Raw genomic sequence first — 43,403 nt, 5'->3', positions numbered from 1 at the left:
AGTTCCGTAGAGTGGCTACGCGCTATGAGAGAAAGGCTAAGTACTATTTAGGGACGCTTCAATTAGCTGCTTCTATGATTTGGTTAGCGTAATTGTCAACGCCCCCTAGTTCGCAGAGCAAAAAAATCAAAGACATATATGGACAAGGATACTACTTCAATTGAGTTATCCGCTTGGGTATTCACTTTTTATTGGGTGTGTGGGTTCGCTAATTAATTAGATTATTAGGTATTAGGGGCCCAAGTAAGCTTGTTAATTCCACAAAATCAGTACTGCTCTCGGATAATAAGTGGATCCTAGACTGCCTACTTTATCAATTATTACCTGGAAAGCGATCAACGGAGAGTTAGATGCAATACTTGGACGAAAAAACATGATGGCAATGGCGAATAGTAATAATAAAAAGTGCTATTTGTGGGGCTTAATCTTCTATTACGATAACGACTTAAAATATAGAGTAAATGATTGTTAATGACAGTATGAAGAAATTAAAAACTGTTGTTTTATTTTAATACTGCCCTATAGCATATATTTCTATTTATTATTAGTGATAATTCTATTCTTTTCATATAATAATGCATACTGCGAGAAACTAAAATTGTGCAACCAGCACATGGTACAACATTAATAAAACAAATATTACCAACCCATATTAAATAATAAATGGGTTTACTGGTTAGTTGTTTATTAATGGCGATTTAATTCTGAATTATCATCTATAAGGACAATAAAAAGTGACCCTACGTTGGCAGATCATTCCATCTTACCATTTTTGTATTATTATATTTTTATATTTTTATATTTTTATATTTTTATATTTAAGTAAACTCTCAAGATATGGCTACTGTACGAAACATCCTTGCATTTCAGCGGGGACGTTAATTAAATAACTGCACTGTTATTATGGGTATCTATGACAACGAGAATAAATCATTTTTCATTACAAATAAACGCCGACGTAATAACCTGTAATATTTTTATTCAGATGTTTTGCTATTATTTAGTTTACTGTACATTATATTCAACAATAGATGAAACTGTAAAATAAATAGATAGGGTAATATACAATAGATCAGTTACTTAAGTTCAATAGAGGTTTAAAATGAAACATCACGATAACGGAGTATATATTTCTAATGAAAATCGTGACATATATTCATTAGGAATATCAAACTTGATGAGTAATTTTGATGATTATATCAAGTTAGACCAATTAATAATTCCGGCAAGCCACAATGCAGGAATGTCCCCATTATACCATTGTAATCCATTCATTGGATCTAGACCGTTTACTAAAATCCAAAGTGGAACATATTTTATGGTTAACCAACAATGAAAAAAGAAATTAAAACAGATATACATTTAGAATATTTCGATTCTATGAATTGGTATAATGAAAGTAGTGCGCCTAAAAATGTACCCATTATTGATCTTAAAGGTTTTAATTTTGATTCGAAAAATAATGATATCGAAAAAATAAAAGCCACTATAATCGAATGTTTAAAAAATGGGTCTGGTTTTTTTTATATAAAAAATTTTGGTATTGAGGAAGCGTATCTAAGTGAATTCCTTCGGGTTACGGGTGAATTATTTCAGATGCCTAAAAATGAAAAAGAAAAACTTATTTGCCCAACCTTACCACTAAGAGGCTACACCGAGACAAATAAAGAAAACACAGCCTTAGCGATCAATTCTGGGGACAGCCCTGATATTTGTATGAAATATACATGGACGCAAAACAATATTTATCCAAATATTGATTTTAAAAATAATTGGGACCTTTATATGGATAAGACGAGGTCAATTTCTCGAAAACTTCTTGAGTTAATTCGCTCGGCACTAGGAGAAGATGAAAAAAACAATCAATTATGGAATAACGTCATTAATGGTGAAGGAATGGTTCGGCACTTATATTACCCTGATATTCCATCAAATTCCGAAGATCCATTGAACCACAATTTATCAACTAATGAAACACCACTAAGAATGGGAAACCATAGTGATATAGGTTCGATTACTCTTCTATATCAAACACCTTGCCCGAATGGTTTTGTCAGTTTAGAAGCTGAAATTGATGATGGTTTTGTTGGTATTCCTGCAATTAGAAATACTATGGTAGTAAATATTGGTGATACCCTGTCGATCATAACGGGAGGTGAAATAAAAGCAACTAAGCATAGAGTCTTACAATCTAATCATCAAGGAAGTGAAAGAACCGCAACCGCTTTGTTTTATTTCCCCAGCTCAGATTTTGATTTAAAAAAAATAGATAAAACCGAATACCAGGGGCTTATTGGGAAAATCAACCCTAATACATTCTCTGATTTCCTAAACTCAATGTCTGAAAACTATTGTAATAAAAATTTATAATATTGATGTTGATGTTGTTTTAAGTAATAAGAGGATGTTGTCATGTATTTAAGTAAATGGCTATTCAATAAAGATCTTGTAAAAGTAGATAAAAGTGCTCTCGATCGTCATTTGGGACTGGAAATATTGTCGGCAGACATGACCTTAGAAGCTTTGGATTGCATAAAAATAAAAAAGTTACCTTTTTTCGATACAACGACTGGGGATCAATGGTGCGAAGCTAGGAGCTCATTGATTATAAATATTTTTAATAAATTGGACATTAAAGAATCTGAAATTGAAATTCATATTAATAAATTAGTTGATTTTAAGCGTGACATTTACATTATTAGAAGCGATCTAATAAGTCATGAAGGAGAGAAAACATCAAACAGTATTTTCAAGCTAATTAAAAAAGACATCTCACAATTTCTTCAACACTATAAGATCGAATCAAATTCCTTATCTGAAGAGATAAGAAATTTGACACTGTGTTATTTTTTGAAAAAACATTACTCTCTACACAATTCAGGGAAAGAGCAAATCGACTTCTTGGTAAAAAAGTATCAATTATCACCAAAGCTTATAAGAAATACGATAAAAAAATCTAAGAAGATTGTCAATGACATTACCGATAGTTATGTTAATTCCATTTCATGGAAAGTATTAGACTATGGGCGAAAAGGAAATCTTGAACCTAAAGACAGGCAAGAATATGAGGCGCACCACCTAATTTTAAGAAAAGTATTGACTCATAATGGATTAAAAAAAAGAGCAACTTATCCTGGGATGAAAATAATTTTAGCTGAACTATGGATAGAAAAAATCCCTATCATCATTAATGTTAGAGTTATGAAATCTAAAAGTATCTACAGTAGTCTAAAATTAATATATGTCTCAACCCCCCATACCCCTTATAGTTTTAACTCTATTAGCTTAGAAAAAGCTCAAGAGTCTAATTTACTAGACAGTTATTGTTTTAGTATTGAAGCTGTTAGTTGTTTTAACCGTTATAGACCTGAAGAAACTGATAGCGTATCCCTTTCTAAGCATTTAGATAACTTACCTGTTTCAACTCTTCCTGATTGCCAAAAGGTTGAAGCGATAAGGCATAAATGTGAACACTTAGGAGTTGAAAGAATCCTTGAATATAATACTGTAATACACTCACAGTATCTTGATGAAAGCGTTAACTTAGATCTAAATGACGATGTGCTTTCTTCAATAGACCCCAGTTTCAAGAAACGCTATAAAAATCTAAAAAAAGAAGCTCAAATTATTGGTTGCTGTTCAGAAAACATGGAAGCCATTAGGGTCTATCATATATATCCAGATTTGCTTAAAGAAGCTATTAATCGAAAAAAATCTACAATTTGGGCTTGGCATAGTAAGGCTCTTCTAGAACATCAGAAAGTTTCGTATATCTCTTAACCTTATTGCTGAGGTTGGTACGCACTAATAGGTAAATAATTTTACTTTAAAGACCCGCTATATAGTCAAATTACGTTTCATACTTTGGAGACAATATATTATGGACATAAAAAATAAAAAATTGATATTATTAAAAACTTTTCAGAAGCATGGGTTAAAAAAGATTTAAATGGATCTTTAAATTACCTAAGTGAAAACTGCATTTGCAACAATACTCCTGTTGTTAAAATAACAGGAAAAGATGAAATCAGAGATTACTTCCAAAATATTTTTAATGCGGTTGATGATATAAAAAGTGAATTTAAGAGTTTTCATTTTTCTGAGAGTGGCGACGTGATTTGCGAGTTCCAAAAGCAATTTACGGAAAATGGTAAGTCAGTTATGGTTGAACAAATGATCTCCTTCACTATTGAAAATGAAAAAATAGTTAGTTATTCATCATATTTTGATAAATCAGAGTTAACTCAGCTCACTAGTCTGGGGAAGATTATTAGAAATAAAGACAAAGTCTAGTTTTATAAAAGTCCTTGTAACAAATTCTGTGTAACAGCTAGTTTTATATAAAGTTTTTAAAACGGCATTCAAACTCAGGGGCAGGTCGTGAACGTTATTTAAGCAATTTCAAGGAAATATTGACCTTAACAAGTGCTTGTGATCTTATACTCCTTTTAAAGGTGTGAGATTATGTATATCGAATCATTCAAACAGCATTTTAGCGCGATTGATGACCCTCGCCAAAGTGCAAAAGTCAGCTATCCATTGTTCGATATACTGCTCGGTTCTCTGTGCGCAGTGATTGCAGGTTCGAACGGTTGGTTCGAGATCCGAGAATATATTCTTGGTCATCATCATTGGTTTAAAACGCAAAAAATGTTTACCGATAGCATCCCTGCTGACGATACCATTGCTCGAACCCTTTCAGTGATTGATCCTGAGAGTTTTAACGCCTGTTTTATAGCATGGATGCAATCGGTTCATCCGCTAACGAACGGGGAAGTGATTGCGATTGATGGGAAAACACTACGCGGCTCCTATAATCGTAATGACCGAAACAGCACTATTCATATGATAAGTACCTATGCCTCAGCAAATAATCGGGTACTTGGGCAATTAAAAACAGACCAGAAAAGTAATGAAATCACGGCAATTCCAGCGCTTTTTAAAATGCTAGCGCTACGCGGAGCACTAGTGACAATCGATGCGATGGGCTGTCAAACTAATATTGCTAAAACGATTATCGACAAAGGGGGTGATTACCTATTGGCTGTAAAAAACAATCAAGGCAACTTAGCTAAAGCAGTCAATCAAGCTTTTAGTCCGCATCGCTCAACAGCCCTAAATAAAGATAATTTACAGATAGAAACGGGGCATGGCCGTATTGAAAGTCGAGCATGCTATGTTGTCAGTTCAAGTGAGCTAGAAGGTGACTTTTCACGCTGGGAAGGGCTCAAAAGCATCGTTATGGTTGAAAGTTTTCGGGCTGTTAAAGGTAAGGCGATAAGCCTTGAATATCGTTATTATATCAGTTCGAAAACGTTATCAGCAGAGCAAGCCTTAAGTGCGACTCGCGAGCATTGGGGTATCGAATCAATGCACTGGATATTGGATGTCAACATGAACGAAGATGCCTGTCAGATATACAAAAATAACGGTGCTGAAAATCTAGCTTATTTGAGACATATGGCACTCAATATGCCTCGAAAAGAACCAACAAAGGTGAGTATCGTAGGTAAACAAAAGCGTTGCTTAATAAATCCTCATTTTTTAGAGAAGGTTTTAATCGCTGGATTATGTAGCTCGGCTAAATAACATACACTCATGCGGTAGCCCTAGAGTCTCGGCTATGTTTTCTGTCCCGGTTACCCATCTAAATCTCTCGAAAAATATAACCTGTTTATAGTGCGCATGGGTAATCACCTCACCTTTTACTTAAAAAAGCAGCCAGTACTCAATCCGTAAATATTCATTTATCTAGGGTCTGTTGACGCGGCTTATTAAGCCTTTTGGATAGCATCAGTTTGATGCGGTACAGTGTGTAATATGAATATAGATGGGTACAATTTATTGCACCATAAATTGTGATCTCACCCTCAAATTGACTTTTTATTTTCCCCTTCTATAGCAAGACTCATAATAGCAACTAAGCTATAAGCGTTATAAAAAACGGCAGTACTTTATAAAAGAATATAACTAATGGACTCGTTATGAAAAAAATACTTTTGAGCATGACGCTGTTGCTTGCTTCTTTATCAAATGTTGTATTAGCGGATGAAAAACAAACTGTGTTGCAAGCTTACCAAAGCTCATTTGATACTCCTCAGTATCACTACATGATCGAAAAAGGAAAACAGAGAATACTGGAATTGGATACTCAGTATAAACAAATGCTAAAGGAAACGAACAGGACGTTAGCGTCGGCACCGCCATTGACTGTACTTGAAATAGTCGGGGTGTTTAGTAACACCTCAGGTTGGACTTACGTCACTAATGTTAATGATATTTCTCACCCCTATAATGTTAATGATATTATCGCCATTCATACCATTGAATATGGCTATGGTCATATTCAAATGGCTAAATTTAATGGTTCAATACTCGATCAAGTTGAGAGTAACCCTATTTTAGACAGCTCAAATATAGCGATTGGTTGGGAGTACGCTTATATTATTACCGATTGGGCTTTTATGGCGGATAATGGTACGGCAACTTATGAGAGTCATTCGATAAACTCACCTTGGAATAAAGAGACCGATTCTTTATACATCCCGTAATATTTTTTAATTTTTACGTCTAAAAAAACGCCACCTTTCAGTGGCGTTTTTAACGCTTATATTGGCCTAAATGGACCATTAATTCACTTTCTCTGCACTGAAGTTAAACCCAATGGCATAAGGGCAGGCAGGAACAAGAGAGTAGGTATAGTGCCAATTGCGGTGCCGCCAATCAGGGTATAGGCCATGGATCCCCAGAAGGAGGATTGAGTTAAGGGAATAAAAGCCAGTACAGCAGTGAGCGCGGTTAAAATCACCGGGCGTGAGCGCTGTACTGTGGTTTCAACAACGGTGTCATATTGTAACATGCCATCAGCGATATTATCTTTGATTTGCTGGATTAAAGATCGTTCAAGTGGAAATTGCGATATTAATAAGATCGCGACAATTATTGTCAATAGGGGCTAGTGAACGGTTACGATTTATCGGTGGAGAGCTTTATAGGCACCTTCGACAAGGGCATAAGCGATATCGTAAAGGAAAGCATAAAAAACGCCGCAGACCCATTTTAAATGCGGTATCGATTGATGAACGCCCAGAAATAGTAGGCACGCGAGAGCGGTTAGGAGACTGGGAAGCCGATACTGTGATAGTAAAACAAGACTCTTGCATCTTTGTCACATTAGCTGAGCGTAAAAGTCGTTTTATTTAGTGAAACGCGTTGATAGTAAGCATACAGGCGTGGTCAAAAAAGCCTTGATAGCCATGCTGACACCTTACAAAGATGATGTTCACACCATCACTTTTGATAACGGTGGTGAGTTTGCAGAGCATGCAGCAGTTGTAAGAGCACTAGAAGCAGATGCATACTTTGCTCATCCGTACTCATCTTATGAGCGTGGATTAAATGAAAACTTTAATGGGCTACTGAGGCAGTATTTCCCAAAAGGAATGGATGTAAGTCAAGTTACGGAGAAAGAAGTTCAGGCAGTCCAAGAGTGACTGAACTTAAGGCCAAGAAAGTGTCTTGGTTATAAGCAGCCTAAAGTAGCATTTGAAGCGCTACGTCAGGTGGCATAAGCGAGTGTTGCACTTGCGAATTGAATTCGCCGGGTACCTAAGCCAATGCGGTATGTGGCTCGCCCTGTCCCACATCAAGATATGCCGGCAAACTCCTTAAAAAGAAGTGATCCCAACCGCATTTACAAATATCAAAACAAAGTAATTCTGGCTCTAAACCCATATGAGTAAAATAGATTTCTCGATAAGTACCATAATTTTTGATACGCCAAATCAACTGTGTACCTAACCATTCCGTCTCAATACTCTTAGGTTGCCCTTGATGAATATGCCGTGCATCCGTACACACTAAACCCACCGTTTTACCGGGTGTTAACTCTTGTGCCATTAGCGTCCAATAGGATTTTCCGGGGGGGAAAGTAAATGTAGCCGTATCGCCAACATTCACAATCGGGTTATCCGGCCGTGTCCACCAATGCCCGAAGCCACGAGTTAATGCCTGATAGATCTCATCACTATCAGCATGGACTCGCACTTTTTTCTGATAACTCATTTCACTCATGTGAGCCTCCCACCTCTTCACTTAATGAGTGTATACCCTAAATCTTGTTTACGCCGAAAATCCACTATTAATACAATCCATTATTTTTAAACAAAACGATACCCAAGCCACTTGAAAGTACATGTTTTAAGAATCCGTAAAAAAAGCTTAATTCAAGGCGCATTATCGCAGGAATGCTTATTACCTTTTAAACCAATGAAAACCAGAAGTGAATGCCACAGAGGATCACAGAGTACGGAGCTTAAATGAATAGCAAGGTAATGCCTTATCAACGGCGCTAATGTACGCTATTTCAATAAGTGAACAGAATAAATGAACGAAAATGAATAATGACTATACAAGAACGAAAAAAGCCTCATCGAAAGGTGAGGCTTGTTCTTTTATCGGCGGAGCTGAGTTGCTCTTTATAAAAAATGACCCCGCGATCCCCTGCGTGACAGTCGACTATCGCTAATAAAAAATATAACCAACTGCACTCCGCAGTTAATTTTACCAATGCCAGATACGAAAAAGTCCCCGCTAAATTCTATAAAGAAAAAGCGAGGACTCTCGTAATATTGGCGGAGCGGACGGGACTCGAACCCGCGACCCCCGGCGTGACAGGCCGGTATTCTAACCAACTGAACTACCGCTCCAATTTCTTATTAACGAATATAATCCATTAATACAAAATTCTATACTTTTACGTCACTATCTTATTGAACGATGTTTTATGATTATTTAACCTGCACCACTATACGCGACAGGCCGACTTCTTCTAAAAGCCCTAACCAACTGAACTAGCGCTCCAAATTGTGATTAACAAACTAACGTCTCTTAATTCAAAATTTGAGTAACTTGATTGGCGGAGCGGACGGGACTCGAACCCGCGACCCCCGGCGTGACAGGCCGGTATTCTAACCAACTGAACTACCGCTCCACATCAAGTTGATGCGAATCATACGGATGAGAAGCATCGCCGTCAATTATTTTTTTTAATTTCAAGCTCAATCAATCAAAAAACAATCAAAAAACAATCAAAATGAGCATATTTAAAACAATAAAGGTAAGTTAATCAATTGCTCAACAGCAAACGATCACACTATTTTCTAACAGCGATAACAATCCTTAACGGAGGGGATTAAAGGATAAAGACAGCTCACACTATTGCTAATATTTGCCTCCAGGCAAAGTTAAATCAATCTCATCAAGCACCATACTCACATCAGCCTGACTCTGTTTGAGTGCGTGTTTAGCAGAGCGTCGACTCACCGCTTGCTGCTGTCGTCTTCGCCACCCCATAAAGCTCAATAATCCAGCTAGTAACAAAAAAGCGTTACCCGATATCATCCAAACGAGGACATGTTGTTTCGCTGTTTTCTCAGCTGCAACAGCCTGATCAAACTTAATAACTACGAGTTCTTTCGGCGTTAAACGAGGAGGAAGTTGGATCAAATTAAAAAATATTTCGGGTAGCATTAAATATATCTCCCTTGCTGCTCTAGCGTCTTTTGCGGTTGATCTCTCTTTAACAGTACTGACCGCACTCACATTGAGCCGATAGCCCCCTAAATGGGTAATTTTTGGCAAGGTGATCTCGGTGAATTTATCAGTGATATGATTAACGTCAATGGTTTGCCTCATCCCCGTCGGGCCAATTAACTCCAATACAACTTGTGTCTCAGCCAATGATAAGACGATATCATCCACATCAAGCATCAAACTTCTGATCGCTTCATCTGAAGAAGCGTCAGACATGAGAGCGACATTGATGGGCCTTTTGGATAATATGAAGGGGATCCTACGTTCTCGCTCGACAATATCATTGTACATTTTCACTTCAAAAATATACTCTCCCCACGCCTGATTAAAATCCAATTGACTGGTAAACACACCATCATCTGGCGACTCATCAAACGCCTCACCATTATCAAGATATTGACCCACATTCACACTGCCCACCGCAAAATTTTCATCTTGAGAGTGACGTACACTAATGAACCGCGCTTGCCATTTAATTAAATAATCCAATCCCGGTAAACGAATTCTATCACTGTCATTTTGAAGTGATGCCGTTAACTTCAAGCGCTCACCTTGAAAAACAGGTTGAGGGATAGTATCCACCCTAATGGATAAACTCGACGCTTTGGTGATGGTTGAACCCGAATTGATTTGACCTAATAATTGCCAAGGTCCCGCCATGGGCTGTTCAATCATAATCATATCCCCCGCTTTCCCCTGCGCCCAACTGACGTGCTCAGGGTGATGATTGGCATACCACTTTCGTCCATCGGGTAACACTATCACCACGGGAGCTGAACCATATTCTCGTTGAACAAATAAAGTTAAGCCCGAGACTTTATGATCAATTCTAAAACGATTCTTTAATTCATTGGCATCCTGAACGCCGATCCCATCGGGCATTGCCCAGCTCTGCCCCATCCATATCAATAAAGGTACATACATGGCGCATAAATAACGTAAGTGTCTTAATCCCTTCAAACGACTCTCCAACGCGTTGCTTATTTCATTCTCGCCAGATACAGGCGCCCGCTTTAGCCACAATATCCAGTCGAGCTTCATGCTGCGCTAGCTCATCGCCTCCAGCCATAACAACTTTTAGCTGAGGTCTATCTGCACTCAAGCGGTTAATCCCCCCATCTTGTCCTGCTTTTTCATTCGACAAATTAAACTTGGTTTGTCCCCCCGTCATGAGAAGATAAACGTCAGCTAAAATTTCAGCATCGAGTAGTGCACCATGAAGCTCTCGACGTGAATTATCAATACCGTAACGTCTACACAGTGCATTAAGGTTGTTTTTTTGGCCTGGATGCAAATATTTAGCAACGGCGAGTGAATCAACAATTTGGCAAATATTAGCCGTTTTCGGTCCCATGGGTTGTAACAATGAAAACTCATGATCCATGAAGCTCACATCGAAGTTCGCATTATGTGCCACGATTTCAGCACCATCAATAAATTCAATAAAGCGCTGAGCAATCTGATGAAAGGCCGGTTTATCCGCCACAAACTCATTGGTGAGTCCATGAACAGCAATCGCTTCTTCATCGATCAACTGATGGGGGTTAATATATTCGTGAAAATGTCGTCCCGTTAACCGCCTATCGATCACTTCAACACAACCCACTTCAATAATGCGGTGTCCAAGGTGAATGGCACCCCCACCTTGATTCATACCGGTGGTTTCAGTATCTAAAATAATTTGGCGCTTAGCGGTGGAAATAATATTCATAAAATTTTTACACTATTCAAAGTCAATTTAAGTAAAATACTACACTAGCATTTAGCGAATAATCACTATGGTAGCAACTTGATGGCCCAACGAAAACAACTCTCTATTTATACTGATGGATCTTGCCTAGGTAATCCCGGCCCTGGCGGATATGGAATAGTGATGAAATACAAGTCACATGTCAAAGAAATTGCCGATGGTTTTGCATTAACCACCAATAACAGGATGGAGTTATTAGCGTCCATTATCGCGATTGAAGCCTTAAAAGAACCTTGTCAGATTATTTTAACCAGCGATAGTCAGTATATGCGCCAAGGTATCACCCAATGGATCCATGGCTGGAAACGAAAAGGTTGGTTAACGGCGAATAAGCAACCCGTTAAAAATGCCGATCTTTGGAAACGACTCGATGCCACGATTATCTCACATGAAATTGACTGGCGCTGGGTCAAGGGTCACAGCGGGCATGCTGACAATGAACGCTGTGACACCTTAGCCCGACAAGCGGCTGAAGCTAAGCCTAAACAAGAAGATACAGGCTATACCCAAGCCGGTTAACAAGACCTATTCGACGGGCTTGGCACTATGTTTACTACAGAATAGTTTAATACAGCATGCTGATTTTGAACCACAGTGCATTTAACTATAAGTGTAAAAAATCATCACAAAACGTCATAAATCCCTGGGCTAATGGGGTAAAGTGGCAATCTTTATGTTTAATACGATAAAATTGCCGCTCTAATTGCAAATTCTCAACATGGATCACGCCAAAATCCTTACGAGCCAGTTCTTTTTCCAATGTCAGTTCAGACAAGACCCCAAGGCCACCGCCTTGCTTCACCGCTTGCTTGACCGCATCGGAAGAAGAAAAACGAAATTTTTCGATGGGTTGTATATTCAATTGATGAGCCGCATTCATAAAATACTCTCGCGTCCCCGATCCTTCTTCTCGCATCACCCATGGCATAAGACTGATCTGCTTAGCATCCACTTCTTTTTCCGCCAAAGGATGAGCGGGGTGACAAAATACCAATAATCTATCTTTATGCCAAGCCTCGACCTGTAAGCGGCTATCAATACATTCACCTTCAATAAAACCGACTTCACTCCTAAAGTGAAGTACCGAGTCAATCACATGTCGCGTATTATCAATGTCCACATCAACGCTCGCAGCAGTATGCTGCTGGCAAAATGCCACCGCACTCTTGGCTAATAAATAGTTGCCAATAGTCGAACTCGCACTGATGTTTAACGCTCCAGAAAGGGGATTATTATTCTGGGTAAAGAGCTGCTCAATGTCATTGATGCCTTGTAAAGACTGAGTGACTAAAGGTAATAATAAACGTCCCTGTGCATTTAAATGTAATCGATTACCGATCCGTTCAAATAAACGGGTATTAAGTTGTTTTTCTAATTCAGATAATGCCATTGATGTGGCCGGAGCCGATAAGTTAATCAATAATGAGGCCTTCGCAACTTGACCACTGCGAGCTACCGCCTCAAAAACCATCAATTGTTTTAATGTAATGCGCATTCTACCTATCTTTATATACTGACTTCCCAAGACATGTTACTCAGGGATCGTGTTGATGGATGGCTTAACCACAGGGCTTGGCACCCGCCCTGTACGGCCCGCCGTTGCAGTGGTCCATTTAGGTTGTTTGATGGTTTTTTTTATTTGCAGTGGTGTTAAGGGAACTTCCAATTTACGAGCAACAATCACATAAACACTGCCACTACTGGGTAACCACGACTTTAACCCTTGCTGCCAAAGGCTATTATTCTTAGAGATACGACTCAATAAATGATGATGAATAACCCTATCATCACTGACGACTTGATAACCTAATAACCCAAGCCAATCCTTCACTCTAGAGGGCGTGAAAAACCGTCCACTCCAAGGCAAGCTGTCTTGATATTGAGACAATAGCTTGCCAAGAAACAGAGGACTAATCGGATTAAAACCCACAATGATTAAATAGCCACCCGCAATTAGTACTCTATCCAGCTCTCTCAATAATCGATAAGGATCAGCATTAAACTCTAATAAAAAGTTCATCACCACCGCATCGATAGCAGAATTTTGGATAGGTAAATGAGTCAATTCAGCCATAATATCTGCCGTATCAGCGTCATAAAGGGAATATTCATTCTGAATAGACAGCCCCGTTTTATCCATAGTGGCACTGAGCCCCCCCAGATTCAGTAGATAATAGCCAAATATCCTGGGCCACCAAGGCGCTAAGGTTTGTTCGACGATAAAACGAATTGACTCCCCATTAGGAAGTTCACCCCATTGTTGAGGCGGAAACACCGTAGTATGCTGCAACAAAGACACCTCCGAAATATTGATATACCACAATCATAACGCTAATCAGTCCGTTTTGTTGAGTCTTATACCCGCTTTAATCAACACACTGCAATGAACAATCTATACTGAAGACTCACTAAAGCTATATACAACCCCCTCGCACTTTAAGTAAAATAAGGGATAGACTCACTAAAAGAATGCAGGTGCCACATGCTTAATATCATCCCACTCCCCGCCTTTACTGATAATTATATTTGGCTGATAAAACATTCAAATAGCCAAGATGTCTATGTGGTCGATCCTGGTGATGCAAATGTCGTGATTGATTATCTCAATGCGCATCAACTCACCTTAGCGGGAATCCTTATTACCCACCACCATATCGACCATACTGGCGGGATCCTTGCCCTAAAATCGTTTTCTGAGCAGCACTCCGCTCAAGCAGTATTACCCGTCTACGGCCCCGCATCAGAAAATATTAATGGCGTCAATCACCCCATTAATAACGAAAGAAGTATGATTCTAAAGACACTCAACATCAAGGTAACCATCTTTACAATCCCAGGCCATACCCTCGGCCATATTGCCTACTTAATGGATGATAATCTTTTTTGTGGCGATACCTTATTCAGTGGCGGCTGTGGCCGCTTATTTGAAGGCAGCCCCGAACAAATGCACACGTCACTCACCCAGTTAAGTCAATTACCAACAGAAACAAAAGTCTTTTGTACTCATGAATACACCTTAGCGAATCTAACGTTCGCCTCAGAAGTCGAACCCGATAACAACGACTTATACGCCTATAAAGAACAGGTCTCGCAATTAAGGCTGAACAACCAACCGTCTTTGCCTTCAAGCATAGGAATGGAACGTAAGATCAATCCCTTTTTACGCTGTGAACAAGATACAATTCAACGCGCGATCAGGCAACATTTCCAGCATCCCTCCCATGATAATCGCTCAACTTTCGCACTATTGCGTCAATGGAAGGACAACTTCTAAAAAATACTATACAATGCAGCGCTATTCGTGTCCCTAAGAACCGATGAAGTTACAGTGTTTGGGACCCTAGTTGAGGATAAATATTTTCAATGCGCGCACCTTATATTATTATTGCAGGGGGTTTTTCTCTGCTTACGGGTTGTCAATCATTAGACACCGTTGCCGTAACACCTATCACGATGGCATCAGAGCCCATCATGACGGCAGACACACAACAAGCCTCCCGATCTCCTGTTGTCATCGATGATGTTTGGCAACGGATCCGTCTCAATATGCACTTAAACGTTCCCGATAACAAATTAGTGAATCAATATCGAGATTGGTATATCAAACATCCACGGCATTTGGAGCTCATTTCAGAACGGGCAGCCCCGTTTTTATACCTCATTGTCAACGAAATTCAAAAACGTGATTTACCCATGGAACTGGCTCTACTGCCCGTGGTAGAAAGTGCTTTCGATCCTTTTGCCTATTCCCAGGGGGCTGCATCAGGTTTATGGCAATTTACGTCCCCAATGGCTAAATATTTTGGCTTACAAATGAATTGGTGGTATGACGGTAGACGTGATGTGCCAGCTGCCACTATCGCCGCCCTTGATATGATGGAATACTTGTATAAAAAAACCAATAATAACTGGTTATATGCCATCGCGGCCTATAATACTGGCGAAGGTCGAGTATTAAATGCCGTCAAGCGTAATAAGAAAAAAGGCATCGCCACCGATTTCTGGTCTCTTGACTTGCCCACAGAAACTGAACGTTATGTGCCGCAATTATTAGCCTTAGCCGATGTGATTAAAAATGCAGACACTTACGGTATAAAACTTAAAACCATCCCAAATAAACCTCGAATTGAAGTGGTTAATGTTGGTGAACAAATTGATTTAGCCGTGGCGGCAAATTTGGCCGATATGTCGACCTCAGCCTTACATAAGCTCAATCCCGGCTTTAATCGCTGGGCTACAGCGCCCAAAGGCCCCCATCGTTTAGTCTTACCCATTAGCAAAGCTGAACACTTCAAACAAGCTTTAGCGAATACGAAATCCGACGATCGTCTCAATTGGGAACGGTATAAAGTCAAATCCGGCGATAGTTTAAGTACCATAGCCAAACACTATCGAACCACCGTTGCCGCCCTTAAAGCCGTAAACGAAATAAAAGGCCATATTATTGTCGCGGGCAAATACCTGTTAATTCCCGTTGCAGCCAAAGAACCTGAGCAGTACGCCCTATCGCTAGAGCAGCGAACCAGCCGTAAACAAAATAAAAAACGTTCATCGGGTAAAGTCAACTATCAAGTCAAATCGGGTGACTCTCTTTGGAAAATAGCCCGTAGTTATAAAGTCAAAGTGACTCAATTGGCTAGCTGGAATAGTATGTCAGCTAAAGATCCGCTTAAAATTGGCCAAAAGCTGGTGATATGGACATCCAATGGCAAATCCAGTCTCAGTGCAATCATGAGAACGGTTCGCTATAAAGTGAGAAGTGGCGATTCTTTGGCACGCATTGCCGATAAATTTAACGTCAGTGTCACTGAATTAGTTAAATGGAATGCACTTGAAAAACAGAAGTATATCCAGCCAGGCCAAATGTTAAAACTCTATGTTGATATGACCAAGGTCAGAACCTAATAAGAGTGTAAGCCAACGGATTAGCATAAATTATAAGCAGCACTGAAATAAACAGTACTGAAATAAAAAGCGATTTTCTTTGTATTAAGAAGATCGCTTTTTATTTATAGGGCTTGTGTTTAAGTAAGCTTTGTACCAACAGTCACACAATACATTAATCTTTTAGCGATAATCTCTGAGTCACTTTATTCATCACTTGACCTTTTGATTCCGTTGCCTTCCCAGCAAAAGTCGCTTGCAAAGTATAATCACTGCCCCATAACTCTGATATTAGCTTGGCCGGTACTGCAAACCTAACCTTGATACTCTCACCCGCTCCCAATACCTTTTCTCGTAGTGCTTGGGTAAACATCATTTGCTCAGACCAAGTCCAAATTTTTTGCCCTTTGTCATTATAGATCAATAAATCCCCGCTTTTACCCGATGAAAATAATAATGGCACACCATAAGACTGCGGGTTACTCACCGTTAGCACCACAGTCAAAGCGGTGTTTTTCCCAATATGCGGCGGTAAAATGAGCTCCCCAGTCAACAAGCTTTGTTTCTTTTCACTCATAGGTAATGCCAACTTATTACCAACATCAGGTTGACTCACAGTCACCCCTCCTTGAGAAGCGGGCTCACTAATACTCGGAGCACACCCAAATATTGACAAAGAACATAATATTGCCCAACCTATTTTAGCCATTAAAATCCTCCTAATTTATCCAGCAATTTATCTTTTAATTTTTTTTGTAGTTTATCGGTTTCTTGTTTCACTTTACCCTTTAATAATGCGTCAGTATCCAGTGCAAATTTAGGCTCACTTATCGTGCCAGTGATCTTTAAAGGAATATTAATTCCACTTAAGACATTACTTTTTTTACCGCCTTGTCCCTCTAACGAGCCGACCACTTTAGCGGACAATTGATAATCAAGTGCTTGAGTAATAATGTTGGCATTACCCGCCCCATTTATGCGCACTAAAGGCGAAGCCATATTAAGATCATCGTTGCTGGCCACCCCTTTGGCAATCGTAAAACTGCCTGTCAAACGGGTAAAATCGGTTTTTTTCTCTTCATTAGTCTCAGCAACACTGCTGCCACTCAATTTGGCCTCAGCTTGACGGATCATTTGTGGCACATTAATCCCATAAAGCGCACCATCAACAATTTCAAATTTCCCTGATGCGATTAAATTTTTCTTGATGTTATCAGCAATAAGACTCGACCCTTTACCTTGAATACTTAAATTTGCCAGACCCGCTAATAAGTCAACTTGAGCCGCATCCGTTAATAACGGTCGAATTTCAACCCCTGTGATATTTTTCTTAAAAGAATAACTCGGTACAGAAGGCCTCGTATCGAGTACCGCACTGGCCACCAACTGCCCCTTATAAAGATCGGCCGTGAGTGAATTCATATTCAATACGCCCCCTTTCAATTGCGCCTGCATATTCCAATTCTCAGATTTAAGATTATTCATCTTAACGGATTTAACAGTGACAACGGCATCAAGATCAACTTGTTTTAATGCCGATAAGTCGGGCTCTACTGCCGCCTGTTGACTCTGATTATTGTCATCAGAGCTTTTAGCTGTCTCATCCACCATTGCCGCAGATAATTTGTCAAAATCTACATCATCAAAATCTAATCTCAGGTTAATATTCGGCACTTTATTCGCATAGTTAACGTCAATACTGGCCGAGCCATGTAAGTCCATTGCCGCAATATCGCTAAATCCAACCGTTAATGACTTAGCCTGTAAGTCGACTGCCACTTGCATCAAAACCTCGACCAATAAAGCAGGTGTTTGGCTGTCTATTTTTTGGATTTTATTTTTTATCTCAAAATCTTTAACGGTGATGTTTTGCATTTTATTATCAAGTCGCACGGCCCCTTCGCCTGAACTTTTCAATATCATGTCAGGTAATTTCGCCGTCAATTCATAATCAATCGTCGCAAACTCGCCTAATTGGAAACGTCCCAGCGTCAACTCAGCTAATGAAAAAACTTGTTCGGTTCCAGTTTGTTGATTAATAATCAACACTTGACTGTCTTTAATTTCAATTCCGCCAATCTCTAAACGTGAGACATTGCCCCCTGTATTAGAAGCACTTGAACCACCTGAAGAAGGGGGTTTTTGCTCAGATGTTGAAGCCGTTAAGCCATCCAGACCTGAACGTCCATCTTTCTGTGTTTCTAAAATAAAAGTCAATCCATCCAGCTTAAGCTGCTGGATCACGACGGCTTTCTGTAAAAGCGGTAAGAATTCAACTTCAGCAACCGCCTGCTTAACTTGCAACATCTCAGGGTATTCAAACCCTTGTGGGTTTGACACACTGATCCCACCTAATTCGATCCCCACGTGAGGGAAAAATGTCCACTTTAAATCATCCGTTACCGTTAATTGGCGTCCGGTCTTCTCTTTTACAAATTCAATAATTTGAGGTTTAAAATCATTAGGGTCAAAAAACAGACTAATATAAGCTGCAAAGGCGACACATAAAGTGAATAAAGCGATAACAAGCCATTTTATTACTTTCATTAGAGGTTCCATTTAAATTAAAAACAAAAAAATTTATTCGTTCAGTACAGACAAATCTAACGCTTTTAAAGAGAATGCCACACCATGTGCATCCGCATATACCCACATTTTAGGCTGAATATTCACCCCTGCAATCTCTAATTCAATATTAATTTCCCCTCTATTTCTCTTTTCTGTCTTAATAGGGTTGCTTCCTAGGGCTTGAACGCCTATTTTTAAGGCCCTCATACACATTACATCTCTTATATTGCCATGAATAATAATGCCTTCCCATTCATTTTTTACCGCTGATTTCGCAATCATGTCGCCTAATAATGCCCTTGATGAGCCCCGTCCATCGACCACCAATACTTTCCCTTTCCCTGCTTGAGATAATACCCATTTAACCTTAGAATTATCTTCAAAACACCCCACAGTGACCACTTCACCATAAAAAAGGCTCTCACCACCATAAGAAATGAATGTTGAGGGCAACAACGATAGTTTATCCAAATAGTGATCAAATAAATCAGGAAGTAAATCTAGCATTCAGGCATCCATTCGCATTGTTTTCATTCAGATTACGCCTTGTCTAATCGCAAAACAAGAAACAAAACAAGTTTCTTGTTAAAAAGATAATAAGAAAGGCTTTAAGAATGGAGAGATTCCCTTTATAATAGAAGAAATTTATATCTCGTCTACATCCACCTAAAAGTTAAGTGATCCCAAATGAACAATAATTTAGATTTAGAAGATGCTATCGCGGCATTAGATCAGTATAACTACGATAAAAAACGAACCAGTGATTTAGATCAAGCCAGAAATAAATCACAAATGAAAAAATATATTTCTTCTTTAGACTTTAATTTACGCCGATTACAAATATTACAAGAAGCCGTTAATGAATCGATTGAAGAAGAACAGCAATTTATTGCCCAACAAGAAAATATTCAAACATACAAAACCAAGATAATTAACTTATCTCGTCAACTTAATTTATCTTATGAGCAAGTTGTTCAGATCATGAAGCAGCAAGAAGAAAAGGCATAAACTAGCCTGTTGATTTTCATAAAAAATATCATATAACTCATATTTTAGTTCTATCAGCAAGTTTTATGATTTAAGCATCGGTGCACAATACGATTGTGTCGAGTGTTCATCAACAGCACTTAAACTCATTTTTTGATTACTCGATTTTATTTCTAATTAAAATGAATTCGACAACGTAGTAATGGTAGCTAAAATAGCATATTTTATATAATAGACACTCTTTCTCTATGGTTTTAAACATGAGAATAAATATTTATTCTCATGTTGCGGATATTAAGTTAATGTGAGTTAATTATTCACATTAACTGTGATATAAAATCAATACACCATTATGCTTATTTTCGCTTATTTCAATCGTCGATAAAACAAACACTTCTCACTAGAGATCACTGGCGTGAAGCTGTTTTTTTTGATGAAAAAATATTGAATTTTTTAACGCGTATACATAAGAGAATAAACAATGTCAGCAAATACAAACTCGGCTCTATAACTTCTGATTTCACTGACCAATAAAAATGTATCGGTACCAATACTGCTATAACATAAATCCAATTATGCAGCTTTTGCCAATGACCGCGCATTTTTCGTTTAATATGCGAGAAAGAAGTCAAAGCCAATGCCATTAACAAAACATACGCCAACAAACCTAATAAAATATAAGGTCGTTTCGCGACCTCACTAAAAAATAAAGACCACGCAAAGAGTAAATCTAAACTAAAAAAGGCCAACACATGTAAACTGGCATAACTAAATGCATAAAGACCCACTAAGCGCCGAACATTCAATAATCCCCCTAATTTAAATTGTTTTGCTAAAGGAGAGATCAACAAGGTCAAGACCACACTATTGAGGGCCCCCATGCCGGTGAAGTGGATAATATATTGAACAGGATCGCCTCCTGCTTGCCCTTCTAATACTTTAAGTAACAAATACAATAAAGGCAGCATTCCGGTTAAATGTGCAAAGATCTTGATACTAAAAATCTTTTTTGTCGATAAACGCATTAAAAGTTAACCTTCAAGTTTAACCCTTTATAAAGATCGCCAACCATATCCCCATAACCATTAAAAGGCAGAGTATTGATCCGTTTTGCCGAAAATAATCCCCCCTGACCAATCCGCCTTTCACTCGCTTGTGACCATCTAGGATGATCAACCTTCGGGTTAACATTGGCGTAAAAACCATATTCATTAGGAGCTAAGCGATTCCAACTCGTCGGGGGCTGCTTGTCCGTTACCCGAATGGTCACCACCGATTTAATACTTTTAAAACCATACTTCCAAGGCACCACTAAACGAACAGGAGCGCCGTTTTGCGGCGGCAAGGTCTTACCATACAATCCCACCGATAAAAAAGTCAGCTCGGTCATCGCTTCAGCTAATGTTAAGCCTTCAACATAAGGATAAGCCACCCCCCCCCCCACAAAACGGTTCTTTTGCCCTGGCATTTGCTCTGGATCATATAGGGTCTCAAACACCACATGTGTCGCTTTGCTGGTTACCCCCACTTTTTTTAATATATCCGCCAACGAAAAACCAATCCAAGGGATCACCATAGACCACGCTTCCACACATCTAAAATTATAAATACGCTCTTCTAACGGAAATAAACGAAATAGCGCATCATAATCAAGCACCATCGGTCTTTCGACCTCACCTTCTATTCTCAATTGCCAAGGACTAACCTGAAAAGATTGAGCATTATCGATAGGATCAGTTTTACTGGTCCCAAATTCATAAAAATTATTATGAGAAATCACCTTCGCTTCAGGCGTTTCATCGCCATAAATCCATTGATCATATGCTGGCTGTTTTTTAAAATTCAGTCCAGCTTGCTTAAAGTGCTCACTGGACTTATCATCACTAAATAGATCCCAAAGCCCTGCTTGAGCAGGAAAAGACAATAACGTTCCCGCCCCTAGAAAACCTATTTGTTTTAATAGATGCCGCCTTTGCTGATAAACCTCTTCAGGAGTAACGTCATTGTGGTTAAATTTATCCCAAGACGGTTTCTTTTTTATTAGCATAATCGATTAAATCCTTAAGTCATGATTAATGGGGATCGCGTCCTTATCAAAGTAGACCGACAAATAAGACAAAAGTATTCATCCCTTGTTCAGCACAGGTTTATCTTCAAGCTCAGTTCTCAAATCTTTAACAAAAAAGTGCTTAAGAGAGCAGCAATCATGTGTCTAAGGCTTGCAGACAATTCCTGCACATGTCACTCTATTCCCCTATCTATATAAAGAGTGATTTCTATGCCTTTAATAACCTTGTCTTCACTGCTGGAGTTCATCCCATTTATTGCTACAGCCTTGTTATCTTTACTCATTGGTGCCTTATTTAATCAAAGAAAAACACGCAAAAAATGGGAACAAGTCCGCTCAAATATGCAAGCAGAGATGGAACAAACCAAAATCACTTTAACGGATGAAATCACGCAATATCAACAATTAATAGATCAAAAAGACACCTCGTTGCAACAACGTCAGGAGAAGCTAGAACGGCATTTATCGGAACTGGGTAAGGCCCAAGCCCTTGGTGAACGAGTGCCCACATTAGAGCAGCAAATCACCGATGCTCAACGTAAGCAAATGGAAGCTCAACTCAGTCTCTCTAAAGCCAATGCGATGCAACAGACCTTAACGGTTAAATTCGAAGCAGAGCAACAAGCTTTAACAGATAAAATAGCCTTACTTGAAAATGCCGAAAAACGATTAACCACACAATTTGAAAACCTAGCACATAAGATTTTTGAAGAGCGCAGTGAAAAACTACAACATCATAATGATAGCCAACTCAATCATGTCCTCGCCCCTTTCAAACAGCAACTCGAAGGTTTTCGCGTTCAAGTACAAGCCTCTTATTCTCATGAACAAAGTGAACGCAATGCGCTAAAGCATCAATTGGAATCTCTGACTGCGCTTAACGTTAAAATGAGTCAAGATGCCGTGAATTTAACCAAAGCCTTGAAAGGTGATAATAAGCAACAAGGTAACTGGGGTGAAGTCATTTTAGAGCGTATTTTACAAGATAGTGGCCTCAGAGAAGGCCATGAGTATCACACACAACAAGATTTAAAAAATGAATCAGGTAAACGTTTTAAACCCGATGTGATCGTTCACTTACCCGAGAATAAAGATGTCGTCATTGATGCCAAAATGACCTTGGTCGCTTATGAACGTTATTTCAATAGCGATGATGAAGCGGTTCAAACTCAAGCCATTAAAGAGCATATCATTTCAGTTCGTCAACATATCAAAGGCTTAAGTCAAAAAAATTATCAGAAATTACACGGTCTAAAAAGCCTCGATTATGTGCTTATGTTTCTCCCACTGGAACCTGCCTTTTTACTCGCACTAGAACACGATCCGAGTTTGATGAATTTTGCCCTCGAGCACAATATCATGCTCGTTAGCCCAACAAACCTATTGGTCGCCCTGCGAACAATTAATAATATTTGGCGCTATGAGTACCAAAATCAAAATGCCCAAAACATCGCTAAACAAGCTGGCAAAATTTATGACAAACTTTGTGGCTATTTAGAGGATATGGAAAAATTGGGCCGCTCATTAGACAGTGCCGATAAAAGTTTTCAACAAGCAATGAATAAACTCTCTTCGGGCAAAGGTAATCTCATACGTCAAGCCCACCAAATGCAGCAATTAGGGGTTCCCATCAGTAAGAAACTCCCTCCACAACTGCTCGATCAAGCCTTTATCGCAACAGCAACGGACACTGAAATACAAAGCTGAACAGCTGTTAATAAAAATGCACTCAATATGATAAGCAAGCTGACGGCTTGCTTATCATTCCTTGTGATCAAGCAAAATATTCAAGCCTTAGAGGTAAAATAACAAGACAAGATACTCATAAGAGGCTATAGGTATAATCAGACCACCAGAAGATGCAATGATGCAACAGAAACGTAAGCTGATATTGGCTAACGATATCACCAGACGACTTAACACAAAGGGTTAATAAAGAGGAGATATTATGACGCGAGCTTGTCACTTTACATTATGGGGTACTTTTTACTGCTTCACACTCTTATTCTCTTTATCTAGCCACGCGCAAACGTTAACAGTCGAACAACAACATTATTTAGCCGCCCAAAAAGCGTTAGATAAAAATCAGCAAAAGCACTATAAGACACTTCGTTCAGCATTAGACAAGTATCCACTTGCCATCTATTTAGATTATCAAGCCAAAAAAAATGACCTCAGCCAATTACCCGGAAAGCAAGCCCAAACCATCATAAACCAATGGCAATATTCCCCTCTATATAATCGTGCTCGAGGCCGTTATTTAGCACGAGTCGGTCAAAAAAAGCGTTGGAATGATTTTTTAATTATCAGTCCCACTGCACCCAATAACATCACACTACAATGTTATTTTTTCAGAGCCCAATTGGCCAAAGGTAATACCAAAATTGCTTACACTGGTGCCAAAGAATTATGGCTATGGGGAAAATCTCGCCCCAAAGCATGCGATCCTTTATTTACCGCTTGGAAAAAAGACGGTTTAATCACACAAGATCTACTTTGGTCACGCATGCTATTAACCTTTGATGCCCGCCAATATAGCTTATTAAGCTATCTAGCCAAACAACTGACAGCCCATCCAGCAGAAGCAAAGCGGCTCATTCACGTTTATAAACAACCAAACAGGCTCGCAAAAACATTCATAACCAACACCCCATTCGACCCGAACAATCATTTTAATGAAGACACTCTGTATCTTGGCCTTAAAAAACTGGCTAAACAAAATATCACTCAAGCCATGATGCTATTCTCTCGCTATCAAAATGAGCAGGCCTTCACACCTGAAAAAGCCCATACACTGCAAGTCTATCTATTAAAGCGTGCCTTAATCCGTGAAGAAACCACATTGCAAACCGATATCGATACGCAATTATTGCAGCTCACCCAAAAACAAGACCAAGCCGAAACAATCCATAAACAAACGGTGCTTCAAGAAGCATTTCGTGATAAAAAACGCAATAAAATCTATGATGATTTAATCGAGCGACGCATACGTTGGGCCATAAAAGATAAAGATTGGTCTAACGTCAAACGCTATATTGAACATTTAAGTCAAGCAAAACAAGATAACCCAAGATGGACCTATTGGCGTGCACGTTTATTACAGCGTGACAACGCACAAGATCCCCTCGCGCAAACGCTATTAAATACCCTCAGTCAACAACGTCATTTCTATGGCTATCTTGCCGCGCAACAACAAAATAAGCCGTTTCAGTTACGACATCAATCCACCCAAAGTCAACCGGCATTAAAAGCTAAACTCAATCAAGATCCCGCTTTAGCAAGGATCGTTGAATTAATGGCCATCAACAATATCATCGATGCACGCAGCGAATGGCTGATGTTACTCAATAGACAGTCTCAATCCATGCAGCAAGAATATGCACTCTTTGCATTAGAGAAACAATGGTTTAACTTAGGGATAGAAACCAGTATTAAAGCCAAGATATGGAATGATATGGATCTGCGTTTTCCTTATGCGGCGCAAACTCACTTTAAAGCCGCTGCCACAAAGCAACAAACCAATATCAATGAACTCAGGGCTATTGCTCGTCGTGAAAGTGCCTTTAACCCTTATGCCACATCCCATGCTGGTGCCCGCGGTTATATGCAATTAATGCCAGCCACAGCCAAGCTCACCGCTAAACGAGAAAAAGTGCGCTATAAACAGCAATCATTATTTGATGAAGCCACCAATATTCAATTAGGCAGCGCTTATTACTGCAAATTAAAAAAAGCGTTTGATCAAAATAGGATCCTCGCTGCAGCCAGTTACAACGCTGGCCCAAACAAGGTCAGAAAATGGCTCAGACAATCTCAAGGTCAACTCGACGCCGTCAGCTTTATTGAAACCATTCCCTATCAAGAAACCCGAGAGTATGTGCAAGCATTATTAAGTTATCGCGTCATATACCAATTAAAGCAGCACCAAAAACCTGATTTTCTGTCTCAAAGTGAAATCGATTTTCAATATTAAAGATATCGCAGTCTCAATGGTAATAACACACTCGACAAAAGTAGAGTATGTATAGGTAAATATTTAGACTACATTGCCATTATGTATCTAAAAATTAAAAATGCTTATTCAAGAGATAATAATATGACTATCCGTTCAGCCAATTCAACGCAATACCCCATACTCATCGACATATGGGAAACCTCTGTCAAAGCCAGTCATGACTTTCTAACCGTGGCGGATATTAACACATTAAAGCCTTTAATTCTGGAGCAATATTTTGATGCAGTGAATTTATTTATCATTGAACATAATCAGCATATTCATGGGGTTATCGGTGCTCATAAAGATAACATTGAAATGTTATTTATCTCACCCGACTGTCAAGGGAAACAATTGGGAAAAAAACTGGTTCACTATGCCATTCATCACCTCAACGTAACCAAAGTCGATGTCAATGAACAAAACCCCAAAGCCTACGGGTTTTCAGGTAATGAGTCGCTCAGCATTGGATCAACAAAACCAGCCTTTTCCCATTTTACATATGCAACTTATTACTAACTAATGATGCTTATCTTCATCGACGAGCATCACAAAGACTCTACGTCAGCTAAGATATGACGATATTCATTAGCAGCAGCCATATTCAATATAAATACTGTTACTGAGTAACTTCGTTTATCTTCATTAACAATCATCACAACACTTCCACTTCACCTAAGATATGACGGTATTCATTAGCAGCCATAACGGGCATAAATTCTGTTATTGTGTAACTTACACTGCCGCTCTTGATGAACGGATCTTGTGTTAAACACCGTTCCAAGGCTTCACGGGTTACATGCTGAGACAGAATGATCCCTCTGGGTAACGCCCCGATATGAGGGAGCTTTCTCCCACCCAAAATCAAGTGGTTTTTTTCATATTCAAGCGCAAGATACTCTCTATGTTGTAGCCTTCATTCTGGGGTGATTGTTTCCATATTATTAAAATCCATATCGACTAAAAACATCTCATACTTCCTTTTTAACTGAATATTATACAGCATTTTTTCACAATCAATACCGCTACTGTTTTAGTAGCAAAGATGGTAAAATCCTTTCAATCAACCTCTTGCACTCAAAAATAATACTCATGACCACAGAAATAACAGCTCCCCTTCCCCATACTCCCGTACGCGGCTCACAATCCGGTGTTCCGATCATGGCGTTATTTGATCTACTGGGCCGAAAATGGAACATGAGGATCCTATGGCAACTGCGTAAACAAGCACTCAACTTTAGGGCATTACAAGCACAGTGTGATGCTATGTCACCTTCAGTATTAAATGACAGATTGAAACAACTAACACAAGAAAACCTATTAATATCAACAACTTTATGATATCAATTAACGCCTCTGGGCCACTCCTTAATGCACACTTTAGATCCTCTACGTGAGTGGTCGGCCAAATGGAAAGAGTACACTAAAATGGAATAAAAACGTTATTCTGTCACGGAAAAGTCACCACGTTTGGCAGTAAAAATAAATAAACACTTTCATTAAAAGACGATCGGTCATATACTCAGGCACATGGCCAGACCCAGACGCAGTGAATCAACCCGAGAAGCATTAATCCAAGCGGGCATTACCCAGCTTTCAGCCTATGGCTATCACGGCAGCGGTATTAAACAAATATTGGATGAAGTGAACGTCCCTAAAGGCTCATTTTATAATTTTTTTGGCAGCAAAGATGCCTTTGTCGCTGAATTGATTGATGTCTACAGTCAGAATTTGATTAATCAAATCGTTCAATTTATTAAACAAGATGAAACAGAATTAAATACCTTAGATAAGTTAAAAGCGATCACTTTATTCAGTATCAATACATTTGAAAAATCCAAGTTCTCAAATAGTTGCTTAATTGCCACTATTTCCACTGATATCGATGATAAACAACCTTTATCGCTTGCCATGCTCAATCAGTCTATTGAACGCTGCCAAAAACTGTTCACCTTATTGTTTAAGCAAGCACAAGATGAAGGCCTTATTCGACTCGATATCATGGCCGAACAATTGGCAAAAATCTATTGGTCCACTTGGCAAGGTAGCCTGATCCGAATGCGCATCTCTAAAAACAAAACAGACGCCCAAAATTGCATGATGCAATTACTCGCTCTGTTGTAGAGCCAGGTCATATTCGTTTTGATTTATCCAATTAAAAGACGATCGGTCTAACTTTTTATATCATCCCTCATATTCAAAAGGAATAAAGAATAAGATGCAAAACACACAAACTAAACAGGTGAACAGCCCTGAGCCAATAAACAGCCCTGAGCGAGTAGAAAGCCTTGATCGAACAGATCGTCATGAGCGGATCAATAAGCCAACATTAAGTTCAGCTTTTACCTTAAGCAGTGGCCAACTCATTAAAAACCGCTTGTTTAAATCTGCCATGAGCGAACAATTAGGCACAGCCAATCATAACCCCACATCCGGCCTCTCTACCTTATACCAACGCTGGGCGCAAGGCGGCATTGGACTGGCCATGACAGGCAATATTATGATCGATAGAGCTGCTCTCGGTGAGCCTAAAAATGTAGTGTTAGATAAAAAATCGGATCTATCTGCCTTTAAAGCGTGGGCAAAAGCAGGTCAAGCGAACCATACGCAACTTTGGACTCAACTGAATCATCCGGGTAAACAAATCCCGAAATTTATCTGTGACACCCCTGTAGCCCCCTCATCTATTCCACTCGAAAATGGCTTAGAAAAAGGTTTTAATACACCAAGAGCACTGAGTGAAAATGAGATTAATCGCATTATTCAGCAATTTGCCACCAGCGCAATGCTATCGAAACAAGCCGGTTTTAGCGGCGTGCAAATTCATGGCGCTCATGGATACTTAGTCAGTCAATTCTTATCTTCTCGACATAATCAACGCACGGATCAATGGGGCGGCTCGATAGAAAACCGCATGAAATTTGTATTAGCCGTTTACCATGCTATTCGTGAACAAGTAGGTCCAACCTTTCCCATCGGGATCAAACTAAACTCAGCCGATTTTATGAAAGGCGGCTTCACCGAAGACGAGTCAATGACAGTGGTTAAAGCCTTAAGTCAAGCGGGGATCGATCTGATTGAAATTTCTGGCGGCACTTATGAAAGCCCCTCGATGATGGGGCACAAAGCCAAAGCTTCCACCCTCAAACGTGAAGCCTATTTTATCGATTATATCGAAAAAGTTCGCCAACTCATCGACACACCTTTAGTCTTAACCGGTGGCTTTCGCTCCGCCGCAGGCATGCAAGCGGCACTCGATACTGGCGCAACTGATTTTGTCGGTATCGCCCGCACCATTGCTGTTGACCCTGATTTTCCGCAAAAGTTGCTTGCTAACATTAAACATCAACAAGAGCTTAAAAAACTCACCACAGGCGTCAGAGCCATCGATAAAATGACCATGTTAGATATCACATGGTATGAGCAACAACTCGCACGAATGGCCAAAGGCAAACAGCCGAACCCTCAGTTAAGTGAATGGGCCACCTTCTTTAAAGTCTTCATGGGCGCGGGGATTTATGCCTTTAAAAAACGGCGAGTATAAATAACCTTCAAATGAAGGCGGGTTACATCTCCTTCTTGTCATAAAAAAGGGGGGAAAGGCCTGATCTTCCTTATCAAGAATGTCCTTATTCAAACGCCATTTCAGCGTCGATATAAAAGGCCTTTGTTGCTCCAGACAATAAAGACCTTAAACATCTGAGGGCAGAAAGGTCTGTTAATGCATGGAATCATTAACGACCTTGCCTACCGTGTTTTAAACTCCCGCAGAAAGATCATTTATACAGTGCAATGGGTATTACCTATTGCATTACACAACAATGACCTACTTTTTTTAATGTCATTTCTATGCCCTAAAATCGTCTGCACCGACGATTATTAGTTAGACCCCTAACAATATGCGTCAGGGTGAAAACAGCTTAAAACAACGGTTTTAGATTAAAAACTGTTAATAAAGACCTTGACGTGTTACTTTACGTCATCAAAATTTTTACACAGCCCTGATTTTCAGTACAAAACTGATAATAATGCCACCGTCTGCAAGCACAAAAAAAACACTTAGTTTCAACTCTAACCATTGTGAGTTAAAAAGGCACGTACACTACAGACTCTCACCTCGATCACGGAGCTCTTATGAAAAGTATCATTCTTATTAGCGGACTACTGCTAAGTACCGCGACACATCCCGTTTTTGCCGAAGAGCAATGCGGTAAAGTCACCATCGCAGATATGAATTGGAGCTCTGCGTCATTAATCGCCAATGTTGATCGCTTTATTTTAGAAAAGGGTTATGGCTGCGATGCCGAGTTGATCCCTGGTGACACCATGCCGACAACTATCTCTATGGTTGAAAAGAGTGAGCCTGATATCGCCCCTGAAATTTGGAGAAATAATGTTAAAGAGCTTATCGAACGAGGTCTCAAAGACAACCGTTTAGCGATTGCTGGTAAGTCATTATCAGATGGCGGTGAAGAAGGTTTCTGGGTACCCCAATATATGGTCGACAAAGACCCAAGTCTGAAAACCATCAAGGGAGTGATTGCCAACGTAAAGCTGTTTAAGAATCCAGAAAACCCTGATCGCGGGGCTTTTTATGGCTGCCCAGCGGGATGGGGTTGTCAGATCGCAAGCGAGAACCTGTTTCGAGCGCTAAAACTCAGTGACGCTGGATTTAATCTAATCGATCCAGGATCTGGCGCGGGCTTAGCTGGGTCTATCGCCCGAGCCTATACACGTAAAAAACCTTGGTTTGGATACTATTGGGCACCGACTGCAATCTTAGGTAAATACAAAATGAGCAAAGTCGAATTCGGTAGTGGGACTAATATTGAGGAATATCAAAACTGCATTGCTAAGCCTGACTGCGTAGATCCCAAGGTCACTATGTTTCCAACCGCATTAGTACAAACTGTGACCATCAAAAGTTTTGCTGAGAAATCCCCTCTAGAATTTGAATATCTTGCAAAACGCTCATTCACTAATGCGCAGATGAATAGTTTACTGGCTTGGATGGAAGACAATCAAGCCGACGGCAAGACTGCAGCCGAATACTTCCTAATGGATCATGAAGACATTTGGATTAACTGGCTGCCAACGGACGTCGCCAAAAAAGTAAAATCAGCCGTCAACGCACTATAAAAATCACATAAAAGCGTGAGGCCAAATGTGCCTCGTCGTTTTGCTCAATTACCCGATATCAAAAACAATAGAGGTAAAAATGGCTGATTTTTCTTGGCTCAGCAAATTTCCAAAAATGGACCGCGACACGTTATTGGGAATACGTAAATATTTAGATAGCAGCTTTCGAGATTTTTCTCGTGAGTATGGTGACGTCATCGAGTCTTTCTTCGATCCACTGCTTCGTTTTCTGATTTGGTTTGAAAAACTGTTGGTACAATCCCCTTGGTGGGCCGTATTGATCTGTATTACTGCATTAGTTTACTTAACCAGTCGTTCCTGGAAACTGTCTGTGGGCGTCGTAGTGTCATTTCTCCTTATCGGCTATTTCGGTATGTGGGAAAATACCATGCGCACCCTGAGCATCATTACCGTCTGCACGCTCATCGCCATCGCATTAGGCATCCCCATTGGCGTTTTAATGGCTCGCAGTAATCGAACCCGTTCACTCGTCACGCCCATTCTGGATGTCATGCAAACCATGCCGGCCTTCGTGTATCTGATCCCCGTGGTCATGTTGCTGGGTATTGGCAAGGTTCCCGGCGTCATTGCCGTGGTGATTTATGCTATTCCGCCTGTGATTCGATTGACTAATCTTGGGATCCGTCTGGTCGACAAAGAAGTGCTAGAGGCCGCTACTGCTTATGGCGCAAGTCCGATGCAACGATTAATGGGGGTGCAGCTACCACTGGCCTCTCCCACCATCATGGCGGGGATCAATCAGACCATTATGATGGCGCTAGGGATGGTCGTGATCGCGTCGATGATTGGGGTCAAGGGCTTGGGTCAGCCCGTACTCAAGTCAATCACCAACCAGTACTTCACTCTCGGACTCTTTAACGGTTTAGCCATCGTCGCTCTGGCTATCATTTTTGATCGCACCTCTCAAGCCTACGCCAAGCGATCTCAGAAACACACTCAGGGCGCCCATCATGACTAATCAATCACACAAGCAGCCACTCATTCAAATTAAAGATCTCTATAAGGTCTTTGGCAAAAAACCCTCCAAGGTTATGCCGATGGTTAAAGAGGGGTTATCTAAAGATGATATTCTCGCAAAAACCGGTCATACCGTGGGCCTTAAAGCCATCAACCTTGATATTCACCAAGGTGAGATCTTTGTCATTATGGGACTGTCTGGCTCAGGAAAATCCACTTTGATCCGTCACTTCAATCGGCTTATCGATCCCACTGAAGGGCAAATATTGGTTGAAGGTATCGATGTGATGAAGCTCAATAGCAAAGAGTTGGAGCAATTTCGTCGTCATAAGATGGCGATGGTGTTTCAACGCTTTGGTTTAATGCCTCATCGAAGCGTACTGGACAATGTCGCTTATGGTCTCAGTGTGCAAAAGGTAGACAAAGCCAGCAGAAATGCCAAGGCCACCCAATGGCTTGAAACCGTTGGTCTCGCGGGATATGAAAAGCAGTTCCCTACACAACTTTCCGGTGGCCAGCAGCAACGCGTCGGTCTCGCAAGAGCTCTGTGTACTGATGCAGAAATTCTACTGATGGATGAAGCATTCTCGGCGCTGGACCCCTTGATCCGCAGTGAAATGCAAGATCAACTGATTGAGCTGCAGAAAGATCTTCATAAGACCATCATTTTTATCACTCACGATCTCGATGAGGCGCTACGCATTGGCGATAGGATAGCGATCCTTAAAGACGGCAATCTGATCCAAGTGGGCGAGCCTGTGGATATTTTACTCAATCCTGCCGACGATTATGTCGAAGCGTTTGTCAAAGATGTCAACCGTCCACGCGCCCTCACCGTCGAAACGGTCATGAAGCCCCCCGCCTATCGCCTTACTGCCGATACCATAGGTGAAGCGCTTAAGCAGATGAAGCGTATTCCCGCTAACTATGCCTATTATGTCACCGATGAAGGGTTCCAAGGCGTTGTGTGCCAAAAAGCATTGGAACATGCTGTAAAAACAGACGAAGATGCACCAATGGAAGACTTCAAGGTCGAAGAAATGACGCCAATATCACAAGATGCACTGCTTGAAAGCATCATCCCCGCCACCATGGAGTCAAATTTACCCCTCCCCGTTATCGATGCTGATGGCGACTTACAAGGTGAACTTTCTCGTACCCATCTCGCAGACGTACTATCCGATTTTTACAACGATGATACTAACGACGATGGAACTGACGACGACACGAATACAGAAAAATAAATAAAACTAAAAAGGATAAATGATGATCCGTTCCGCACTTGCAGCTTTTTGCACCACTCTAATGCTGTCCGCTAATGTCAGTGCCAATGCTATCAATACTACAGATGATGAAATAGAAGAATTAAAAGCGCGTATCGAAAAATTAGAATCCGGTAATGAAGAAGTCGATGCCGATAGAGGGGACTTTGTTGAATTTGGCGGCGCCGCACGCTTTCAATATTCTTATGAGAACTATAATTCAGAGAATAAAAATCGTGGCGGGGATGCTGATTTCGACTTATTCCGCCTCGATGTTGATGGTAGCATCGATGATGTCATTTTTTCAGCTCAGTATCGCTGGTACCAATACATGAATGTCGTTCACCATGCATGGGTCGGTTATAATTTTGATGAGAATCAACAAGGAAAAATCGGTGTAACACAGGTCCCTTTCGGTATTTTAACTTGGGCATCAAACAGCTACTTTTTCAGCTCTAACTTCTATCTCGGACTGGAAGACGATTATGATCTGGGCCTCAATTACACTTATCGTGGCGACAAAAACCGACTTGATCTGGCTTTCTTTAAAAATGACGAACTCGGCGGACTCGATGGCTATGTCTCTGATCGTACCGATAGTTATTCCTACAATATTGTCGGTGTTCGTTTATCTGGCGAAGGGATCTACGACGCCCCAAGTGTTGGCTACTCAGCCGGTGAAACCAACACTGTCAACGTGCGTTATGTGCACGACATCGCACTCAATGAGGTTGAAATTGAGCTCGGAGTGTCACTCCAAGCAGGCCAGTTAGCCATTGAAAATGGCACCGATGGCAAAAACAGGGCAGCGGCTCTGCATGGCGTTGCCAACTATGACCGTTGGAACCTTAAGTTGCAACTGACAGAATACAAGTACGATGTTGATGGCATGGATGCTGAACGTATGGTCGTTGCAGCCTATGGCTTCTATGATACGATTGCGGCAGAAGCCACCAGCTACATGGCTAACTTGGCATATAGCCTCCCAGTTAACATCGGACCTATATCAAATTTGACTTTTTATAATGATTATTCGCTGGTCACCAATAAATCTGCCAACCTTGAAGATACCTTTATGAATGTCACAGGCGTCGCCATTACCTCCGGCGGCCTTTTCACTTACGTCGATTTTGTCGTTGCCGAAAACCAGCCCTTTGTCGGCGGCTCTATGGCCGGAGATGGCGGCGTTAATAAACGAGTGAATATTAACTTTGGCTACTATTTCTAGGAATTGCTCTAAATATTAGCCTAAACATTAATCTAAATGTTAATAAATAGAGAGGCATCGACCGTTAAATGCAGGTTGATGCCCTTTTTGGTATTAAGCTTGCTTAATGGAAGGTCGTGGATCCCCATCCACACAGGGCCAAAGGGGATCAACAGCAATCCCCCTTGGACCCCTTTGCCGTCCCTAGCGGAGCAAAACACTTCATCATTCAAAAAACAAGAATAACGAGCGCCTTAGATTCATTTCTGATGTTTAGGTCTTTGTTGTTCCAGACAACAATAAGACATTTCCTATATCCATATAAGTCAGATAAACAAATGTCGTGGTGACAGGGATGTCAAAGAACGCCCCCTGATTCAACTAAGGCTATTTCGGCCTCCATGCCTCAATCACATTGTTCTTGATTGAATTATCTCAGCTGCTCCGATGGGGAATTGAAATCAAAAGCTTAAAATCAGTGGGTTGCTTCTAATTGGGCTTGTTGGGTGAAAGTTTATGGCATTTTTTATGGGTAGTTGGTGTATTTGATATTGGTTAAGTGTGTTTGTTAGCCGAGTCTCCAATTGTTATTTATAACAACGTTCGTGTTTAACAGCCAGTTCGACTCTGATGTGAATGGATTCACAGATGCAGTAATAACATGGATGTTAAGACACTGCCTGTCTCGCTGACAACATCCTTGTTTAAAAGCCAGTTCGACCTGATGTAAACGGATTTACAAATGCCGTGGTAGCAGGGAAGCTAAGGAACGGCCCTATCTCTCGCTCATAGATATCAATATGATGATCTTCACCAATATTTTTTATCGAAAAATTAAAGTGACTTCAGTGGAAATATCAAAGAAAAGCAGTGAATGCCTTCGATTTCAGCTCATTTAAAAGAAAGTAAAAAACTCGCTATCATTAAATATATGTACATGATTTCAACATCATCTCCATTATATATTCCTGCGAAAAGCCATTGTAATTGAATACAAGGCGGCTACAACTATCAAGATAAAAAATAAATAAAACAACATATTGGTCATATTTTTGATGACAACGGTTTCAACATTTTTTTCGATAATACGAATAGATTCACGACTCGATAATCTTAGCTGAGTTTTAACATATTTATCTGTATAAACAATCAGTTTCAACTTTGATCCGGGAAGGAACTGATTAACGCTAAAACTCGCCGCATTTTCCCCATGACATTGAGGTGTTTTTGTCCCGCGGACTTCCATATTAGGAGGAAATATTTCGACTCTGGGCTTCTCGACACAAATGCCCTTCTTGTCACGCCAAGTAATAAAAAAATCTAATTCACTAAAGTTGGTATTATTAGAAATATTGGTTAATGTATATGAAACTGAATGATGGTTTCGATCATAATCGACACGCGTTATTTCGATTGTCGGTGTCGCTGATAAGGTGATCACTAGCTGACTCACCGTCCATGTGAAAACAGACAATAGAATGGTTAAAAGATAGGGGGCTTTATCTGTTCCAGGCAATGGCATTTTTATTCCCAAAAAATGAAACCTAACCGCATCAATGTTCTTAACTTATCAACATAATACCCAGTATAACATACTCACTTCAAACGACTTTCTAGTAATTATATTAATCGACAACCAACAATAGCAAGTTATATCCATCAAGCGAATAACGCATAAGTACTAAAACATCATTCAATCAGGTTATGGCGATCAAGTCGCTCTGAATAGAAGATCATCAGTTATCATGTAGCAACTCAAATAATCAGAGGTGACTTTATCTGTAAAGCCACCTCTGATCATGCTAAAAACGGCTATAAAAATTCTGGGAGGATAATTAACCCTAATTGCGGTGACGCCACTAACTCACTGTTGGTTGATATATCGCCTTATGTTGACTCAGCCAGTGTTTTGTTACCTCATCGACGGGCTTATTTTCGCGGCACACTTGATGATCGAGTGCGCCAATAATGGCATTTGAAAAATGCACCCCATTAAGTGTATCTAACAGAACTTGAGTGAATAAATGCTTTTTATCATCTCGAAGTAATAATACTGCTTTATCCACTCCGCCTAACAAACCTTTAGGTTCGACAAGTTCACGTATATGATGCCGATAGTGTAAAAATTGTGGCTTCCACAAAGGCACTATCACCCATTGTTTATTGTTGACCGCTTGCTCAAAAGCGCTAAAGCACGCTTCCTCTGTACCCGTTAAAAAGCGATATCCTGCCTCTGTTAAACCATATTCTTGCATCATACGTATTGAAAATCGGCTGATCCCAGCGCCAGCATTAATGCCTTGAATTGTAGGCTGCATTGTTGAGATCACTTCAGACTTTAATAAATCAGACACCTGACTCACCGCCTCAATGGGAACGTAATCCGGCCCCCCCCATAACGCATAAGGTGCATAATGTTGCCCCAGTTCAGTTAAGGAAATGACGTGTTCAACGTCTTGTTTATACATGCCGTGACTGGAGGGTAGCCAAGCAGAGGTCAATAAATCCACTTCTGCATTTTGCAACTTTTTAAAATTATCTTGATGAGGGGAATAAACACGTGTCACCTCAAATCCCATCTCATTGAATATATGCATTAAAAGAGAAGCGGTAACGCGATGAAAAGACAGATCGGTGACACCTAAGGTAATGGTTTTATCCATAATAAAAGATCCTACTCATATTCAGTCATTACACTCAATCAATACTCAAACCCATTACAGTTTTGCAACCACTTCAATATGATTGGTTGCATGAGCTGCATTAAAAAATAGCGCGCTGGATAGCGCCAATAAGGCGGTTAGATTTTTCATTTTTATTCCTAAATAGACAAAGTCACTTCATTTAAAAACGAGAGCGATGACTCCATCAGTCATTTAAAATCCTTCTAATACTACTTTACCTATCGCCTTACCCGCTGCTAATGCTTCATGAGCTGCTCTTAAGTTTTTGGCATTGATCTGCCCTAAATGCTGACCTAGGGTCGTTTGAATATAACCTTGATCCACTAAATCAGAGACGCGATTCAGTAACTGGCTTTGCGCTTGTAAATCGACAGCATTAAACATAGAACGGGCAAACATAAATTCCCAATGTAGAGACAAACTCTTCCGTTTTAATTGAGTCACATCGAGGGCTTTAGGATCATCAATGATGGCTATTTTGCCAAACGGAGCCAATAGTTCAGTATAAGTGTCAAAGTAAGTATCAGTACTGTTGAGACTGGCCACATGGGTCACAGGCCCAATACCCAATGTTTCAATTTGAGGTTGCAGCGGCTGGTTATGATCGATCACAAAATCGGCGCCTAATTTTTTCACCCAAGCTTGTGAGCGTTCACGAGACGCAGTGGCAATTACCGTCGCCCCAGTCAGTGTATTCGCGAGCTGTAAGAGGATCGACCCTACCCCACCCGCAGCGCCCACCACTAACATAACCTCATCAGATTTGTCTGTCTTATTGATTGCTTGCTGCTTAATATTTAAATGTTCAAACAACAATTCCCAAGCCGTAATCGCGGTTAACGGCAATGCAGCGGCTTCGCCGTCAGACAAGCTTTTGGGTTTCATGCCCACAATACGCTCATCAACCAGTTGATATTGTGCATTACTGCCTTGGCGAGTGATATCCCCAGCGTAATAAACCAAATCACCAGGGGTAAACGCTGTCGCCGCCTCTCCCGTTGCGACAACTTCACCGACTGCATCCCAACCTAATATTTTATGCTCACCCGCCACAGGTGCGCTATTCATACGCACTTTATAATCGGCAGGATTGACCGCAATCGCTTTCACTTTAACCAGTAAATCCCTACCTATCGCAATAGGTTGCGTTATGTCTAAGTCCATTAACGATTCAGGGTGATCAATCGGTAAAGACTTAAGGTATCCAATGGCTTTCATGATTTTCTCTCTACGTGAATATTTGATGTTGTGAGTATAGGCCTTGATTTATTCACTTTAAACAGGATAATAATTGAAACTTTATCAATAAATATTAGATAATATGCTCATTGAAGATCTCCAAGTCATCTTAAAAGTCGCCGAATTTCGCAGTATTACTGCCGCAGCGGCCAATTTAGATATGCGCACGGCCACCGCCAGTGTCGCCATTAAACGTGTCGAAAAAGCATTAGGTGCTGAGCTTTTTATTCGAACCACTCGACATCTTAGACTTTCCAATGCCGGAGAAAGATACCTACCACAATGTCAACAAGCACTTAATATGCTTGAACAAGCTAAGTTAAATATGAAAGATGATCTTGATATCATCGATGGTGAACTGCGCATCGCGCTCTCCTCTGACTTAGGTCGCAATATCGTCCTGCCTTGGATCGATGATTTTATGATGACCTACCCGAACATCAGTCTAAGAGCCAATATCAGTGACAGTAACATCGATTTTTATCGCGATTCTGTCGATATGGCATTGCGATATGGTTCACCCAATGATGCTAATTTATATGGCTTTAAAATCTGTAATGTGCCTCGGATTTTATGTGCCAGCCAAGCCTATTTAGATGAAAATGGCACCCCAAAACATCCCCACGACTTAGCCTCACATAATGGACTCTTTTACCAACTGCAAGATATCATTAAGGATGTATGGGACTTTTCACACAGAGAGACCTCCCATCAAGAAAAAGGTTTTAAAATAAAAATGAACGGTCAACATGCCTCAAATGATGGTGATCTCGTCAGACGTTGGTGCGTGGCCAGTAAAGGCATTGCCATCAAGTCCTGCCTTGATATGTCCAATGACTTATTATCAGGAAAAGTTGTCAATATACTGCCAGAATTTAGCCCCACTCCCACCGAGCTCTGGCTTATCTTTCCCAGCAGGCAATCAATCACCCCTGCGGCTCGACTGCTCAGAGATACTTGTAGAGAAAAAAGCAGCCATATTTTGCAGCAACTGATTAAAAAAGGGATTTTGGATGACAGCGTGCTGACATAAACCATACCGTCGACGCAGCTAGCACAAATTTTACAAAAATTCATTGAAAAGGCATTTTAGATGACAACATACTGACATAAACCATACCGTCGATGCCGCTTCAATCGCAGCACTCACCTCATAGGACGAAGTACAATTTACCTTGTCGGTCAATTACCCATATCCAACTTCATCGACTAATATATTACAGAGCATGTGATTATATTTTTATTTTTCGTATCTTTAAGGTCAATCCCAGTATGCAACATTTTCCCTGGTTCAAAACACAGACAACCGGTTGGACATGGTTAATCCGCCTGTTAGTGGGTGCGGTGGTTTTCTTCCCCGAAGGACTGCAAAAACTCTTTTTTGCCGACATTCTCGGTACTGGGCGTTTCATTAAAATAGGCATACCTTGGGCTGATTTTTTTGGCCCTTTTGTCGGGGTATTTGAAACCGTCTGTGGTCTGCTTATCATCTTAGGCTTGTTCACACGGCTCGCCTCTATCCCGCTTATTGTTATTATGTTAGTGGCTATCACTTCCACTAAAATACCGATCCTTCTTGGCCATGATCTGTGGTTCTTTCACTTACCCGAAGGCATTCGAACCGGTTTTTGGGCCATGTCACATGCTGCCCGCAATGACTTTTGTATGTTACTTGCTTGCCTCTATTTACTTATCACCGGAGGCGGCCGCTTATCAATGGATCATTGGCTTGACAAGCGACAATCATAAACACGATTTCTTTGTATATACCCGTCGGATTAATCATCTTATGGCTGCCGTAATATAGTGGGGTTTAATGTGCGCCATATTCACGGCTTCACTCACCTTTTATTAATCATCCCATTATTCACTCCTAAATCAATTTATACCTATTACTCTCCATCAAAAAAGCCCTTGACGATAATCACTAAACGCCTGCATTAACTGAGCTTGCGTATTCATCACAAAAGGCCCACCTCGTTCAACAGGTTCTTTTAATGGCATCCCTGAAATCAATAAACATTTAGCTCCTTGCTCTCCCGCTTGAAGTTGCACTTGGCTGCCTTTAGTTAATATGCCTAATGCTTTTTGTTTAAGAGACACATCACTTCCGACTAATTGAATGTCACCTTCGACGACATAGATAAAGCTATTATCATCGAAAGGTAAATCCTGAATAAAAGAGGTACCTGCGGGCAATTCAATATCTAAATAAGTGGGCTTGACCCAAAGGTTATTTACCCGTCCTGCCGTGCCTTTATTGGTTTGCCCTGCAATCACTTTAATCACTTGCCCTTGTTCCCCTCGCTCAATCGCCAGCTCTGAAGCCGAAAACTCTTGGTAAGCGGGTGGCCGCATTTTTTCTGCAGCAGGGAGATTCACCCACAATTGAAAACCTTGCAATAATCCCGCTTGTTGCTCCGGCATTTCAGAATGAACAATGCCCCTTCCAGCCGTCATCCACTGCACTCCTCCGCGACTTATCACCCCTTCATTGCCTTGATTATCTTTATGGCGCATTTTTCCGGCAAGCATATAAGTCACCGTTTCAAAGCCTCTATGCGGATGACTTGGAAAACCCCCAATGTAATCTTGTGGTTTATCAGAGGAAAATTCATCAAGTAATAAAAAAGGATCCAGCATCATTAATTTTTGTGTGCCAATGAGGCGATTAATACTCACGCTATCACCATCAGATACCGCTTGCCCCTGAATACGCTTATCCCAAGTCCGAGGTATTAATTGACTTTCAGTCCCCTGGGTATCCAATGGCTGATTTTTATCCGGTTGAGTTTTTTCTAACGGCTGTTTAATCAACATGACTCTCGACTCCTTTTATGCCTAAGTAAGATGACTGTTACATCATTATGCTCAGTTTAAATGTTGACTCTTTATGGATAAACATTAAAAATACTAAATGACTGTTCACTAAATTCGAACAATATAATGGGAATAACTTATGGGTCAGTTAGAAGATATGTTGGTGTTTACCCGTGTAGTCGAAGCGGGCAGCATTACTCGCGCCGCTGAGCAACTGAATATGGCAAAATCCGCCATCAGTAAACGTTTATCTGTTCTAGAGCATAGATTGGGCATAAAACTCATCACCCGCACCACAAGACAATCCAGTATCACTGAAGCGGGCCAGGCTTATTATCAAGGGTGTCAGTTAATCATTGATGAAATTGAAGAGCTCAATTGCCATGCATCCAGTCAAGCCCGCTCTTTACAAGGGACACTGAAAATTGCCGCACCGCTGTCTTTCGGGATCCATCATCTCACGCCCGCATTAGACTCCTTTCTCAAGCAACATCCCGATCTCACCTTAGAAATGGATTTCTCAGATAAAAAAATCGACATTGTCGAACAAGGCGTTGATCTTGCACTGCGTATTGGCCAGTCCTATACCGCCAAAGTCAGTGATTCACGTTTACAAGCGAGAAAAATTGCCCCTATCAAACATATCCTCTGCGCCAGTCCGGATTATTTAGCCAAACATGGCACCCCCCGAACACCCATTGAGCTTGAAAGCCATAAGCTGCTTAAGTATCGTCATAGCGACACCACGGGACTGAGTTTAACCGATAGCAAAGGAAGCGTGCATAAAGTGCAACTGGATAGTCATTTTATTGCAAACAATGGCGATGTGCTTAAATTACTGGCTGAGTCCAATCATGGGATCGTGCATTTACCCACTTTTATTACTTGGCAAGCCATTGCTAACCAGACATTAGTGCCCTTATTAGCTGATTATCAACTTGTCGAACTTCAGGCTTATGCCTTGTATCCTGAAAATCGTTATTTGCCATTGAAAGTACGTCACTTGATTGATTTTCTCATCGAACGCTTTAGCCATCATCCTTATTGGGATAAGTAATGGCATCTTCACCACACTCCCCCTCCCAAAAAAGAGCCTCCTGACTCCAATATCCATTCACTCCGAATAATAAGTAGATGTAATAATAAAGTTAATAATATAACTATTCTCTTTTTTAAAAGAGAATCCCCATTTCAACGCATTATTCAGAAATAATCCACTCTTAATAAAGCAAGTTGCATTTTAATAAAACCAATTCAATACATTAATGGTATTTAAAAATCAAACTCGATTAAGTCTATTACCGATATCATTTATTTTAATGCTCCTTTCCTATATGAATATACGTAAAGAGTATTAAAAAAAACACCTTAAAATCAAACTGTAAAACTCATAACCCTCAAGTTAACACCCATTGACTCAATTTAAAGGGAACATTCCCAGTAACCCTTTCAATATAAAGATTAAAAGTGGTTTTTAACAAAGCTGAATAAAAACTAACGTCAATGAAAAGAGATAAAAAAATGAATTATGAATGAATTATAATTAACCTGTATTTAAGAGGAAACTACCCATGAAATATTTAACAATTATCCCGCTATTTCTATTACTTTTTAGTGTGTCTAGTATCGCTGTTCAAACCAATAACCAAGCACCTAAGCTGTAAAATACATTAATGACAAATTCAGTACAAAATGATCTAACAATCACACAATTAGCCAAATGGCCTTCGGGTCCTAACCGCTGTCCATTTTGCACTTCAAATCAAACGAGTATTCAATCCCCCATATCGGTACAACACATTGTAACAATAGAGCCAATAAAAACCGACTCAGTTATTAAGAAAATGATATTGTCTTTCTGGTGGCCCCAATAAGTGTAATTTATCAACTTTATCATTTAGCACAATATTAGATATTCCAAGCGGACAAGAAGACTCTTCTAAATTAACAACATCAAACAATAATACAGTGCAAGCAGATCCTTCAGCCCTATCCTTCAGCTTGAAAAGTGAAAGTCATGGTTGGCTTTGCCCTCCTCCATATACTGAAATAAGAACATAAATATAAAAATACATCACAACGTACAGAGTAGCGAGATAAACAGCTCTATCTCGCCATCAGGGCGGGATCGCACTTTGTTAACAAAGATTGAATCTGCTGAATTACTGTGATCTAATCGCACCTCACTTTCTGAGAGGTAACCCAATGACCCTGATCGAACACCTTACC

General features: G+C 40.3%; 37 protein-coding genes, 2 tRNA genes and 2 pseudogenes. 23 read left to right on the top strand and 18 right to left on the bottom strand.

What is annotated here, in order from left to right; all coding sequences use genetic code 11:
- Positions 1-1,332: 1,332 nt before the first annotated feature.
- From L2764_RS11845 to L2764_RS11830, 5 genes are all read left to right on the top strand, one after another.
- On the top strand, positions 1,333-2,370 hold the full coding sequence (locus tag L2764_RS11845; protein WP_248940437.1) for a 2OG-Fe(II) oxygenase family protein: 1,038 nt from the start codon (positions 1,333-1,335) through the stop codon (positions 2,368-2,370).
- A 42-nt stretch (positions 2,371-2,412) separates the two neighbouring features.
- Positions 2,413-3,780 (top strand): hypothetical protein, encoded by a 1,368-nt coding sequence (locus L2764_RS11840; RefSeq protein ID WP_248940436.1) that lies wholly within the window; start codon positions 2,413-2,415, stop codon positions 3,778-3,780.
- 120 nt (positions 3,781-3,900) lie between these two features.
- Positions 3,901-4,293, top strand: coding sequence for a nuclear transport factor 2 family protein (locus tag L2764_RS28235; protein WP_376708409.1), 393 nt, complete (start codon positions 3,901-3,903; stop codon positions 4,291-4,293).
- A 171-nt stretch (positions 4,294-4,464) separates the two neighbouring features.
- Entirely contained in the window at positions 4,465-5,589 is a 1,125-nt protein-coding gene (locus L2764_RS11835) for an ISAs1 family transposase (protein WP_248940435.1), read from the top strand.
- A 395-nt stretch (positions 5,590-5,984) separates the two neighbouring features.
- Complete coding sequence (locus L2764_RS11830) at positions 5,985-6,551, top strand: DUF4879 domain-containing protein (RefSeq protein ID WP_248940434.1); 567 nt, start codon at positions 5,985-5,987, stop codon at positions 6,549-6,551.
- Between the two features lie 83 nt (positions 6,552-6,634).
- On the opposite strand, the gene L2764_RS11825 is transcribed toward L2764_RS11830, so the two are convergent.
- On the bottom strand, positions 6,635-6,949 hold the full coding sequence (locus L2764_RS11825; protein ID WP_248940433.1) for a hypothetical protein: 315 nt from the start codon (positions 6,947-6,949) through the stop codon (positions 6,635-6,637).
- A 29-nt stretch (positions 6,950-6,978) separates the two neighbouring features.
- Between L2764_RS11825 and L2764_RS11820 the strand changes: the two are divergent.
- A pseudogene (locus L2764_RS11820) lies at positions 6,979-7,571 on the top strand (IS30 family transposase); the annotation flags it as partial.
- Between the two features lie 37 nt (positions 7,572-7,608).
- Here the strand turns inward: L2764_RS11820 and L2764_RS11815 are convergent.
- The 5 genes from L2764_RS11815 to dnaQ form a co-directional block, all read right to left on the bottom strand.
- Entirely contained in the window at positions 7,609-8,073 is a 465-nt protein-coding gene (locus L2764_RS11815) for a hypothetical protein (RefSeq protein ID WP_248940431.1), read from the bottom strand.
- Between the two features lie 558 nt (positions 8,074-8,631).
- Positions 8,632-8,708, bottom strand: a tRNA-Asp gene (locus L2764_RS11810).
- Between the two features lie 207 nt (positions 8,709-8,915).
- Positions 8,916-8,992 (bottom strand) — tRNA-Asp (locus L2764_RS11805).
- A 230-nt stretch (positions 8,993-9,222) separates the two neighbouring features.
- Positions 9,223-10,554: a TIGR03503 family protein gene (locus L2764_RS11800; protein ID WP_248940430.1), complete on the bottom strand. Its 1,332-nt coding sequence runs from the start codon at positions 10,552-10,554 to the stop codon at positions 9,223-9,225.
- 25 nt (positions 10,555-10,579) lie between these two features.
- On the bottom strand, positions 10,580-11,305 hold the full coding sequence (gene dnaQ, locus L2764_RS11795; protein WP_248940429.1) for a DNA polymerase III subunit epsilon: 726 nt from the start codon (positions 11,303-11,305) through the stop codon (positions 10,580-10,582).
- An 81-nt stretch (positions 11,306-11,386) separates the two neighbouring features.
- Between dnaQ and rnhA the strand changes: the two genes are divergently transcribed.
- Positions 11,387-11,863, top strand: a complete 477-nt coding sequence (rnhA, locus tag L2764_RS11790) for a ribonuclease HI (RefSeq protein ID WP_248940428.1) — start codon at positions 11,387-11,389, stop codon at positions 11,861-11,863.
- Positions 11,864-11,948: 85 nt separating this feature from the next.
- Here rnhA and L2764_RS11785 read toward each other — a convergent pair whose 3' ends face one another.
- Together L2764_RS11785 and L2764_RS11780 are read right to left on the bottom strand one after the other, a co-directional pair.
- Entirely contained in the window at positions 11,949-12,839 is an 891-nt protein-coding gene (locus L2764_RS11785) for a LysR substrate-binding domain-containing protein (protein ID WP_248940427.1), read from the bottom strand.
- A 36-nt stretch (positions 12,840-12,875) separates the two neighbouring features.
- The gene (locus L2764_RS11780; RefSeq protein WP_248940426.1) at positions 12,876-13,637 is read right to left on the bottom strand and encodes a class I SAM-dependent methyltransferase; all 762 of its coding nucleotides are present in this window, start codon (positions 13,635-13,637) and stop codon (positions 12,876-12,878) included.
- A gap of 189 nt (positions 13,638-13,826) precedes the next feature.
- Here L2764_RS11780 and gloB point away from each other — a divergent pair, with 189 nt between their 5' ends.
- Together gloB and L2764_RS11770 are read left to right on the top strand one after the other, a co-directional pair.
- On the top strand, positions 13,827-14,618 hold the full coding sequence (gene gloB / locus L2764_RS11775; protein WP_248940425.1) for a hydroxyacylglutathione hydrolase: 792 nt from the start codon (positions 13,827-13,829) through the stop codon (positions 14,616-14,618).
- Positions 14,619-14,707: 89 nt separating this feature from the next.
- Positions 14,708-16,249 carry a lytic transglycosylase gene (locus L2764_RS11770; protein ID WP_248940423.1) on the top strand — a complete coding sequence of 514 codons (1,542 nt, stop codon included), beginning with the start codon at positions 14,708-14,710 and terminating at the stop codon, positions 16,247-16,249.
- Positions 16,250-16,403: 154 nt separating this feature from the next.
- Here L2764_RS11770 and L2764_RS11765 read toward each other — a convergent pair whose 3' ends face one another.
- The 3 genes from L2764_RS11765 to L2764_RS11755 are packed head-to-tail and all read right to left on the bottom strand — an operon-like array spanning position 16,404 to position 19,303.
- Positions 16,404-16,937, bottom strand: a complete 534-nt coding sequence (locus L2764_RS11765; RefSeq protein ID WP_248940422.1) for a BsuPI-related putative proteinase inhibitor — start codon at positions 16,935-16,937, stop codon at positions 16,404-16,406.
- A complete protein-coding gene (locus L2764_RS11760; RefSeq protein ID WP_248940421.1) occupies positions 16,937-18,775 on the bottom strand; it encodes an AsmA family protein in 1,839 nt (612 codons plus the stop codon). The genes L2764_RS11765 and L2764_RS11760 overlap by 1 nt, the downstream gene beginning before the upstream one ends.
- A 33-nt stretch (positions 18,776-18,808) precedes the next feature.
- Entirely contained in the window at positions 18,809-19,303 is a 495-nt protein-coding gene (locus tag L2764_RS11755; RefSeq protein ID WP_248940420.1) for a putative 4-hydroxy-4-methyl-2-oxoglutarate aldolase, read from the bottom strand.
- Positions 19,304-19,483: 180 nt separating this feature from the next.
- Here L2764_RS11755 and L2764_RS11750 point away from each other — a divergent pair, with 180 nt between their 5' ends.
- Positions 19,484-19,804, top strand: coding sequence for a hypothetical protein (locus tag L2764_RS11750; protein ID WP_248940419.1), 321 nt, complete (start codon positions 19,484-19,486; stop codon positions 19,802-19,804).
- Between the two features lie 386 nt (positions 19,805-20,190).
- Here the strand turns inward: L2764_RS11750 and msrQ are convergent, their stop codons facing one another.
- Together msrQ and msrP are read right to left on the bottom strand one after the other, a co-directional pair.
- Positions 20,191-20,808 (bottom strand): protein-methionine-sulfoxide reductase heme-binding subunit MsrQ, encoded by a 618-nt coding sequence (gene msrQ, locus L2764_RS11745; protein ID WP_248940418.1) that lies wholly within the window; start codon positions 20,806-20,808, stop codon positions 20,191-20,193.
- Positions 20,808-21,830 (bottom strand): protein-methionine-sulfoxide reductase catalytic subunit MsrP, encoded by a 1,023-nt coding sequence (gene msrP / locus L2764_RS11740; RefSeq protein WP_248940416.1) that lies wholly within the window; start codon positions 21,828-21,830, stop codon positions 20,808-20,810. Before msrP ends, msrQ begins: the two co-directional genes overlap by 1 nt.
- Positions 21,831-22,061: 231 nt before the next feature.
- Here msrP and rmuC point away from each other — a divergent pair, with 231 nt between their 5' ends.
- The 3 genes from rmuC (at position 22,062) to L2764_RS11725 (ending at position 26,364) form a co-directional block, all read left to right on the top strand.
- Complete coding sequence (rmuC, locus tag L2764_RS11735; RefSeq protein WP_248940414.1) at positions 22,062-23,558, top strand: DNA recombination protein RmuC; 1,497 nt, start codon at positions 22,062-22,064, stop codon at positions 23,556-23,558.
- Positions 23,559-23,799: 241 nt separating this feature from the next.
- Entirely contained in the window at positions 23,800-25,824 is a 2,025-nt protein-coding gene (locus tag L2764_RS11730; RefSeq protein WP_248940413.1) for a transglycosylase SLT domain-containing protein, read from the top strand.
- 123 nt (positions 25,825-25,947) lie between these two features.
- Positions 25,948-26,364 (top strand): GNAT family N-acetyltransferase, encoded by a 417-nt coding sequence (locus tag L2764_RS11725; RefSeq protein WP_312018352.1) that lies wholly within the window; start codon positions 25,948-25,950, stop codon positions 26,362-26,364.
- 136 nt (positions 26,365-26,500) lie between these two features.
- On the opposite strand, the pseudogene L2764_RS11720 reads toward L2764_RS11725, so the two are convergent.
- A pseudogene (locus L2764_RS11720) lies at positions 26,501-26,743 on the bottom strand (YciI family protein); the annotation flags it as partial.
- Positions 26,744-26,937: 194 nt separating this feature from the next.
- On the opposite strand from L2764_RS11720, the gene L2764_RS11715 reads away from it, so the two are divergent.
- The 7 genes from L2764_RS11715 (at position 26,938) to L2764_RS11685 (ending at position 34,452) form a co-directional block, all read left to right on the top strand.
- On the top strand, positions 26,938-27,186 hold the full coding sequence (locus tag L2764_RS11715; protein ID WP_248940411.1) for a winged helix-turn-helix transcriptional regulator: 249 nt from the start codon (positions 26,938-26,940) through the stop codon (positions 27,184-27,186).
- Between the two features lie 189 nt (positions 27,187-27,375).
- Complete coding sequence (locus L2764_RS11710; protein ID WP_248940410.1) at positions 27,376-27,969, top strand: TetR/AcrR family transcriptional regulator; 594 nt, start codon at positions 27,376-27,378, stop codon at positions 27,967-27,969.
- Positions 27,970-28,063: 94 nt separating this feature from the next.
- Positions 28,064-29,389, top strand: a complete 1,326-nt coding sequence (locus L2764_RS11705; protein WP_248940409.1) for an NADH:flavin oxidoreductase/NADH oxidase family protein — start codon at positions 28,064-28,066, stop codon at positions 29,387-29,389.
- 590 nt (positions 29,390-29,979) lie between these two features.
- A complete protein-coding gene (locus L2764_RS11700) occupies positions 29,980-30,984 on the top strand; it encodes an ABC transporter substrate-binding protein (protein ID WP_248940408.1) in 1,005 nt (334 codons plus the stop codon).
- Between the two features lie 79 nt (positions 30,985-31,063).
- The gene (locus tag L2764_RS11695; RefSeq protein WP_248940407.1) at positions 31,064-31,963 is read left to right on the top strand and encodes an ABC transporter permease; all 900 of its coding nucleotides are present in this window, start codon (positions 31,064-31,066) and stop codon (positions 31,961-31,963) included.
- Complete coding sequence (locus tag L2764_RS11690; RefSeq protein ID WP_248940406.1) at positions 31,956-33,206, top strand: quaternary amine ABC transporter ATP-binding protein; 1,251 nt, start codon at positions 31,956-31,958, stop codon at positions 33,204-33,206. Before L2764_RS11695 ends, L2764_RS11690 begins: the two co-directional genes overlap by 8 nt.
- A 22-nt stretch (positions 33,207-33,228) precedes the next feature.
- Entirely contained in the window at positions 33,229-34,452 is a 1,224-nt protein-coding gene (locus L2764_RS11685; protein ID WP_376708408.1) for a putative porin, read from the top strand.
- 937 nt (positions 34,453-35,389) lie between these two features.
- On the opposite strand, the gene L2764_RS11680 is transcribed toward L2764_RS11685, so the two are convergent.
- The 3 genes from L2764_RS11680 to L2764_RS11670 form a co-directional block, all read right to left on the bottom strand.
- On the bottom strand, positions 35,390-35,953 hold the full coding sequence (locus L2764_RS11680; protein ID WP_248940403.1) for a hypothetical protein: 564 nt from the start codon (positions 35,951-35,953) through the stop codon (positions 35,390-35,392).
- Between the two features lie 337 nt (positions 35,954-36,290).
- A complete protein-coding gene (locus tag L2764_RS11675) occupies positions 36,291-37,094 on the bottom strand; it encodes a glycine betaine ABC transporter substrate-binding protein (RefSeq protein WP_248940402.1) in 804 nt (267 codons plus the stop codon).
- Positions 37,095-37,307: 213 nt separating this feature from the next.
- Positions 37,308-38,333: a zinc-binding alcohol dehydrogenase family protein gene (locus tag L2764_RS11670; RefSeq protein ID WP_248940400.1), complete on the bottom strand. Its 1,026-nt coding sequence runs from the start codon at positions 38,331-38,333 to the stop codon at positions 37,308-37,310.
- 103 nt (positions 38,334-38,436) lie between these two features.
- Between L2764_RS11670 and L2764_RS11665 the strand changes: the two genes are divergently transcribed.
- Positions 38,437-39,387 carry a LysR family transcriptional regulator gene (locus tag L2764_RS11665; protein ID WP_248940399.1) on the top strand — a complete coding sequence of 317 codons (951 nt, stop codon included), beginning with the start codon at positions 38,437-38,439 and terminating at the stop codon, positions 39,385-39,387.
- A gap of 239 nt (positions 39,388-39,626) precedes the next feature.
- The gene (locus L2764_RS11660) at positions 39,627-40,103 is read left to right on the top strand and encodes a DoxX family protein (protein ID WP_248940398.1); all 477 of its coding nucleotides are present in this window, start codon (positions 39,627-39,629) and stop codon (positions 40,101-40,103) included.
- 153 nt (positions 40,104-40,256) lie between these two features.
- Here the strand turns inward: L2764_RS11660 and L2764_RS11655 are convergent, their stop codons facing one another.
- On the bottom strand, positions 40,257-41,174 hold the full coding sequence (locus L2764_RS11655) for a pirin family protein (RefSeq protein ID WP_248940397.1): 918 nt from the start codon (positions 41,172-41,174) through the stop codon (positions 40,257-40,259).
- Between the two features lie 139 nt (positions 41,175-41,313).
- Here L2764_RS11655 and L2764_RS11650 point away from each other — a divergent pair, with 139 nt between their 5' ends.
- On the top strand, positions 41,314-42,231 hold the full coding sequence (locus tag L2764_RS11650) for a LysR family transcriptional regulator (protein ID WP_248940396.1): 918 nt from the start codon (positions 41,314-41,316) through the stop codon (positions 42,229-42,231).
- Positions 42,232-43,403 lie beyond the last annotated feature (1,172 nt).

The organism is Shewanella surugensis (genome assembly GCF_023284005.1).
Taxonomy (GTDB): Bacteria; Pseudomonadota; Gammaproteobacteria; order Enterobacterales; family Shewanellaceae; genus Shewanella; species Shewanella surugensis.
This window is presented reverse-complemented; position numbering and strand designations above follow the sequence as displayed.

Coding starts and splice junctions, on each gene's coding strand:
- L2764_RS11730 (WP_248940413.1), top strand. CDS start 23,800: ATGACGCGAGCTTGTCACTTTACATTATGGGGTACTTTTTACTGCTTC.
- L2764_RS11725 (WP_312018352.1), top strand. CDS start 25,948: ATGACTATCCGTTCAGCCAATTCAACGCAATACCCCATACTCATCGAC.
- L2764_RS11715 (WP_248940411.1), top strand. CDS start 26,938: ATGACCACAGAAATAACAGCTCCCCTTCCCCATACTCCCGTACGCGGC.
- L2764_RS11660 (WP_248940398.1), top strand. CDS start 39,627: ATGCAACATTTTCCCTGGTTCAAAACACAGACAACCGGTTGGACATGG.
- L2764_RS11655 (WP_248940397.1), bottom strand. CDS start 41,174: ATGTTGATTAAACAGCCGTTAGAAAAAACTCAACCGGATAAAAATCAG.
- L2764_RS11840 (WP_248940436.1), top strand. CDS start 2,413: ATGTATTTAAGTAAATGGCTATTCAATAAAGATCTTGTAAAAGTAGAT.
- rnhA (WP_248940428.1), top strand. CDS start 11,387: ATGGCCCAACGAAAACAACTCTCTATTTATACTGATGGATCTTGCCTA.
- L2764_RS11680 (WP_248940403.1), bottom strand. CDS start 35,953: ATGCCATTGCCTGGAACAGATAAAGCCCCCTATCTTTTAACCATTCTA.
- L2764_RS11755 (WP_248940420.1), bottom strand. CDS start 19,303: ATGCTAGATTTACTTCCTGATTTATTTGATCACTATTTGGATAAACTA.
- L2764_RS11845 (WP_248940437.1), top strand. CDS start 1,333: ATGAAAAAAGAAATTAAAACAGATATACATTTAGAATATTTCGATTCT.
- L2764_RS11700 (WP_248940408.1), top strand. CDS start 29,980: ATGAAAAGTATCATTCTTATTAGCGGACTACTGCTAAGTACCGCGACA.
- msrQ (WP_248940418.1), bottom strand. CDS start 20,808: ATGCGTTTATCGACAAAAAAGATTTTTAGTATCAAGATCTTTGCACAT.
- L2764_RS11710 (WP_248940410.1), top strand. CDS start 27,376: ATGGCCAGACCCAGACGCAGTGAATCAACCCGAGAAGCATTAATCCAA.
- L2764_RS11695 (WP_248940407.1), top strand. CDS start 31,064: ATGGCTGATTTTTCTTGGCTCAGCAAATTTCCAAAAATGGACCGCGAC.
- L2764_RS11675 (WP_248940402.1), bottom strand. CDS start 37,094: ATGGATAAAACCATTACCTTAGGTGTCACCGATCTGTCTTTTCATCGC.
- L2764_RS11685 (WP_376708408.1), top strand. CDS start 33,229: ATGATCCGTTCCGCACTTGCAGCTTTTTGCACCACTCTAATGCTGTCC.
- L2764_RS11750 (WP_248940419.1), top strand. CDS start 19,484: ATGAACAATAATTTAGATTTAGAAGATGCTATCGCGGCATTAGATCAG.
- L2764_RS11705 (WP_248940409.1), top strand. CDS start 28,064: ATGCAAAACACACAAACTAAACAGGTGAACAGCCCTGAGCCAATAAAC.
- dnaQ (WP_248940429.1), bottom strand. CDS start 11,305: ATGAATATTATTTCCACCGCTAAGCGCCAAATTATTTTAGATACTGAA.
- L2764_RS11835 (WP_248940435.1), top strand. CDS start 4,465: ATGTATATCGAATCATTCAAACAGCATTTTAGCGCGATTGATGACCCT.
- L2764_RS11690 (WP_248940406.1), top strand. CDS start 31,956: ATGACTAATCAATCACACAAGCAGCCACTCATTCAAATTAAAGATCTC.
- gloB (WP_248940425.1), top strand. CDS start 13,827: ATGCTTAATATCATCCCACTCCCCGCCTTTACTGATAATTATATTTGG.
- L2764_RS11665 (WP_248940399.1), top strand. CDS start 38,437: ATGCTCATTGAAGATCTCCAAGTCATCTTAAAAGTCGCCGAATTTCGC.
- L2764_RS11815 (WP_248940431.1), bottom strand. CDS start 8,073: ATGAGTGAAATGAGTTATCAGAAAAAAGTGCGAGTCCATGCTGATAGT.
- L2764_RS11760 (WP_248940421.1), bottom strand. CDS start 18,775: ATGAAAGTAATAAAATGGCTTGTTATCGCTTTATTCACTTTATGTGTC.
- L2764_RS11670 (WP_248940400.1), bottom strand. CDS start 38,333: ATGAAAGCCATTGGATACCTTAAGTCTTTACCGATTGATCACCCTGAA.
- rmuC (WP_248940414.1), top strand. CDS start 22,062: ATGCCTTTAATAACCTTGTCTTCACTGCTGGAGTTCATCCCATTTATT.
- msrP (WP_248940416.1), bottom strand. CDS start 21,830: ATGCTAATAAAAAAGAAACCGTCTTGGGATAAATTTAACCACAATGAC.
- L2764_RS11765 (WP_248940422.1), bottom strand. CDS start 16,937: ATGGCTAAAATAGGTTGGGCAATATTATGTTCTTTGTCAATATTTGGG.
- L2764_RS11770 (WP_248940423.1), top strand. CDS start 14,708: ATGCGCGCACCTTATATTATTATTGCAGGGGGTTTTTCTCTGCTTACG.
- L2764_RS11650 (WP_248940396.1), top strand. CDS start 41,314: ATGGGTCAGTTAGAAGATATGTTGGTGTTTACCCGTGTAGTCGAAGCG.
- L2764_RS11785 (WP_248940427.1), bottom strand. CDS start 12,839: ATGCGCATTACATTAAAACAATTGATGGTTTTTGAGGCGGTAGCTCGC.
- L2764_RS11830 (WP_248940434.1), top strand. CDS start 5,985: ATGAAAAAAATACTTTTGAGCATGACGCTGTTGCTTGCTTCTTTATCA.